47 protein-coding genes (1 of these 47 running past the window's edge) are annotated in these 57,671 nt (G+C 69.4%); 33 read left to right on the forward strand and 14 right to left on the reverse strand.

The genetic code is table 11. The features are described 5' to 3' along the window. Positions 1-486: 486 nt before the first annotated feature. From queC to ACFYON_RS04105, 18 genes are all read left to right on the forward strand, one after another. A complete protein-coding gene (gene queC, locus ACFYON_RS04020) occupies positions 487-1,188 on the forward strand; it encodes a 7-cyano-7-deazaguanine synthase QueC (RefSeq protein ID WP_112698601.1) in 702 nt (233 codons plus the stop codon). 8 nt (positions 1,189-1,196) lie between these two features. After that, complete coding sequence (queE, locus tag ACFYON_RS04025; RefSeq protein WP_112698602.1) at positions 1,197-1,835, forward strand: 7-carboxy-7-deazaguanine synthase; 639 nt, start codon at positions 1,197-1,199, stop codon at positions 1,833-1,835. Further along, on the forward strand, positions 1,835-2,191 hold the full coding sequence (queD, locus tag ACFYON_RS04030; RefSeq protein WP_387320564.1) for a 6-carboxytetrahydropterin synthase QueD: 357 nt from the start codon (positions 1,835-1,837) through the stop codon (positions 2,189-2,191). Before queE ends, queD begins: the two co-directional genes overlap by 1 nt. Next, positions 2,188-3,027, forward strand: coding sequence for a GTP cyclohydrolase FolE2 (gene folE2, locus ACFYON_RS04035; RefSeq protein WP_112698604.1), 840 nt, complete (start codon positions 2,188-2,190; stop codon positions 3,025-3,027). The genes queD and folE2 overlap by 4 nt, the downstream gene beginning before the upstream one ends. A gap of 145 nt (positions 3,028-3,172) precedes the next feature. Further along, entirely contained in the window at positions 3,173-3,979 is an 807-nt protein-coding gene (locus tag ACFYON_RS04040; RefSeq protein WP_387320567.1) for a hypothetical protein, read from the forward strand. Beyond that, on the forward strand, positions 3,961-5,121 hold the full coding sequence (gene dbpB, locus ACFYON_RS04045; protein ID WP_387320569.1) for a DGQHR domain-containing protein DpdB: 1,161 nt from the start codon (positions 3,961-3,963) through the stop codon (positions 5,119-5,121). Before ACFYON_RS04040 ends, dbpB (ACFYON_RS04045) begins: the two co-directional genes overlap by 19 nt. Continuing rightward, the gene (dpdA, locus tag ACFYON_RS04050; protein WP_387320571.1) at positions 5,118-6,359 is read left to right on the forward strand and encodes a tRNA-guanine transglycosylase DpdA; all 1,242 of its coding nucleotides are present in this window, start codon (positions 5,118-5,120) and stop codon (positions 6,357-6,359) included. The genes dbpB (ACFYON_RS04045) and dpdA overlap by 4 nt, the downstream gene beginning before the upstream one ends. Then, positions 6,356-7,501 (forward strand): DGQHR domain-containing protein DpdB, encoded by a 1,146-nt coding sequence (gene dbpB / locus ACFYON_RS04055; protein WP_387320573.1) that lies wholly within the window; start codon positions 6,356-6,358, stop codon positions 7,499-7,501. The genes dpdA and dbpB (ACFYON_RS04055) overlap by 4 nt, the downstream gene beginning before the upstream one ends. 372 nt (positions 7,502-7,873) lie before the next feature. Further along, positions 7,874-11,125, forward strand: coding sequence for a protein DpdE (gene dpdE / locus ACFYON_RS04060; protein WP_387320575.1), 3,252 nt, complete (start codon positions 7,874-7,876; stop codon positions 11,123-11,125). Further along, the gene (gene dpdF / locus ACFYON_RS04065; protein WP_387320577.1) at positions 11,115-13,700 is read left to right on the forward strand and encodes a protein DpdF; all 2,586 of its coding nucleotides are present in this window, start codon (positions 11,115-11,117) and stop codon (positions 13,698-13,700) included. Before dpdE ends, dpdF begins: the two co-directional genes overlap by 11 nt. 1 nt (position 13,701) lies before the next feature. Next, positions 13,702-14,601: a protein DpdG gene (gene dpdG / locus ACFYON_RS04070; protein WP_238672874.1), complete on the forward strand. Its 900-nt coding sequence runs from the start codon at positions 13,702-13,704 to the stop codon at positions 14,599-14,601. Further along, complete coding sequence (gene dpdH / locus ACFYON_RS04075) at positions 14,594-17,626, forward strand: protein DpdH (RefSeq protein WP_387320580.1); 3,033 nt, start codon at positions 14,594-14,596, stop codon at positions 17,624-17,626. Before dpdG ends, dpdH begins: the two co-directional genes overlap by 8 nt. Continuing rightward, complete coding sequence (locus ACFYON_RS04080) at positions 17,623-18,297, forward strand: hypothetical protein (RefSeq protein ID WP_387320581.1); 675 nt, start codon at positions 17,623-17,625, stop codon at positions 18,295-18,297. The genes dpdH and ACFYON_RS04080 overlap by 4 nt, the downstream gene beginning before the upstream one ends. After that, a complete protein-coding gene (gene dpdJ / locus ACFYON_RS04085; protein WP_387320582.1) occupies positions 18,294-22,757 on the forward strand; it encodes a protein DpdJ in 4,464 nt (1,487 codons plus the stop codon). The genes ACFYON_RS04080 and dpdJ overlap by 4 nt, the downstream gene beginning before the upstream one ends. Before the next feature lie 11 nt (positions 22,758-22,768). Beyond that, positions 22,769-23,272, forward strand: coding sequence for a phospholipase D-like domain-containing protein DpdK (gene dpdK / locus ACFYON_RS04090; RefSeq protein ID WP_238672887.1), 504 nt, complete (start codon positions 22,769-22,771; stop codon positions 23,270-23,272). Further along, positions 23,269-25,266: a hypothetical protein gene (locus tag ACFYON_RS04095; RefSeq protein WP_387320584.1), complete on the forward strand. Its 1,998-nt coding sequence runs from the start codon at positions 23,269-23,271 to the stop codon at positions 25,264-25,266. Before dpdK ends, ACFYON_RS04095 begins: the two co-directional genes overlap by 4 nt. Before the next feature lie 656 nt (positions 25,267-25,922). After that, positions 25,923-27,068, forward strand: coding sequence for a sensor histidine kinase (locus ACFYON_RS04100; protein WP_355095214.1), 1,146 nt, complete (start codon positions 25,923-25,925; stop codon positions 27,066-27,068). Then, the gene (locus ACFYON_RS04105) at positions 27,065-27,727 is read left to right on the forward strand and encodes a response regulator transcription factor (protein WP_354867644.1); all 663 of its coding nucleotides are present in this window, start codon (positions 27,065-27,067) and stop codon (positions 27,725-27,727) included. Before ACFYON_RS04100 ends, ACFYON_RS04105 begins: the two co-directional genes overlap by 4 nt. A 47-nt stretch (positions 27,728-27,774) precedes the next feature. Here the strand turns inward: ACFYON_RS04105 and ACFYON_RS04110 are convergent, their stop codons facing one another. After that, positions 27,775-28,146: a DUF6223 family protein gene (locus ACFYON_RS04110; protein WP_387320586.1), complete on the reverse strand. Its 372-nt coding sequence runs from the start codon at positions 28,144-28,146 to the stop codon at positions 27,775-27,777. A 183-nt stretch (positions 28,147-28,329) separates the two neighbouring features. Between ACFYON_RS04110 and ACFYON_RS04115 the strand changes: the two genes are divergently transcribed. Both ACFYON_RS04115 and ACFYON_RS04120 read left to right on the forward strand, forming a co-directional pair. Next, a complete protein-coding gene (locus ACFYON_RS04115; RefSeq protein ID WP_354867649.1) occupies positions 28,330-28,629 on the forward strand; it encodes a hypothetical protein in 300 nt (99 codons plus the stop codon). Positions 28,630-28,666: 37 nt separating this feature from the next. Then, positions 28,667-29,749, forward strand: coding sequence for an NAD-dependent epimerase/dehydratase family protein (locus ACFYON_RS04120; RefSeq protein WP_387320589.1), 1,083 nt, complete (start codon positions 28,667-28,669; stop codon positions 29,747-29,749). Between the two features lie 144 nt (positions 29,750-29,893). Here ACFYON_RS04120 and ACFYON_RS04125 read toward each other — a convergent pair whose 3' ends face one another. The 3 genes from ACFYON_RS04125 to ACFYON_RS04135 are packed head-to-tail and all read right to left on the reverse strand — an operon-like array spanning position 29,894 to position 32,654. Further along, entirely contained in the window at positions 29,894-30,643 is a 750-nt protein-coding gene (locus tag ACFYON_RS04125; protein ID WP_354867654.1) for a ZIP family zinc transporter, read from the reverse strand. A gap of 40 nt (positions 30,644-30,683) precedes the next feature. After that, on the reverse strand, positions 30,684-31,883 hold the full coding sequence (gene eis / locus ACFYON_RS04130) for a GNAT family N-acetyltransferase (RefSeq protein ID WP_355095210.1): 1,200 nt from the start codon (positions 31,881-31,883) through the stop codon (positions 30,684-30,686). 51 nt (positions 31,884-31,934) lie between these two features. Beyond that, complete coding sequence (locus tag ACFYON_RS04135) at positions 31,935-32,654, reverse strand: protein phosphatase 2C domain-containing protein (RefSeq protein ID WP_354867659.1); 720 nt, start codon at positions 32,652-32,654, stop codon at positions 31,935-31,937. A 246-nt stretch (positions 32,655-32,900) separates the two neighbouring features. Here ACFYON_RS04135 and ACFYON_RS04140 point away from each other — a divergent pair, with 246 nt between their 5' ends. Next, complete coding sequence (locus ACFYON_RS04140) at positions 32,901-34,187, forward strand: benzoate/H(+) symporter BenE family transporter (RefSeq protein WP_387320592.1); 1,287 nt, start codon at positions 32,901-32,903, stop codon at positions 34,185-34,187. Here the strand turns inward: ACFYON_RS04140 and ACFYON_RS04145 are convergent. From ACFYON_RS04145 to ACFYON_RS04160, 4 genes are all read right to left on the reverse strand, one after another. After that, on the reverse strand, positions 34,150-34,515 hold the full coding sequence (locus tag ACFYON_RS04145) for a hypothetical protein (protein WP_354867666.1): 366 nt from the start codon (positions 34,513-34,515) through the stop codon (positions 34,150-34,152). The genes ACFYON_RS04140 and ACFYON_RS04145 overlap by 38 nt on opposite strands. 29 nt (positions 34,516-34,544) lie before the next feature. After that, positions 34,545-34,793: a hypothetical protein gene (locus tag ACFYON_RS04150; RefSeq protein ID WP_026268772.1), complete on the reverse strand. Its 249-nt coding sequence runs from the start codon at positions 34,791-34,793 to the stop codon at positions 34,545-34,547. A gap of 77 nt (positions 34,794-34,870) precedes the next feature. Continuing rightward, a complete protein-coding gene (mscL, locus tag ACFYON_RS04155) occupies positions 34,871-35,341 on the reverse strand; it encodes a large conductance mechanosensitive channel protein MscL (RefSeq protein WP_355095201.1) in 471 nt (156 codons plus the stop codon). A 40-nt stretch (positions 35,342-35,381) separates the two neighbouring features. After that, positions 35,382-36,065, reverse strand: coding sequence for an FCD domain-containing protein (locus ACFYON_RS04160; protein WP_354867670.1), 684 nt, complete (start codon positions 36,063-36,065; stop codon positions 35,382-35,384). Positions 36,066-36,114: 49 nt separating this feature from the next. On the opposite strand from ACFYON_RS04160, the gene ACFYON_RS04165 reads away from it, so the two are divergent. Further along, positions 36,115-37,383 (forward strand): MFS transporter, encoded by a 1,269-nt coding sequence (locus ACFYON_RS04165; RefSeq protein ID WP_354867672.1) that lies wholly within the window; start codon positions 36,115-36,117, stop codon positions 37,381-37,383. A 10-nt stretch (positions 37,384-37,393) separates the two neighbouring features. On the opposite strand, the gene ACFYON_RS04170 is transcribed toward ACFYON_RS04165, so the two are convergent. Then, entirely contained in the window at positions 37,394-37,750 is a 357-nt protein-coding gene (locus ACFYON_RS04170) for an STAS domain-containing protein (protein WP_135242831.1), read from the reverse strand. Positions 37,751-37,909: 159 nt separating this feature from the next. Between ACFYON_RS04170 and ACFYON_RS04175 the strand changes: the two genes are divergently transcribed. Genes ACFYON_RS04175 through ACFYON_RS04200 form a run of 6 tightly spaced genes read left to right on the forward strand, consistent with a single transcriptional unit; the run spans position 37,910 to position 43,490 of the window. Then, complete coding sequence (locus tag ACFYON_RS04175) at positions 37,910-38,770, forward strand: STAS domain-containing protein (RefSeq protein ID WP_357708675.1); 861 nt, start codon at positions 37,910-37,912, stop codon at positions 38,768-38,770. Then, positions 38,770-39,180, forward strand: coding sequence for an STAS domain-containing protein (locus ACFYON_RS04180; RefSeq protein WP_357708678.1), 411 nt, complete (start codon positions 38,770-38,772; stop codon positions 39,178-39,180). The genes ACFYON_RS04175 and ACFYON_RS04180 overlap by 1 nt, the downstream gene beginning before the upstream one ends. After that, positions 39,177-39,596: an ATP-binding protein gene (locus ACFYON_RS04185; RefSeq protein ID WP_357708681.1), complete on the forward strand. Its 420-nt coding sequence runs from the start codon at positions 39,177-39,179 to the stop codon at positions 39,594-39,596. Before ACFYON_RS04180 ends, ACFYON_RS04185 begins: the two co-directional genes overlap by 4 nt. After that, on the forward strand, positions 39,593-40,606 hold the full coding sequence (locus ACFYON_RS04190) for a SpoIIE family protein phosphatase (protein WP_357708852.1): 1,014 nt from the start codon (positions 39,593-39,595) through the stop codon (positions 40,604-40,606). Before ACFYON_RS04185 ends, ACFYON_RS04190 begins: the two co-directional genes overlap by 4 nt. Further along, positions 40,603-41,949, forward strand: coding sequence for a sensor histidine kinase (locus ACFYON_RS04195; RefSeq protein WP_357708684.1), 1,347 nt, complete (start codon positions 40,603-40,605; stop codon positions 41,947-41,949). Before ACFYON_RS04190 ends, ACFYON_RS04195 begins: the two co-directional genes overlap by 4 nt. A 2-nt stretch (positions 41,950-41,951) precedes the next feature. After that, complete coding sequence (locus ACFYON_RS04200) at positions 41,952-43,490, forward strand: SpoIIE family protein phosphatase (RefSeq protein ID WP_357708688.1); 1,539 nt, start codon at positions 41,952-41,954, stop codon at positions 43,488-43,490. A gap of 316 nt (positions 43,491-43,806) precedes the next feature. Here ACFYON_RS04200 and ACFYON_RS04205 read toward each other — a convergent pair whose 3' ends face one another. Continuing rightward, the gene (locus ACFYON_RS04205) at positions 43,807-44,595 is read right to left on the reverse strand and encodes an AraC family transcriptional regulator (RefSeq protein WP_354867687.1); all 789 of its coding nucleotides are present in this window, start codon (positions 44,593-44,595) and stop codon (positions 43,807-43,809) included. Positions 44,596-44,626: 31 nt separating this feature from the next. On the opposite strand from ACFYON_RS04205, the gene ACFYON_RS04210 reads away from it, so the two are divergent. Further along, positions 44,627-45,193, forward strand: coding sequence for a TIGR03086 family metal-binding protein (locus ACFYON_RS04210; RefSeq protein WP_354867689.1), 567 nt, complete (start codon positions 44,627-44,629; stop codon positions 45,191-45,193). A 79-nt stretch (positions 45,194-45,272) separates the two neighbouring features. On the opposite strand, the gene ACFYON_RS04215 is transcribed toward ACFYON_RS04210, so the two are convergent. Both ACFYON_RS04215 and ACFYON_RS04220 read right to left on the reverse strand, forming a co-directional pair. Continuing rightward, on the reverse strand, positions 45,273-45,416 hold the full coding sequence (locus ACFYON_RS04215) for a hypothetical protein (protein WP_184681142.1): 144 nt from the start codon (positions 45,414-45,416) through the stop codon (positions 45,273-45,275). Between the two features lie 35 nt (positions 45,417-45,451). Continuing rightward, positions 45,452-47,545 carry a S9 family peptidase gene (locus tag ACFYON_RS04220; protein WP_387188855.1) on the reverse strand — a complete coding sequence of 698 codons (2,094 nt, stop codon included), beginning with the start codon at positions 47,543-47,545 and terminating at the stop codon, positions 45,452-45,454. A 100-nt stretch (positions 47,546-47,645) separates the two neighbouring features. Between ACFYON_RS04220 and ACFYON_RS04225 the strand changes: the two genes are divergently transcribed. After that, entirely contained in the window at positions 47,646-49,064 is a 1,419-nt protein-coding gene (locus tag ACFYON_RS04225; protein ID WP_354867693.1) for an FAD-binding oxidoreductase, read from the forward strand. Between the two features lie 47 nt (positions 49,065-49,111). Here ACFYON_RS04225 and ACFYON_RS04230 read toward each other — a convergent pair whose 3' ends face one another. Continuing rightward, positions 49,112-51,172, reverse strand: a complete 2,061-nt coding sequence (locus ACFYON_RS04230) for a SpoIIE family protein phosphatase (protein WP_354867696.1) — start codon at positions 51,170-51,172, stop codon at positions 49,112-49,114. Positions 51,173-51,341: 169 nt separating this feature from the next. Between ACFYON_RS04230 and ACFYON_RS04235 the strand changes: the two genes are divergently transcribed. Then, on the forward strand, positions 51,342-55,706 hold the full coding sequence (locus ACFYON_RS04235) for a HAMP domain-containing protein (protein ID WP_387188854.1): 4,365 nt from the start codon (positions 51,342-51,344) through the stop codon (positions 55,704-55,706). After that, on the forward strand, positions 55,703-56,260 hold the full coding sequence (locus ACFYON_RS04240) for a response regulator (protein ID WP_354867700.1): 558 nt from the start codon (positions 55,703-55,705) through the stop codon (positions 56,258-56,260). Before ACFYON_RS04235 ends, ACFYON_RS04240 begins: the two co-directional genes overlap by 4 nt. A 4-nt stretch (positions 56,261-56,264) precedes the next feature. Here the strand turns inward: ACFYON_RS04240 and ACFYON_RS04245 are convergent, their stop codons facing one another. Then, a complete protein-coding gene (locus tag ACFYON_RS04245; protein ID WP_262015609.1) occupies positions 56,265-56,789 on the reverse strand; it encodes a GbsR/MarR family transcriptional regulator in 525 nt (174 codons plus the stop codon). 53 nt (positions 56,790-56,842) lie between these two features. On the opposite strand from ACFYON_RS04245, the gene ACFYON_RS04250 reads away from it, so the two are divergent. Continuing rightward, on the forward strand, positions 56,843-57,671 hold the 5' portion of the coding sequence (locus ACFYON_RS04250) for an ABC transporter ATP-binding protein (protein ID WP_354867702.1). 113 nt of this gene lie beyond the right edge of the window; only the first 829 of its 942 coding nucleotides appear in the window; it begins with the start codon at positions 56,843-56,845; its stop codon lies beyond the right edge, outside the window.

Below are 57,671 nucleotides of genomic sequence, written 5' to 3' on the forward strand. Positions count from 1 at the left end.
CCCCCCCCCCCCCCCCCCCCCCCCCCCCCCCCCCCCCCCCCCCCCCCCCCCCCCCCCCCCCCCCCCCCCCCCCCCCCCCCCCCCCCCCCCCCCGGACCGTGGACGGCCTGCGTCACCGCCTGGACCGTTGGGCATGGCCTGCGCGCCGTAGTCACGGTCGAGGCGGGCGAGAGCTCCGGACGGGGCACACCAATGTCGCGGAGTGGACTACGAATCCACGCAGCGTAACCGCGTAAACTTCAGCTCGGTGTTCGGCGGCAGGCTGGTAGTTTCTGCACCTAAAACTCTGGACCTTGGCTTCTGGCTTCTCAAGTCCGAGCGTGCTGGGTTGTCGACCATCTCGAACGCCCAAGCTCAGCCGAGGATTTGTGGGCGGCGGCACTTGATGTTGACGATCCGTTCGGTACCGTAGCAAGCGGTAAACTACATAGCTGTGGTTCGCCATGGGTCTGCAGTTTCACACGAGCGAGAGATCAGGTCACAAACATGGCGCAGCGCAAGGCGGTAGTCCTCCTGAGCGGCGGCTTGGACTCGGCGACGGTGCTGGCGATCGCCCGGAACGAAGGGTACGAGACCTTCGCGCTGAGCTTCAGGTACGGACAACGCCACACGGTCGAGTTGCAGGCGGCAGAGCGCGTCGCCGCCGCACTGGGAGCGACCAAGCATGTGGTAGCCGACATTGACCTGCGGGTCTTCGGTGGATCGGCGCTCACCGACGCGTCGATCGCGGTACCGCATCACGACAGCGTTGACGACCTCTCGGCCGATGACATTCCCGTCACCTATGTCCCAGCACGCAACACGATCTTCTTGTCGTTCGCCCTGGCATGGGCCGAGACGCTTGACGCGTCGGACGTTTTCATTGGGGTCAGCGCACTCGACTACAGCGGCTACCCGGACTGCCGCCCGGAGTACATCAAGGCCTACGAGGAGATGGCGAACCTGGCTACTAGGGCTGGGGTCGAGGGCCGCCAGAGACTGAAGATCCACACCCCTCTGATTCAGTTGACCAAGGCAGACACCATCCGGCGAGGCCTCGAACTAAATGTGGACTACGCCCTCACCCACAGTTGCTACGACCCGGTCGACGACCGCGCCTGCGGCACGTGCGACTCGTGCCTCCTCCGCAACCGCGGCTTTGCCGAGCTGGGAATGACCGATCCGGCTTTGACGACGTCACAGAGCTGAACAGGGCTATGTACAAGATCAAGGAGATCTTTTACACCCTGCAGGGTGAAGGCAGCCACGCTGGTCGACCCGCAGTCTTCTGCCGGTTCGCGTCCTGCAACCTGTGGACCGGACGGGAGACCGACCGGCACCGCGCGATCTGCCAGTTCTGTGACACCGATTTCGTCGGCACTGACGGGCCTGGCGGGGGCCGTTTCGCCAGCGCCGCGGACCTCGCGATAGCGGTGGCCAAGACATGGCAGGGCCTGCCGCACTCCCGTAGCAAGCCCTACGTGGTGTGCACCGGCGGGGAGCCGTTGCTGCAACTCGACGATGACGCCGTGGCGGCGCTGCACGCCGAGGGCTTCGAGGTTGCGGTGGAAACTAACGGCACCAAGCCGGCGCCCGCTGGCCTCGACTGGATCTGTGTTAGTCCCAAGGCCGGCGCTGATCTGGTGTTGACCGCCGGCGATGAACTGAAGCTCGTCTATCCCCAGCCCGCCGCGATGCCTGAGCTTTTCGAGGACCTCGCGTTCACGTTCATGCGGTTGCAGCCGATGGACGGCCCAGAGCAGGAGGCCAACACCCGCGCGGCGGTGGCCTACTGCCTGGCTCACCCGCAGTGGCAACTGAGCCTGCAGACCCACAAGTACTTAGGAATAGCCTGATGGAGATTTACCGCGAGTTCACCTTCGAGGCCGCCCACCGGCTTCCTCGCGTGCCCGACGGGCACAAGTGTGCCCGCCTCCACGGCCACTCCTACAAAGTGCAGGTACACGTCCGCGGGGACGTCGATCCGGCGACGGGCTGGGTGATGGACTTCGCCGAGATCAAGAAGGCGTTCCGCCCACTGCACGACCAACTCGACCACTTCTACCTCAACGATGTCCCCGGGTTGGACAACCCCACCAGCGAAAACCTTGCCCGCTGGATCTGGGAACGACTCATCGATCAACTGCCGCTGTCAGAGATCCTCGTCCGGGAAACCTGCACGTCAGGCTGCGTCTACCGAGGCGACGCATGACGATCAGTGAGATCAGGGGCGACAGCTTGCAAGACGTTCAGGCCCTGCCGGACACTCGGGGCATCGCCCTCGACGAGGTCGGTGTCGAGGGCCTTCGCTACCCCCTGCTCATCTCCGACGCGCGTGGCAACAAACGCGAGACCGTCGCGACAGTCACCATGTCGGTGAGCCTCGCCGACCACGTCAAAGGCGCCCACCTGAGCCGCTTCGTCGACGTGCTGCACACCTGGCGCGACCGACTCAGCAGCCAAGCCGTCACCTTGATGGCCGACGACCTGCGCCAACGCATGGGCTGTGCCACCGCCCGCGTCGCTCTCACCTTCCCGTACTTCCTGGAACGCCTCGCCCCAGTCACCGGCATCGCCTCGTTCATGGACTACACCTGCACCCTGACCGCCGCCGCCAGCGACCGTGGGGACGAGGTGGTGCTCGCCGTGAAGGTGCCGGTCACCAGCGTGTGCCCGTGCAGCAAAGCGATCAGCGACCGCGGCGCCCACAACCAACGCGGCTGGGTCACCATCGACGCCCGCCCACACACCCCCGCCACCGGCCTGTGGTTCGACCACCTCATCGACATCGCCGAGGCAGCTGGATCATCGCCGGTGTACGCGCTACTCAAACGTCCGGACGAACGCCACGTGACCATGGCCGGCTACGACAACCCCGTCTTCGTTGAGGACATGATCCGCACCGTTGCCGGGGCACTGGACCACGACGTCCGCATCGCCGAGTACCGGATCCGCGTGGTCAACGACGAAAGCATCCACAACCACGCCGCCTACGCGCAGATCCCCTGGACGCTGACCGCAACGACTCGGGACTCCACCGATGGCTAGCAGCGGTCACTCCGGCCCGGCCAACGTGCACGTTGTGGTCACCTGCAGCAACCGGAAACGACACACAGTGCCAGACCGGTTACGTGTGGGTAACCTCCATGAAAGCAGTCCAGGTCAGCGGTTCGCCACCTGGACAGACCGACTGTTGACCAGTTCTGCCAGCAGCTTCCCTGCCGTTGATCTGTACGCCGGTGAGCATTGGCAGATTGCCCGGACCCTGCCCGACCAGATCGCACCGCGGGCCGCGACGTTATGGGTCTGCTCAGCAGGCTACGGGCTCATCGCCGCATCGGCGGCGATCCGACCGTATGCGGCAACGTTCGCCTCGGGCGGGGTCGATTCGGTCGGTGAGGATAAATCCGCCGCCCGCGACTGGTGGACAAGGCTGACCGAGTGGCCTGGCCCTGACGCAGACCAACCGCGGTCATTCGCGGACCTAGCCCGTCGTGATCCACACGCCACGATCATCGCGGTGCTCTCTGACGCCTACCAGCGAGCCTGCGCCACGGACGTCACCGTTGCGGCCAGTCTGTTGCACGACACGCAGCAACTATCCGTTGTCGGGCCATCCACTAATGACCTTGAAGACCTCGTCGTACCGGTGACCGCCAGGCTGCAACCTCACCTCGGCGGCAGCCTGCTATCGCTCAACGCCCGCGTCGCAGCGTTCCTGCTGCGCTCGTCGGTCGATGACGATCACGACCTACGGCGCGAACGACTGCGCGAGCGTGTGGAACAGACAACGCAAGCAACGCCGGTTCCCGCAACTCGCACCGCTGGACAGCGTCTTACCGACGAAGAGGTGCGCGCCTTCATCCGTGGGCATGCGGGCGAACGGGCAGCCACCGCGACGGGCTTGCTGCGACGCCTTCGCCTGTCAGGACGGTCATGTGAGCAGGCCCGCTTCGGGCAACTCTTCGCCGAGGTAATGGCATGGAGGGCGCGCCCCTGATGCCTGCCTCACCGCCTCCCAACAGCATGGTCCGTCGGGCCTTGTGCATCGCGCAGAGCACCGAATATCCCCTCTATGTCTTCACCCTCCGGGCCGAGGAGATTTTGCAGGTCGCAGACATCTCCCGGGTCAGTCGTGACCATGCCGGCAAGCTCATCGGCTACCAACGCCCTGAGGTGCGCAAACATATCCAGGAGATCGTCGAGTACCTCAACAGCGACGCTGCGGTCTTCCCCAACCCGATCATCATGGCGTTGTCGTCGAGAGTGCACTTCAAGAAGATCCGCGGCGACCGGCTCCCAGGAGATGAGCTCGGCATTACCGGCACGCTCACCATCCCCATGTCGGAAAACGGTCGGCCGAAACCCGCGTGGATCGTCGACGGGCAGCAACGCGCGGTGGCGCTGTCCCGCACGCGGCGCAAAGACTTCCCCGTCCCAATCACCGCGTTCGTCGCCGACGCCGTGAAGGTCCAACGCGATCAGTTCCTGCGCATCAACAACACCCGGCCGTTGCCACGCGGCTTGGTGACGGAGTTGCTCCCGGCGGTCGACAGCCCACTGCCGACGCGGCTGGCCATTCGCCGGGCTCCGTCGGAGCTATGCGACGTGCTCAACACCGACGAACGCTCACCGCTGCGTGGGATGATCAAACGGGCGTCGACGGACAAGTCGCAGACCGCTCTCGCGGTGATCACCGACACAGGGTTCGTCGAACTGATCAAAGACAGTTTGACATCGGCCGGGTGCCTGTTCCCGTATCGGGACGTTGGCCGCAACGAGACCGACTTCGACGGCGTCCTGCACGCCCTCTACACCTACTGGGGTGCCGTGCGGGACACCTTCCCCGACGCCTGGGGGAAACCGGCCGCCAAGAGTCGGTTGATGCACGGCGCAGGGATACGCGCCATGGGTCACCTCATGGGCCGGGTGCTCGGCATCGTCGATCCCCGCGCAGCGGACGCGCCTCGCCTGATCCGCGAGCACCTTGCGTTGATCGCCCCGTACTGTCGCTGGACTTCGGGCACCTGGGACGAGCTCAACATGCGGTGGAACGAGGTCGAGAACACCCCCCGCGACATCCAGGCATTGTCCAACTACCTCATCCGGGTGCACCGCAACGCCCAGGCGGAGCAGCGATGAAATTCTTCTTTCCTGACAGCCAGGACCAGGTCGATCCGAGCTTCGACTTCATCACCGAAGAACGGGACCCGTTCCGTGTCCGGCAACGCGACGACCTGTACGCGCACGAGGTCCTGACCCAAGCGCCGTTCGACGGGCTGCTGGTGTCCAAGGCCATCGTGGATGGGCTGGTCAGCGGCACCACGGGCAAGTACACCGGAGCACAACGCCACCGCCTCTATCGTGAAGGCGCCGCGAAGTTCTTCCGGCTCGACAACGGCCATACCCCGTTGGAGATCATGGGCGACTGCGGTGCCTTCTCCTACGTCGCCGAAGAGTGGCCGCCGTACACCGTTGATGAAGTCATCGATTTCTACGACGGATGCGGCTTCAACTACGGCATCGCCGTCGACCACGTGATCTTTCAGTACGAGCCCGCTACGTCACGCGACGATCCCAAGGCGCAAGAATGGGTCCGCCGCCAGAAGATCACCCTCGATTTGGCCCAGGAGTTCTGGGATCGGTGCGACGCCCGCAACGTCAGCTTCGCCCCTGTCGGCGTTGCCCAGGGCTGGAGCCCGCAGTCCTACGCGGACGCGATCGCGGAACTGCAGCGCATCGGCTACACCCGCATCGCGCTCGGCGGCATGGTGCCGCTGAAGACCAATGAAATCCTCGCCTGCCTACGAGCGATCGACCAGGTCCGAGAGCACTCCACCCAACTGCACCTTCTCGGTGTGAGCCGCGTCGGCGACGTGCCGACGTTCGCCAGCCACGGCGTCACCAGCTTCGACAGCACCTCACCGTTCCGCCAGGCATTCAAGGACGACCGGGACAACTACTACACCCCCACCCGTACCCATGTCGCCCTGCGCGTTCCGCAGGTGGACGGCAACGCGAAGCTCAAGGCCCGGATCCGCTCTGGCGAGATTGGCCAAGGCGAGGCGATGGCGCTCGAGCGGACTGCCCTCACCCTTTTGCGCGAGTACGACGCAGACAAGACTGACCTCGAGCCGGTCTTGGAGGCACTCGTCGCCTACAGCGCGCTGTGGGACGGCGGCAAGTCCGACCGCAGCGAGCAGTACCGTGCGACGTTGGCGGCTCGGCCGTGGCGCGACTGTCGTTGCGATCTCTGTGTCGCCGTTGGGATTGAGATCGTCGTGTTTCGGGGCTCCGAGCGCAACAAACGGCGCGGCTTCCACAACCTGTACGTGTTCGAACAGCGTCTCCGCGCACAACGAGGAAGGACAACCGCGTGACCAAGACCCGGACCGAGGCGTCCGCTGACTCCGCCGTCACCCAGGAGTTGCGCCTGCCCGCCTTGGAGATCCAGCAGGGCCGCGGGCGCCTTCTCTACACCTTCGCCATGGACGGCAAGCTCGTACCCAAGATCGCTACAGTCTCCCGCATCCGCCGCGACGAGGACGCCCTGCTGCACGGCTACCAACGGCCCGAGGTCCTCGCCCATGTCGCGGCGATCCGCCGATACATAGAAACCGACGCCAGCCCCCTGCTCCCCAACGCCATCGTCATCGCGTTCGACGAACGGGTGCGCTTCGAGCCAGGCCAGACGGGATCCGACAGCCCTGGCTACGTGCGCAGCGGAACTTTGATCATCCCGATCACCGAAGGGCCTGATCACGACAGGCCCGGCTTCATTGTGGATGGCCAGCAGCGCAGCGCCGCCATCCGCGATGCCAGGGTCGATGCTTTCCCAGTGAGCATCAGCGCCTTCATCACGAACGAGACCGCAGATCAGCGCTCACAGTTCATCCTCGTCAACTCCACCAAGGCGCTGCCGAAGGGGCTCATCCACGAACTCCTGCCGGGGGCCTCGGGCGCGCTGCCCACTCCGCTGCGGGTACGTCAACTGCCGGCAACCCTGCTCGAGGGGCTCAACTTCGACGCCCGGTCTCCACTCAACCGGATGATCCAGACCCCGACCAACCCGTCCGGCGTCATCAAGGACAACTCGGTCTTGAGGATGCTGGAGACCAGTTTGAGCGACGGCGCCCTCTACCGGTTCCGCAACGACGAGGCGCTGCCGACCACCGGCTATATGTTGACCGTCCTGTTCAATTTCTGGACCGCTGTCAGCCAGGTCTTCCCCGAAGCGTGGGGCAAGCCGCCCCGCAAGTCGCGCCTCATGCACGGCGTCGGAATCATCAGTATGGGCTACCTCATGGACGCCATTAGCCATGCGCGTGAGGAGGGCGACGGGATCGTCGAGGTTGAGGAGTTCGCCGCCCACCTCAAGTCGATCGCCGATGACTGCCGCTGGACCGACGGTGAGTGGGACTTCGGCAACGGCATCGTTCGCAGGTGGAACGACATCCAGAACACGCCTCGTGACATCAAGCGCGTCGCGGATTTCCTGCAGGTCAGGTACCGGAATAGGTAGTGAAGCATCGATTGCGCGCGGCGACTTTGGGTGTTGCGGTGGGCTGAGGCGGATTCGGGTCGGCCCTACGTCACAGCCACGGCCGCCAGGCTCGGCCGACCGGACGGTGGTGGGAGAGCGTCGTCGTGACCCCTGAGGTCACCGGCGGCGCCGCACCGGGTCCGAACCGCGCTTGGCTGGGAAGCGGGAGGCGCCCTAGATGAGACCGTGAATCCAGCTCAGGAGTTGGGTTGGTCTTTTGGGCTTTTCGGCTGATCAAGGTGGGCACCGCTGCTGCTGCCACATCTCAGAGGTAGTCGATACCCTGCGTTGGTGCGTTTAGGTGCCGATCCGTCCGCAGGGCGGCGCGCAGGGACGGGGACCAGTCCGATCATGCTGCTGCCGACCGGTCAATTCGTTGAGCACCCACAGGTTCCAGGTATCGGACGTGTGGGAGAACGTCGTGGCGGCGATGTGCGAATTGATGCCTTCGAGTCCATTGCGAGGCCGGTCGCGCAGAGCTACTGGGTCCCGGCCGACGAGTGCCGTCTGGCGAAACTTCTACCCCAGACCAGGGTCTACTGGCAGGACCCTGATACGGGACGGTGGCGGGCGGGCCGGATCATCGGCGGTGGCCCTGGTGTCTACTTCGTGCGCCTACCCAACAAGGACCTCGACTACCAGGTTCCACAGCAGCATCTGCGGGTGCGCTGGGACAGGCCGATCGCCTCTCCGGTCGAGGTCCTCGCAGCGGGCGCCAACGAGTCGCCGTACTTTCGAGATGCCCGGCTTCCGATGCTCAGCAGCCTCGTGGCCCAACGGGCCGCATGCGCCGACCTTCCCGCGCTGCTGTCGGCGGCGATCGAAATTTATCCGCATCAGGTGCAAGCTGCGCTGACCGTGCTCAGCGACCCTGTGCAGCGATACCTCTTGGCAGACGAGGTCGGCCTCGGGAAGACCATTGAGGCTGGACTGGTCATCCGGCAGCGCCTCCTCGATCAGCCGACCGCTCGGATCGTCGTCCTCGCGCCGGACATGCTGCGGCAGCAATGGAGCCGTGAACTGCAGGGAAAGTTTTTCACCGAGGACTTCCCGGCAGCAACGATAAAGATCACCCGCCATGAAACCCCAGACAAGTGGGAGGAATACCACGGCTTCGACCTGGTTGTGGTGGACGAGGCGCATCGTCTGACCGATGCGGCCGACCCAACGGAAGCCCGATATCGGGAACTGACCCAGCTGGCGCACTCCACGCCCCGGTTGCTGCTCCTGTCGGCTACACCGCCGATGTCGCGGCCGCAGGCGCACCTCGGCATGCTGCATTTGCTCGATCCCGTTCTCTACCGCTGGGAGGACCTGCCGCAGTTCACCCAGCGATTCCAGGCACGGCGCGTCCTGGCCAACGCCGTCTTCGCGCTCGACGCGGACTTCGAGCCTCTGCTTCCGAGCGCCATCGCGGAGATCTCGGACCTCCTCCCCGGCGACATAACGTTCCGCGATCTTGCCGGTCGCGTTTCGGACCTGCTGACTGCCGATGGCGACCTGATCGACGAAGGTGAGCGCGAGACCCTCCGGTCACACGTCGATGCCTTGCGGGCCCACATCAGTGAGACCTACCGAATGCATCGCAGAATCATCCGCCATCGCCGGCACAACGTCCTTACGTCGGCAGGCGACGACTCCGTGGACGCACTGCCCTTCGAGGTCACTGGTCGGCAGCGACCTACCGTACTGAGCGTCGCCGCCAATGACGAACTGGTCAGCGAGTCGCTGGTGACGTGGCAGCAACACGTCTCGCACTGGCTGCTCGACCACAACGCCGACGACCGCACCGGAGCGTACGGCCTCGTCCTGGCGGTGCTGTCGTCGCGCAGTGACGGTCTCTCCGGGGATCTGCAGGACGCTCTCCGGTGGCGCATCCACCGTGACGACGCGGCTGCTCGGCGCGCTGGCCTGAGTGAGTACGAGCGTGAGGTGCTTGCTGCGGCAGCTGTGTTGCCTGACGACGAGGACCTTCTGCGCAAACTCGACGACAACGATGCTGCAGAGCCCGACATGCGTGACTACCTTCAGGTGCTCGGACAGCACAAACGCGCTGTGATGTTCTGCGGCGCGGGCAGTCTGGCCGGCTTGATCGCCGACGTCCTGACACCGAATGCGCGAGTCCGGATCACCGAGCACACCCATCGTCGAGGTGCTGCGGCGAGCGCAATGGACGTGGATCGCTGGCGGGCCGAGGGCGGCCTCCTCATTGCAGACGACAGCGCCGAGGACGGCGTCAATCTGCAAGAGGCCGATGCCGTCATCCATCTACGGCTGCCGTGGTCCCCCAACCAGTGTGAGCAACGGCTGGGACGAGTAGACCGGTTCGCCGGCGCGTTCGGTGCCGGACACCGAGCAGCCATGCAGTACGTCGCCCCTGGCGGTCACGCCGACAACTCCTTCGCCGCCGCTTGGACGACGCTGCTCACGAGTGCGGTACGCATCTTCGACGACTCTGTGTCGGCGCTGCAGTACGCCCTCGATAGTTTGACCACGACAATCTGGGAGACCGGCCTGCGGGATGGACCGGCGGCGATGCTGGAGATGGCCGATATGGTCGCCGACGTCCTCAGGAAAGAGCGTCGGGAGATCGACGGGATGGACACTGTCGAGGCCGTGCACGAGGGCTCGCTCGGCCTCACCGTCGCTGAGGCGATGACCACTACCGAGATTCGCTGGGGCGCGCACGAAAAGGCGATGCGGCTCTACGCCGGCGCCGAAGCCGGTGGGCTGCGGTTTGCTGTCCATCCCGAGGGATCGATTCGGCACGTCATGCGCTTCGAACGCGCCCATGCAAACCCGTTGGTGTCCCCCCGGCTCCTCGCTATCTCCGGACGGTCCGTCCCACCGGCAGCCATGCAAGGCACCTTCAACAGGAACACCGCTCTGCGTACACCGAACACCCGGCTCTTCCGGCTGGGTAACCCTTTTGTCGACCTGCTCGCGAACGTTGTGGCGATCGACGATCGCGGCCAGGCGTGCGTGTTCTGGCGCCCGGGCGTCCGCGGTCGAGAGCTCCGCTCCTACTTCGGTTTTGACTTCCTGGTCGAGCCCGACATCGAGCCGGCTCTAGAACTCGTCAGAGACGCGGCGGACGCTGTACACGCCCTCCGACGTCAGGCCAGCGTCATCCTTCCGCCCATCATGCGGCGGATCTGGCTTCCGTCGCAGGCAGACCAGGCCGTGCAGGATCCCGATCTCCTGCGGTGGCTGGAAGCCCCGTACGCGCAGGATCGCGGCGACCTCAACCTCAATGACGAGCGAATATCTGCTCTATGGCAATACTTCGGCGACATCGAAGGGCTGGCGACGGCCGCCCGCAGCGCCGAAGCAACCGCACGCGACGAGTTGACCCGTTCCGCGCAGCTCGTACGGCGAGCGGAGCAGGCGCAGCATGAAGCAGGCCGGGCGTGGGCAGTCCGTCGCGCCCAAGCCGAGGCGCGCCGGAACGCCGGCCGGTTGTTGTCCGATACTGATAGTTACCTCACCGACGTCCGCGTGGCGGCTGCTCTCATCGACGCGCTGAAGGAGCCAAAGGTCCGGCTAATGGCCGTGACCTGCGTGACCGGCGGCGAACTGGGGGTGCCACAAGATGGCAACTGATGGCTGGTCATCCGCCCAGGAGCTTTGGGCTAGCTGGCCCAAGGTTCCAGCCGCGTTCCCTGCCTCGGGCACCTGTGCGCGACTGCGTGATGCGCTCGTTGGCCTGACCGCGGGTGGTGCAGGATGGCGTGATGTGGTCGGGCTGACCCGTCAGATCCTGCTCGAAAACGAGGCACGCCAGGGTGGCGACTGGCCCCTCATTGTGCCCAACAGCCCAGCCCTCCCGAGCCGCCAACAGTGGGAGGACGTGGGCTGCGAGGCGTTGTCGGTGGCTGCGGGCTTCTCGGTGACGGCACGGATCTGGCATCCTCGCACCGACGCCCCTGTGTCGGAGGGCGCCGCCAAGCAGGAGGTTCTCGAGGTCTACGGCGGGTACGCCACCCCTAGGTCAGCCCATCCGGCGGATCCGTTTTGGAGCCGGGCACTCGGCACCAGCTTTCAGCATTACACCTCACTGGGACAGCGGCAGGCAGCCCGCGCGATCGTGACGGCTCCGGCCGGCAGCACGACCATCGTGTGTCTGCCGACCGGCCAGGGAAAGACTGAGGTGGCATGGGCTGCTGTTCTGCCCGCGACACGGCAGCGCGGTGTCGCAGTCGTCGTGGTCCCCACGGTCGTACTGGCCATGGACATGGAACGTCGTCTGCGTGCGCTACTCACATCGCTCGGGGAGCAGGGTAGTCCTAGCGGCCACTATGCCTACACCGGCGGAACTTCGGAAGACGTCAAACAGGCCATCCGCAAGGACATCCGTGGTGGTCGCCAACGCGTCGTCATCGCAGCTCCCGAAGCTATCCTGACCGGGCTCAGCCAGGCACTGGACGACGCGACACGGCAGGGCTACCTCACTCACCTGATCATCGACGAGGCGCACCTGGTCGAGCAGTGGGGCAATGAATTCCGTCCAGAGTTTCAGGCGATGAGCGGGCAGCGTCGCTCCTGGCTCGCCATCGCACCGCCTGGCCGTGAGTTGATCACATTGGCCATGAGCGCCACGCTGACCGAACACCAGATCCAGACGCTGGTGGAGTTGTTCAGTTCACCGGGTCGCGTCGAGTTGGTCTGGGCGTCGCAAACACGCCGCGAACCGTCCTACTTCGTCGAACGCTTCAGAACCGAAGCCGACCGGTGCGCCGCGGTCTTGCAAGCGGTCAGCACCCTGCCGCGTCCGCTCATCCTGTACACATCGCTGAAGAGGGATGCGCAGGAGTGGACTCGCCGGCTCAAGACTGCCGGGCTCCTTCGCGTCGCGGAGGTCACGGGAGACATGTCCGATGCCGAGCGCAGAGCCGCCGTGATGGGATGGCGGGGAGAGAGCGACGAAGGCAGAGCGGCGCCTACCGAACACGACATCGTCGTCGGGACGTCAGCCTTTGGCCTCGGGCTAGACATGTCCAATGTGCGCAGCGTTGTGCACGCCTGCCTGCCCGAAACCTTGGACCGGTACTACCAAGAAGTAGGACGCAGTGGGCGCGACGGCCGCCCCGCAGCCGTCTACCTGACTACCGCACCCGGCGACGACGAGACGGCGAAGCGGCTCAACGCCTCCATCGTCATCAGCCCCGAGAAAGGCTGGGACCGGTGGCGCACCATGTCTCGAGCCGCTTCTGATCTCGGGGACGGCCGCCACGAGACAAGTCTTGATGCGGTTCCGCCGCACGTCCTCGCCGAGTCACGGCACAACCGCCAGTGGAACGTCCGCACCTTGAACCTGATGTCACGCGCCGGCCTCATCACACTTGAAGAATCACAAGCCCCTGAACGGCTACCGGACGAGCCCGATGGCCTGTGGCAGGCCAGGCTGGACCAGTACTTCAGCGGCCTCGATGCCCGGGTGGTCTTTCGGTTGCAGGATGGTCAGACAAATGACCGATCACATTGGGGGCGAGCATTCGGCACACAACGGGCACTTGTCGCGCAGCAGCAAACCGCTGCGCTCGACCGCCTGCAGGCATTGATAAAGGGTGACCGATGCGTCGGCGACGCCCTCGGCGACTACTACCGCATACCATGGCGAGGCGGGCTGTTGGGCACCGCCGTGAGCTGTCGAGGATGCCCTCACTGCCGGCGATGGCCCGACATGCGAGGCGACGGTCCTCTTTACCGCGACGGCGGCGAACCCCATCCCGCGATTCCTCACTGGGAGGGAGGCCGTGATCCCCTCGCACTGATCCGCGCTGACCATCCGTGGTTGAGCATTTGGTGGCGGACGCCAACTGCACGTGATGATCTTCTGCCCGAACTGCTGTCGCAGCTCGCACGGCGCGGTCTGGGGGTGCTTGCTGGCCCCGGAATTACCGCACGTCTCGCGAACCGCATACAGCGCGAAGCGTGGCCCCACCCGGTCATCGTGGACCACGACGGCAACCTCACCGAATCCTTCTCCGGGCCGCTAGTCTGGGTCGCCGACGACCTGCCCGCCCTGCCGACCGCCGTACGTCTGCGCCTGCAGGACGACGTCCCGACCTACCTCGTGCACTCCCAGGACCTGCCCGATCCCGAACGGCCGACCATTAGCCTGCGGCAGATGTGCGACGCTTCACTCTCGCTCGAGACCGCCCTTGGAGCGCTGTGACATGACGCTGTTGAACGAGCCTGCGTCCTTTCCTACTGCCATGTGGGTGGTTGCCAGGCACCTAGCGTCCGCGCCTGGCCGGCGCCAAACCCACGACGCTGTACGGGCCGCGCTGAGGCCAGGCAGCCTGCTGCCACCTGACAAGGCCGACGCCGACAAGACCTTCGACAACGCGGTCAAAACGCTTCAGGACCTGAATCTGATCGCCCTAGAAGACGATCGCCTCACTTTGCGCGACGACGGCCGACTGAAGTCCCCAGATGACTACCCCGGGTACGCCGATCTGCTGCGCACACGTGTCCTTGAGTCTCACCGCAATGAAGGAATCGCCCACGAAGGCGACCAGGGGCCCAAGGACCTGGTCAGAGCGTTGGCATGTTTCCTCACTCTCGACGCGTTCACGCCAGTCGACGAGGACGCCATGGCTGACCTGCTGCGCAGGACTCTGCCAGAACACATCAGCGACCCCAACTTCAACGACGTCCGCCGGAACCGATTCGGTTACTGGGCCAAAGCCCTCGGTTTCGCGACCGGCCCGCTCCTGCAAACGCCCACCAAGCTGACGCTCCAACCCGATTGCGCGGTCGCTGTCCAGCGTGCGGCTCGGATGCTTTGGCCAGCGGGCGCGCGGCTCGCAGCACGAGACGCGATCGCGGCTCTCCTTGAGGTCCTGCCTGTCCTACCTGGCGGCCGCTACAGCCTCGCGCTCGACCTCAAGGAAACCTCGATAGACGTGTCCTCCGCCTTATCATTCGCACTCTTCTGCGGCGAGGAGCGAGGCTGGCTCAAGTTCGACCGCCGCTCCGACGCCGACGATGAGGTGTTGCTCGTCGATCCCGACCGGGCTAACGGGACGCACCGGATCACCCACCTTGACATCCTGGAGCCACTCGATGGCTGAGTTCCGCCAGTTCCTCTGTTGGTCACCGATCGAGGCCGCGACGACCATCAGCACGGAAGCCGTCAGCCCGTCACCGTCCGTCTTCTTCGCCACCCATGCGCCACTGCGCATCAGGCGCCGACACCCCGAGGCCAAAACCGACGACCCCGGCACGGCAGTCACCGAGGAGGACGTACGGCGAGACTTCCTGGGGCGGGACACCCCGAACGGGGTCCTGTTGATGCCCGTGACCGGCGAGTCCGGAACCGGAAAATCGCATCTGGTCCGCTGGGTGCACGAGTTAACGCCGTCGACCGACAAGCGGGTGGTGATCTACCTGCCGAAGACCAGCACGAGCCTGCGGGCCGTCGTCCGGACGCTGCTCGATCAACCCGGAGTCGACAGCCCTGAATTGGCGCAACTACGCGCTGACGTCGACCGCATGAGCTCGGAACTGGACGTCGAAAGTCTGGAACGCCGCCTCATCAACGAGCTGTCCGAGGCCGTTGCGGTCGCTGACGCCAGACCAGGCCAAGGACGCGTCCTCGCCGGGCCAGGCAATCTCGCTCTTCTCCTGCTTGACCCCCATGTCCGCGACCATCTGCTGCAGAAGGGCAAGCTGATCCCGCGGCTTGCCGCCAGCCTCCTCTCCGACCGACAGGATGGCGAAGACGATCGACCGACCGCCTTCTCGATCACCGACCTGCCACTAGATATCGCCGATGTCAACAAGGCATCCGACAAAGCAAGACGCCTGCTGAGTCTCATCACGAACAGGCCGGAACTGCAAACCGCCGCGATCGACATCCTCACCGAGCAGTTACCGGTCGCCATCACCGCCGCCTGGAACATGGGCGGTGGCCGCCTACAGCAAGCGATGTTGGAGATTCGCCGCCAGTACGCAGCCCAGGGCAAAGAAATCGTCCTACTGATCGAGGACTTCGTCGTCCTCCAGGGTGTTCAGCGTGACCTGCTCGACGCCCTGATCGAGGCGGGGGTGCGCAGTGGCAAGGCCGAACTGGCTCCTGTCCGAACGCTAATGGCCGTGACTACCGGCTATTTCGCGCGGCTGGCCGAGACGGTGCTCACCCGCGCGAAGGCGGCTACGCCGTACCTCTACGACCTGGATGCTGGGTTCGACACCGGCGAGCAGGGCCGATCTGACATCACGGCTTTCGCCGGCCGGTACCTCAACGCCGCGCGCGTCGGCCGAGAGGCCTTAGACAATGCCAATATCGCGAACGGGGCAGACGTGCCCAACCGATGCGTCACGTGCGAGTTCCAAGAGACATGCCATTCCACCTTCGGTGCGTCGGTCGACGGGCATGGGCTCTACCCGTTTAACTGGCCAACCCTGCGACGGGCCATCCGAGCACGACCGGCACACAATAATCCTAACTCGTTCAACCCGCGGGCGGTGATCGGCGAGGTCATTCGGCCCGTCCTGGTCGATCACGCTCATGCCCTCCGTGATGGATCCTTCCCGGATCAACGCTTCAGCGAGGACTACCGCACTCCTGCTGGTGAGGATTACATGCTCGGCGCAGTGCAACGGGAGATCGAGGAACGCGACCACGCCGACGCTAGCCGCCGAAAAGCCTTCCTTGAGTTCTGGGGCGACGCCCCAGACCAAATAACCAACCTTGATCCGGCGATGCACGCCGCATTCGGCATTGGCCTTCTCGATCTCAACGATCTCGCCAGCGGACCCGGCCATACAACGACACGCGCAACGGAAGACACCACCCCCGGGAGGAGGAAGCCGGCCAGCGCCAACGCGCAAGAACTTCCTCGCGCCCTGGCCATGATGATCGATCATGTCGAAGAATGGCAGGGACGACACAGTCAACTGCCGCAAACTACCGCTGCTCACCTTCGAGGGACGATCAGGCAGGCCGTGATCAACAGATGCATGTGGATCGATCCGGTTGTGGCCGACCCGCAGTCTGCTGAACTCGACAGGGCATGGCCATCGAACTCCACCGTCGTGTCGATCGAAGGTGCGGCGAGCGAGCGGTTGCCGGGAACGGCAGACGCCCCGATTCTTTTCAAACGTAATCCGAGCAACGCCACGTTCTTCCGACAGATACTCCTGGCGAGCGTGGGTGTGGCAGGTAACGCGGCAGCGATACGACGCCTCCACGAGATCGCGGAGCATCACCAACCCGACCTCCAGCGTGCCGTACAACGCCACCGTGGCTTCTCAAACCGGGAACTCATCCTCGGGTTCCGCGCCTCTCTGCTGGGCGCCGCGCTTGCCGGCCACGCCTGGCCGGGCATGAAGGACACAGAATTGCTGAACGCGGCGCTTGCCGACGGGAGCGGGTGGGAACGAGCGGATGGACTGAGCCGCACACCGCAATGGAATCGGCTCTGGGAGGCTCACCGCAGCGGCCGTGGCGAACTGGTCGCCAGGCTACGAGACAGTGTGGGCTTCACGCGAGGGGTGCGAGGCAACGTCCGCATCGTCGACGGCACACGGGCCTTGCCCTTGGTTGGTGAGGCATCCCAAGAGTGGGCCTGGGAGCGCCCCGACAAGCTTCCCTCGTGGGCCACCAAGGCAGTGTCCGGACTCAATCAGTTTGCTGTCGTGGCCGATGCGCAGTTTGCCGACCTGCAGCACACCCTCGAGAAGGTTCGCGCTCTGCTACCCGCAGGAGTCAGCGGCGCCGAGACGGTGCTGGCGGTTGACCAGGCTCTTCGTGCCGCGGTCGACGAGGGCCTTGGCCCGGTGGACCTGCCAACATTCCGATCCTTGCTGGCTGACGTTCGGCAACGCGACTGGAAATCCATCGATCGGCTGGAGCGTGACATAGCGCGCGTCGCGGCTGCCGAGGACGACGACAGCCGGTTCCGCGCGGTCCTGGCGACATGCGCAGCAGACCGAGGGGCGGACCTGGCCGCGATTGAACGCTTCCTCGTCGCTGGTAACGCTTGGTTGACCGAGCGACTGGACCAGGCCAGGTTGAAAACTGGCGGTTCTGGCGAGTCGGCGGCACTACGGGTTCAAGAAGTTTTGCGGCAGTGGGCAGAGGTGGGGGCATGACAGCGATGTCTGTTCTAGACAAGGCGAGGGCGCTCACTGCTGAGGCGAACCGGCTACGCGAAGGGTCTGTCGCGGAAGACAACGCCAAGCGGGTCTTCACGCAGGCCGATGGCCTCGGCAGCGCGCTTGAGCAACTGCGCCGGTTGCTTGAAGCGGGTCGCGCTCTGCAGGAACAAGGCGCCGATGTGCCGGTGGGTCAGGTCGATGAGGGACGCGAGAGATTCGCGCAACTTGCCGCGGACGGACTGCCATCAGTTCGCGCCATCACCGCGGCCCGCCAGAAGGTAGAGGGCGTCCTTGAGCGGGTGCAGGCCACGCTGACAGGGGTGTGGCTGAGGTGGACCAGCGAGCGGTTGGCCGAACTCCCGATTCAACGTTTGGCAGTGTTGCCCGCTGCCGCCCAGCGCGACCAGCAGACATGGTTCACCGAACTGAAGAGACTTGGCAAGATCGAAGTGCCTCACGTACGGGAGATCTCCTCCTTCGTGACGACACATGCCGGCCTGAAGGAGTCGCTGAGCTACCTGCGGGAACCCGAGCCGGAGCTTGAGGCGTTACTGTTTCGCCTTGGCCGACGGGTGTCACTCGATCGAGTCTCAGACGCAGAGATCGCGATGCTACGGGAGTACGGTCTGGCCGACCAGATTGAACTCCATAGGAGGGGTTTGTGACTCAGGGGCTCGACGGACGCACCCTGTCTGGCGTCCTCGATCATCTGGAGGATCTCGAACTGCCCCTCCTGGTTTGGGGCGTGACCACGGGCACCCTCTCGCACGAGGAGGTGCTCGAGACGATTAATGAGCAACTCCTGCAGTCCCCGACCTCGGCAAACGTGGACCCCGACGACGTCCTCACGGCCCTCCTCGATGGCGCACTGCTGATGCGCATCCCGGCGACGTCACCGCCCCGCTACCGCACACGCATGGGCGAGACCGTGCGTCTCACCACCCGACTGCGACAGCTATTCGGCCCCCGCGACCTCACGTCGCCCCCAGCGCGTTGGTGGGAGCAAGGCAAAACGCTCGTCGCCGATTACCGCCTCCACACAGCACCGCGTCGCTACCCTGAGCGCAACGTCCTCATCGAGGACGCCCTGCAGGAACTCGCCCTCATCGAGGCGTGGACGGCCGGGCATGAGTCAACCGCGCGAGCGCTGCTCAGACATCCAACTGTGGCGAGATTCCAGGTGGACGCGACGCGAGCGATCACCACGGCGCTGAATGCGCGCCAGAGCGCGGGTGTCATCGTCGGTGCCGGCACCGGCAGCGGAAAGACGCTGGGTTTCTACCTCCCCGCATTCGCCGCCATGGCTGCGCACTCGCGGACGGGCGGAACCGGTGTGCATACGCTGGCTCTTTACCCTCGGATCGAACTGCTGCGTGACCAGTTGCGGGAGGCGGTCGCCACCTCATTGCGGGTGAATGAGGAGGCCGGCGCCGGGACGAGCCGCCGGCTCAGGATCGGAGTGTTGTACGGCGACACGCCGCACAACGCCCAGCGTCTACGCGCACAGACATCTCACCTGACCCGTGCGTGGCGCAGTCGCGGCGCCGATGTCGTGTGTCCCTACCTGTCGTGTCCCCAGTGCCGCCAGGAACTGATCTGGTCTCGCCAAGATCAGAACGAGAACCGGGATCGCCTGCACTGCACTCAGGCCACCTGTGGGCTTGTCATCGACGATGTCGTTTTGACCCGTGACTCGCTACGCGACAATCCACCGGACCTTCTATTCACCACGACGGAGATGCTCAACCGCAACGCCACCGACCCTGGGCTCGGTCAACTCCTCGGCTGGCGCGGCCTACGCCGGCCGTCGCTGGTGCTCCTGGACGAGGCTCACACCTACACCGGCATGCACGGCGCCCAGGTGGGACTCGTACTCCGGCGATGGCGCCACGCCGTGCGAAACCCGGTGACCTTCGTCGGGCTGAGCGCCACCCTGCGCGACGCCGCTGCATTCTTCGCACAGCTCACAGGCCTGTCGGACGCGTCGGTGGAGTACGTCACGCCGCAGCCGCAAGACCTGGAGAACAAAGGCCGGGAGTACGCCATTGCTCTACGCGCCGACCCGGTCTCCGGCGCGAGCCAACTGTCGACGTCCATTCAGACCGCCATGCTGTACGGCCGAATCCTCGACCTTCCCGGCCGGGAGATGCTCTACGGCTCGCGCGGTTTCCTATTCACTGATGATCTAGACGTCACGAACCGCTTTTACGACGACCTGTGCGACGCCGAAGGAGGAGGCACTAGACGCGGACCTCGACGAGCCGGGCGAGTCTTGGCCGGGCTCCGGTCACCGGAAGCGCCGTTCCGGGCTGAACGCTTCATCGACGGTCAGTCGTGGGATCTGGTACGTCAGATTGGACGTGACCTAGACCCTCGCGCTCTGATGGGACAGTTAGCCGTAGGACGTACGTCATCGCAGGACGTCGGTGTGGACGATGATGCCGATCTCATCGTTGCAACGGCGTCGCTGGAGGTGGGCTACGACGACGACCGCGTGGGTCTCGTCCTTCAGCACAAGGCGCCACACGACGCGGCTGCCTTCATTCAACGCCGCGGTCGCGCCGGACGTCGCCGAGGAACCCGCCCCTGGACCGTCATCACCCTGTCGGACTACGGCCGCGACAGGCTGGCATACCAGGCCTACGACTCCCTGTTCTCGCCCGAGTTGACCGCGCGCCGCCTCCCGGTCCGCAACCGCTTCGTACTCAAAATCCAAGGCGCGCAGGCTCTGCTGGACTGGCTATCCACGACGCTACGGGACAACCAGATCGACCCACGCCGGCTGCTGTCCGCGCCACGCCCGACTGCCCGCCCGCCGTCTCCAGCACAGGGGCAGGCACTCGCCGATTTGCTGGAAAAACTCATCATCGACCCAACATTGCAGGACAGCCTGATCGTCCACCTGCGTCGCGCCCTTGACATCAGCGCCGACGAGGCTCAGGCATTGCTCTGGGAACAGCCGCGTGCCCTCCTGCTCGGCGTGGTGCCCACAGCCCTGCGCCGGCTGCGGTCCGGGTGGCGACCCGTCGACCCGGACCCAGGCGCGCATCCCGGAAGCCTGCTACCCGAGTTCCTCACCACGGCCTTGTACGAGCCGCTGAACGTGCCGGAGGTCAACTTCCGGCTGCCATTCGCAGAGGATTGGGAAGCCCTTCCCATCGAGCGGGCGCTCCGCGAGGCAGTGCCCGGACGCGTCAGCCGCCGCTATGGCTACCGCCGCAGCAATCACCGCACATGGCTGCCGCTGCCAGATGTCCAGGCCAACGGCGCTCTAGAGATCGACAGTTTCGTCGAGACCTATACGCCACAGGGCACCTGGTCACCGACGGGACACCAGCCGGTTCAGGTCTTCCGGCCCCACGTCGTCGCTCTGCAGCAGCCACCGGACGCGGTCGCCGATCGATCGCAAGGCATTCCGGTGTGGGCGTCTGAGATCCTTGAACCCAGCAGCGGCCTCTACATGGCGGACATCCCCAAGCCGTCCAACTGGACCGACCGCATCACCGCTGTTGGTTTCGCCACGAGCGCCGCCGGCAACCCGGCTGAGGTTCGCCGAATGACGCTCGGGGCCGAATGCGACACGACCTATGACCGCGGCACCGCAGGCACCGTCACCAGCAGCGTCCGCTACAGCTTGGACGGCCGGCCGGCTGCGCTTGGCTTCCGCCTAAACGTCGACGCAGTCCGGTTCGACCTCGCACCGCTTAACCTCACTCGGCCGACCGTCGTCGAACACTTGAAATCGCCAGAGTGGCGATCGCTGGCGTTCGCCACCGCCGTCGCGGAGGACCCGGCGCTCGACGGTGTAGCCAATCCATTCCAGCGGAACTGGCTGACCACCGTGTATACGGCCGCATATGCCCTGGCCGCCACCCAGCCCAACAACGCGACCTCCGGCGAACGCCTTCACGCCCAATTGAGTCGTGGCGCCTGGCGCAACGACGTCCAACAGATCCTGCGGGCCCTCTACCGCGACGCCGGATCCGTCGCGACCGCCGCACCTGAGAGGCTCGTCGCCGGTCTGACTGAACTCAGCAACGACGCGCGGCTCACCGACTGCCTCGACCGTCACGCACGGCTGCTCTGGACCGATCAAGTCGTAAGCCTCACGGAAGACCTCGCCCAACGGACGTACCGCGAGACCGTGGCAGCCGCGATTCTGGCCGCTGCCCAACGCGCGTGCCCCGACGCTCAAGACCGCGACCTGATCGTCGACGTCGTTTCGCCGCCTGGGACCGGAGGCCCCGCCGCGGTCTGGCTGAGCGAAACATCGCTGGGCGGTATCGGAATCATCGAGCAGCTGACGCACTACTATGCCGAGAATCCGCGCCGATTTTGGAACCTCGTCGACAGCGCTTTAGGCCCCAGCGACCACGACTACATTCACAGTACCGTCGTGCAACTGCTCGACCATGTCGTGTCCCAGCCATCAGGGCCCGCCGCACAGGCAATGTCCACGCTCCGTGACCCGCGCTCGGCCCATGCCGCTGAGAGCGCGCTGCAACAACTTCGATCAGCATGGGCGAAACTCACCGGCCACCCACGCCATCAAGCCGTGGCAGCGCTCTCCACCCGCCTGCTAAGACCAGGAACCACCAACGCCACCGACGCCGCAGCGCTCGGACTCGTCCACGCCTGGGACGCCCTCCAGCAACGCCTCGGCTTCGAGGTCGAGGCAGCAGTGTTCGCATATCTCATCGGCAGCGGACAAGTCGCCGTGCCGAATGCAGGCAACACCAGCCTTACACCGGACCAGGTGTTCAGCTTGCTGTGGCCCCGAGGCAACAAGGCCCGAGTCCAACACCTGCAGCACTACCAGCCATACGCCCCCACGCCGATCCTCGATCGGCTCTTGGCGCAGGCAGCACACGACGAACGGCTGCCTGTGGTCAACGTCGACGACGTCGACTGGCTCGACAACTACCGATCGGCAGTACGCGACCGCGGCGCCGTCGTGCTCGTCGCCCCGGCACAGCGGATGCGAGCCTTCAGCACAGCCCTCAGGACCGTGCCGGCGGTTGCCATCGATCGCGACGTGCTGCGGGTCTACGGCGACGTTCGCACCATCACACGTGACGGCGACAATCTACGCGCGACGATCGAAGTTCGTGAGGCTACACAGTGACGTTGGAACGAGTGGTCCGGACCGGCCGGGCGACCGGCCTTCGCATCGACACAGTGCTGGCAACCGTGCTCACCGCTGAACTGGTGGCGCCGAGCAGCCAACTCTGGCTCGTGTCTCCCTGGATCAGCGACGTACCGGCCATCGACAACACCAGCGGCAGCTTCGACAGCGTGTTCGTCGACCCCTCGAACCGGATGTACACCCTTTCCGAAGTCCTATCCCTACTTACCTACAACCAGGCCCGGGTGACAGTCGTCTCGCGTCCCGACCGGCACAACTCGACGTTCTTGGACCGCCTTCGCCGCAGCGCCGACGGCGAGAACCTGCAGATCAAGCAACACGAAGACGTACATGAGAAGACTTTCTGCGGAGACGATTGGCTCCTCACGGGGTCCATGAACCTCACCCTGCGCGGCATGCAGATCAACGACGAAGCCGTCACGTACAAGGTGAGCAGTGAAGCTGCCGCTACCGCCCGCCTCGACTTCCGGCACCGTTTTGGAGGACTCGAATGACCGGGCGCCGCACCGAGAGCAGCTACGCCATTCGGGCGGACCGGCTCATCGAAGCGTTCTTCGGTCCAGCAAATCCTGTGTGGCCGGACCGCGATCCGGGCTCGCCTGTCGGACGCCGCCTCGTTCCTTACCTCCAAGTCCTTCATGAGGCATCTGACGTCCCCATCATCCTGCCGCGCCAGGACCCCGAGACCCGGCAATGGGTGGCATACGTCATCCCCCACGATGAACGACATGCGGCGACGGTTGGTGAACTGCTCCAGGCGTTCATCGGCACCAGCTTCGCCAGATTTCACGGCCTGCCCGCACGCCTCAACCCGAATGATCCGATAGATCGGGCTGTCCTTGAGTTCGCCGGCCACAGTTCAATCTTCGTCATCGCGAGCCCACGCTCGAAAGAGAAAGACATGTGGGACGCCGTACGGCTACTCCAGCAAGCCATACGAGCACGCCCACGACGGTCCTGGCATACGCCGACTCCCGTCGGCCGGCTGCTCAGCCAGTTTGACGTTGCCATGGCCGCAGGCGACAACACTGCCTCAGCATCGATCCTCGATCAACTCTCGGCCACCGGCGGGCTCAGCGCCACAAACGTCGCTCACCTGCGCATCAAGCGCTTATCCCGCCTCGGCCGGAACAGCGAACTGCTCCGGCTCGCAGAACTGCCCGATGTCGCCATCACGCACCCACCCATCCCTGTGCGCGACGCCATCCTCGCAGCGATCTTTGCCACCGCACTGGCGGAACCCCTAGCAAACGGCGACCTCGACCTTGCGCGGACCCGCCTCATCGAGGCCGGAACTCTGGTCCCCGCCCTCATGAACGGCGAACTTTCCGAACTGAGCCCTGAAGCGCTCACTGTCCTCGCGCTAGCTGCAATCGTCGTAAACAGCACACCCATCTTAGACCTCCTACGCGACCAACCCGATGTCCTCGAAGCGGTCGAACGGTTGGCACCTGAACTGGCCGCGAAATACCGCAACACCCGCCCCGAACCGCATGGGGGAGGCAATGTCCCAGAACCGACCGAACGCAGATCCAGCCCGCCGGCAGCAGCACCAGCGTCATGGCTTCAGTTGGTACAAGCCGTCGCAGTCCGGTCACCCGTCACTGAGGTCCTTGCCGGCGAGCAGTGGCGCCAATGGTCACAAGCAGCCGAGCACGACGACCAGATCGCTGCCGTCCTCGGTCAACTCGACGATGCAGCGGCGGACCGAATTTGGTCACTTGTTGGCCCATTCGTCGATTCGGACCGCTACCTGACCCCAGCGGCGAAATCAGCACGTGAGTTCCTCGTTAACGCGCTCACCCATGACCGTTTCAGCCCTGGTGACCTGGCCGGCGTCGTCGCTCTCACAGAAATCGTCCTTCGGTCCGCACCGGACGCCCCCGCATACGCACACCTCCTGGACGACCTGACGGCTGAAGCACCGCGATGGGCCGGCCCCGATCGTGCCCCAGTCGTCCTCGACCTCGTCGACCTCGTCGCACGGTCGGCGTGTCCAGACTCCGACGCCCGGCTTCGACTGGGTTACCGCCTACTTCGACCGCTGAGCGATCACAGCACCCGCCTCGACCCCGATCAGGCTACTTTTGCCGCTCAACTGAGTGCCGAAATCGCCGTTGAACTCCCGTGGCCTGAGCCCGAACCGAAATCATCAGCAGAGGCATGGTCGTTAGTGATGGCTCAGGATCTGCTCCTGTACTCACTGGACGAAAAGGTCCTCGGCCGGGTAGCCGCGACCTTCAATGCCGTCGCACCCCAGGTCAACGTCATCACAAGCCATGATTACGTCGGCAGCACGCAACTAAGACAGTGGGCTCGGCGTGCCGACGTCGTGGTCATGGCCACACGCTGCGCGACTCACGCCGCGACTGGCTTCATCCGTGCGAACTGTCGGCCGGGAACACCTGTCCGTGAAGCTGATGGAAGTGGCTCGGCCTCCCTCCTGCGCGCCGCGACAGCAGCGCTGATGCGTCGGCAGCCGATTTGAGCGGTGCCCCCAACTCGCGGTCGCTGGAGGACGCCCAACGACGCCCGAGTGCTGCTGTTGCATCCCGGCGGTGCAGGTGTTTCGTCCTCCAGGTCCACTTCTCCAGGTAAGAGCCGCGTTCCTCGGACGCGCCGAGGGGCAACTCGTCGCCGGACTCCGTCGTCAACCCACCCCGCCACCAGTTCCGCGTCATCCCGTGCGGCCCCCTCACATGAAGAATAGAATAGGAAGCCGCAGGTCATTGCCTGCGTGCACAGATAGAGCACCGCCTTAGGGAAAACCGGTACCCCATTTCCTGAGCTCAACCCGCGCCGTGCGCCTGTCGCAGGTGGCGGGCACGTTCCGTATGGCAAGCGAGCAACCCGCGAGCATCACGGATCCATAGTGGATTAAGAGCGCGGCATTCGCGCAGGTCGTTGCATGATCGTCTCAGTGCTGGCGGACATTGCTATGGATTAAAAGTCCACAGCTCTGCCATTGAGCTAGCGGCCCGCACGCACAGGTTACCCGAACCTGATCAGCCCCGGCGTGCGTCACGCATCGACCCTCCGGCACGCCACGATCCCACTTCGGGGCCCTCCGCTGCGTCCGCGGACCGCTACGCTTCGGCAATGTCGAGCTGGCACCGACACGGCCTCAAAGCGGAAGCTGCACTGGTGCCCGCCGTCGCCCTGGTGGCCCTGCTCGGCCTCATGGTTCAGTCGGAGGGCATCGACACCACCGCCGAGATCGTGGCGCTGCTTGTCGTCCTCGCCTCCTCCGCCGCGCTCTACCTGCGCCGGCGATACCCCGTGGCGGTGGGCGTGGTGGCGCTGGCCGCTGTCGCCGCGTACGGGGCTCTGCTGCACCGCCCCGGGCCGGTCATGCTGGTGTTCGTCGTGGCGCTGTACACGGTCGTCGACGAGGGGCACCTCGCGGTCGCGGTGGGGCTCGGCCTGGCGTCGGTCGTCTCCTTCGCCGTCGCCGACAGCTACACCCGGACCGGCGTCAGCGGGAACGGCGCGACGCTGCTGCACGCCGGGTGGCTCGTCGCGGTCATCGTCGGCGTGACCCGTAACCGGCGGGCCTATCTCGCCGAGGTGCAGGCGCGCGTGCTGGCCGCCGAGCGGCGCAAGGAGGAGGAGGCCCGGCACCGGGCCACCGAGGAGCGGCTGCGGATCGCCCGTGAGCTGCACGACCTGCTCGGCCACCACCTGTCGCTGATCAGCGTGCAGGCGAGCGCCGCGTTGCACCGGCCCGATCCGGAGCGGTCGGCGGAGGCGCTCGCGGTGATCAAGCGGACGAGCCGGGAGACGTTGCGCGAGCTGCGGGCGGCGCTGGGCGTGCTCCGGCAGGAGGGTACGACGCCGAGTGATCCCGCGCCCGGTCTCGACCGCCTCGACGAGCTGGTCACGGGGGCGGGGCGCTGCGGGCTGGCGGTGCGTACCGAGGTGACGGATACCGGGCCGTTGCCGCCGGAGGTGGATCTGTCCGCGTACCGGATCGTCCAGGAGGCGCTCACGAACGTGAGCCGTCACGCGGGCGCGAGCACGGCGGTGGTCCGGGTCTTGCCGGACGGCGACGAGGTGGTGGTGGAGGTGGCGGACGACGGCGCCGGTCCGACGGGCCCGCCCGACACCACAACCGGGAACGGGGCCGGGACCGGGGTCCTCGGCATGGGCGAGCGGGCCCGGGCGCTGGGCGGTTCGCTCACCACCGGACCGGGGCCGGACGGCGGATTCCTGGTGCGGGCCCGCCTTCCGCTGCGACCCGCCCCGCTGCCGGTCCCTGCGCCGCGCGCGGAACTGGGGGAGACCGCATGATCCGGTTGTTGCTGGCCGACGACCAGACCCTGGTACGCGCCGGCTTCCGCTCGATCCTCGACGGCGAGGACGGCATCGAGGTGGTGGGCGAGGCCGCAGACGGCGTCACCGCGGTGCGGCTGGCGCGGGAGCTGCGGCCGGACGTCGTCCTCATGGACATCCGGATGCCGCTGTTGGACGGGCTCGCCGCCACCCGCGAGATCGTTGCCGGCACCGGGGCCCGGGTGATCATCCTGACCACGTTCGACCTGGACGACTACGTCTACGGCGCGTTGCGGGCCGGCGCGAGTGGCTTCCTCGTCAAGGACACCGAGCCGGCGGAGCTGATCCACGGCGTACGGGTGGTGGCCCGGGGCGACGCGTTGATCGCCCCGAGGGTTACCCGCCGGCTGATCGCCGAGTTCGCCGCCCGCACCCGGCACCCCGACCCGGGCCCACGGCTGAGCGCACTCACCGAGCGGGAACGGGAAGTGCTCGTCCTGGTCGCCGCCGGCCTGTCGAACGACGAGATCGCGGCCCGGCTGGTGCTGAGCCCGGCCACCGCGAAGACGCACGTCAGCCGGATCATGACCAAGACGCGGGTACGGGACCGGGCCCAGCTCGTCGTGCTCGCGTACGAGTCGGGGCTCACCGTGCCCGGCTGGCTCACCGCCTCCTGAACGAGCAGCCGGGACACGACGAGCAGCCGGCCGGAACGAGCGGCCGGTCAGGCGGTACGCCGGGAACGGGCCAGCGCCAGCCCGCCCAGCACCGCACCGATCAGCCCCAACGCCACACCGGCGACCGCACCGGCACGGCCCTGACCGCTGCCGAGACCCTCGGTGGTCAGCGCCAGGTGCCAGGCGCTGAGGACCAGGCTGACCACTCCCGCCGCGGCCGCCACAAGGGCCTGGACCCGCCCCTCGCCCGGCCCGCGGCGGGAGCGGCTCAGCGCCAGCCCGCCGACGACCACGCTGGCCAGGGCCACCACGGCGATGAAAGTGGCGCCGACCCGGCCGGAGCCGCCGATGCCCCCGGTGGCGAGCGGGATGTGCGCGGCCGGGGCGACTGCGCCGGCGAGCAGGTGACGGATGGACATCTCGGGGCTCCCTGGGGTCGTGACAAGTGGTGACGGCGGCAGCGTATGGACGCGCATCGCCGCCGGTCGTCGTCCCGGAGTCGTCGACCGGGCTACCACCACGGGAGTACGCGATCGGCCCGCGTACCCCAGGGGTTGTCGCCGCCAGGCGTGAACCGCGGCGGCCGGGGAACCTGGGCGACCATGCGAGTCACGACCACCGCCGCCGTGGCGGCGTCCCGCGAGGTGCCGGGCGACGACGGTGCACGCCGGCCCGGCGGTGAGGTCCACGCCTGGCTGCCGGGTCAGAACCAGACGCTGTGCGGGCTGCCGCTGAGCCGGACCCGCCTGCGCCGCTTCCCGCACGTGCCGTTCGACTACTCCGGCACCGACGTGCTCACCGCGGCCGACCCGGAGGGCTGGGTCTGCCCGCATTGCCTGGCCGCTACCGCGGGTCGCCGTGACCGGGAGAAGGGCTGGGTGCGCACGAACCCCCGTCCGTGAGCGGTTGCCACCCGGTTCAACGGGTACCGCACCGGTCATGCGCATCGTGATCGTGGGGGCGACCGGCAACGTGGGGACGGCGGTGCTGCGCCGGCTGCGGCGGGAGGCGGGCACCGAACTGGTCGGCGTGGCCCGCCGGCTGCCCGGGCCGGACGCCGGTGAACCGTACGACGACGTCGAGTGGCACTCCTGCGACATCGGCGCACCGGGCGCCGCCGACCAGCTCGTGCGGATCTTCGCCGGGGCGCGGGCGGTCGTGCACCTGGCCTGGCAGATCCAGCCCAGCCACGACCGGCGCACGCTCTACCGGACCAACGTCGGCGGCAGCCGCGCGGTGATCGAGGCCGCCGTCCGGGTCGGCGTTCCGGCCCTCGTGTACGCCTCGTCGGTCGGCACCTACGCGCCCGGCCCGAAGAACCACCCGGTCAGCGAGAACTGGCCGGCGACCGGGGTGGAGACGTCGTCGTACAGCCGGGACAAGGCGGAGGTCGAGGCACTGCTGGACGGCGTGCAGCGGGAGCACCCCAAGCTGCGCGTGGTACGCCTGCGGCCGGGACTGATCTTCCAGCGCGAGGCCGGTACGGAGATCAGCCGCTACTTCCTCGGCCCGCTGGTGCCGGTGCGCCTGCTGCGGTACGGCCGCATCCCGCTGGTGCCGTCGAACCGGCGACTCCGGATGCAGGCGGTGCACGCCGACGACGTCGCGGACGCGTACGCCCGGGCGGTTCTGGGGGACGCGAGCGGCGCCTTCAACGTGGCGGCCGACCCGGTGCTGACGCCGGAACTGATGGCCCGGCACTTCCACGGCTGGACGCTGCCGGTGGCGACGCCGGTGCTGCGCGCCGCGGCGGCGCTGACCTGGCGGGCGCGGCTGCAACCGGTCGACACCGGCTGGGTCGACCTGGCGCTGAACGTGCCGCTGATGTCCAGCCACCGCGCCGAGACCGAACTCGGCTGGACACCGGCCGTCGACACGGTGACCGCCCTGAAGGAGCTGTTCGCCGGCATGGCCGCTCGCGCCGGCGCCGACTCCCCACCGCTGTCCCCCGACCCGGCGCTGCCCGGCCGCCCCGCCGCCCTGACCCGGGGCCACCTCCCCGGCCACCCCAACCCCTACTGACCCTGCCCCCCGCCCTCACCCCGCCTGCCCGCACCCGGTGATCAAGGAGTTTGTGTCACCCGGCGAGATCAACCAGGACACAAACCCCTTGATCACGCAGCGGGAGAGGGGGATCCTCGACCCGCCGCTAAGCCGGGCCGGCGGTCAGGCGTGCGAGAGCGCGAACGCGACCAGGAAACCGAGCACGGTGATCAGCCCGACCAGCAGGTGCGCGTCCGCGAACGCCTCCGGGACCATGGTGTCGGTGATCATCGCGAGGATCGCTCCGGCGGCGAGCGCGGTGATCGTCGCCAGCACCTCCGGCGGTGCGCCGCCCAGCAGCGTGTACCCGGCCAGCGCCGCCGCACCGGAGATCAACGCGATGGCCGTCCACAGCCCGAACACGTACCGCCGGGTGCGGCCGGCCTGCCGCATCCCGGCCGCGCTGGACAGCCCCTCCGGCACGTTGCTGAGGAACACCGCGATGACGGTGACCAGGCTGACCGGGCCGCCGGCCAGCAGGCTCGCGCCGATCACCACCGATTCGGGTACGCCGTCGAGCAGCGCGCCGACCGCGATCGCCGAACCGGAACCGGGCTGCTCCCGCTCGGAGGGCTGCTCGTCGCCGGAACGTTTGCGGTGCCGCGCGCCGTGCCGGGCCAGCAGCACGTTCGCCCCGGTGTACAGCAGCGCGCCGGCTGCCGCGCCGATCACCACCGGCAGCAGGCCACCCTGCTCGTGCGCCTCGTCGATCAGCTCGAACGAGACGGCGGACAGCAGCACGCCCGCCCCGAACGCCATCACCGAGGCGGTCACCGGGCGCGGTACGCGCGCGAAGAACCCGACGGCCGCCCCGATCAGCAGGGCCGACCCGGCGAGCAGGCCCCAGAATCCCGCTTCCAGCCACTCCGGCACGCGCTGCACCCTACCCCCGGGCGCGTGCCGGCAACCCGCCTCAGAAGTCGGCGAACAGGTGCGGCAACTCGCGGGGGAAGAGTCGGCGCAGCTCACCGGCCGCGTCCACCGGCACCTCCCCGAGTCCGCGTACGACCACCTCGACCGGGTCGAGTACGCCGTACGCCAGGGCGGAGAGCCCGGCGGCGGTGAGCCGGGCGGCCGGGACGCTGCCCTCGGCGGCGGTCCGCGCCGGCAGCACGGCCAGCTTGCCGGTGGTGCCGTCGAGCAGGTGGCGCCCGGCGAGCCAGCGGTCGCCGACCACCTCGACCAGCACCCGGCCGGCCCCGACCGGCTGCTCGGCCAGCGCCTCCAGGCTGAGCAGCCGGGCCATCGGCGCGGTCGGGTCGGGCCGGGCCACCCGCGCCTCCACCTGCACGTCGAGGTCGGTGAGCCACAGCTCGGGCAGTTCGTCGGGGGTCACCTGCACGCTGATCCGGGCCACCTGGTCGACGTGCCGGGCGAAGAACTGGAGCACCGAAGCGCGAGCGTACGGGTCGTCGACGAGCAGGTCGTCGGCGAACAGCGTGCCGGCATGGTCGTCGATCCGGTACGTGACCGCGCCGACCGTCTCGCCGCCGCGCACCACCCTGAGCAGCCAGCGGTCGTCCCGGTCGCGCAGCCCGACGGCTCGGAAGTCCGGGAAGACCGCGAAGCCGTGCCGCTCGCGCAGGCACCGTTCGGTGTACGCGCGCCACCTCGCATACCCCGCGCCGATCCGCTCCCAGACCAGCTCGTCGGGCAGTTCGGCGCGCAGCAGCGGTGCCAGGTCCGCCGGGTTGAAGATCGCGGTACGCCGCCGGGGCAGCCCGATGTAGCCGAAGCGCTCGTAGAACGAGGCGCGGAACGGGTGCAGCGCGCTGAGCTGGTGGCCCTCGTCGCGCATGCCGTCGAGAAGCTGCTGCATCAGCGTGCGGACGTGGCCGCGCCGGCGGGCCAGCGGATGGGTGGCCACGCCCGCGACACCGGCCATCGGCAGCACCGCGCCGCGCAGGTTCTGCCGCATCGGGATCGCCGACACGGCCGCCGCGGTGACCCCGTCCTCCTCGGCCACCAGCGTCGTGTTCCCCGCGTTGTACGGCAGGTAGGCGCGGAACTGGTCGGTCCGGGTGGCGCCCATCGGCGAGGACTCGAACGCGTACGCCTGGAGCGGGAAGCTGGTGGTCAGTCGTTCATCGGCGGCCAGCCGGCGAATGTGCATCCGTTCATCCCAACCGCACCCGCCGTGGTCCGCAACCGGAAGGGCGCCCGCTCACGCCTCGGTGACGTCCGAGATGACCACTGTCACGTTGTCCGGTGCGCCGGCCTGGTGGGCCAGTTTCACCAGTTGCTCGCCGCACTGCTGGCGGTCGCCGTACGTGGCGAGCGCCGCCGCGATGGCGGCGTCCTCCACGTAGTCGGAGAGGCCGTCGCTGCACAGCAGCAGCCGGTCGCCGGGGAAGACGGTGAGCGCGCCGACGGCGGGTGGCGCGTCGGAGCCCTGCACCGCGCGGGTGACCAGCGAGCGCTGCGGGTGGTGCCGGGCCTGGTCGCGGGAGAGCGCGCCCTGGTCGACGAGCGCCTGCACGAACGTGTCGTCGCGGGTGAGCTGGGTCAGCTCGTGGTCGCGCAGCAGGTAGCAGCGGGAGTCGCCGACCTGCGCCAGGACCAGGGCGTCCCCGGCGAGCAGGGCGGCGGTGAGCGTCGTACCCATGCCGTCGCGGGCCGGGTCCACCGTGACGGCCGCGCGGATGCGCTGGTTCGCGGTGCTCACGACGGCGCGCAGCGCGTCGGCCGCCTCGTCGGCGCCGGTGGGCGGCGTCAGCTCGTCCAGGATGCGGATGACGATCTCGCTGGCCACCTCGCCGGCGGGGAGCCCGCCCATGCCGTCCGCCACCGCCACGAGGCGGTCACCGGCGAGGGCGGAGTCCTCGTTGTTGGTCCGGACGAGGCCGACGTCGTTGAGGATGGCCGAGCGGAGGATGAGCGTCATGACGACAAGCTTGCCAAGAAGAACGGCTCCGCGTCTGCACGCGCTGGCGGGTCTGCTGAAAGAAATGTCATCCGCTTGCATCCTGGGTATGCGTCAACTGTCCAGTATGGATGGACGAGGATAGCGCAGCAGGAGGCTCGCGTGGACCTCCTCCTCCCCCACCACCGCATAGACGTGCGGCACGTCGAGTGGGCGGGGGAGAACTGCGCCGTCCCGGGCCGAACCGCAGCGCTATCGTGCTACACCGTGCCGTTCCGTAAACGGAACAGCGCGGAGGAGGAGAGCATGGGCGGTCGGCTCCAACCCGTCCTGGCCGGCGTGGTGACCGCCCTGGTCGGCTTCGCCAGCTCGTTCACAGTCGTCCTGGCCGGGCTGCGCGCGGTCGGCGCCGAACCGGAGCAGGCCGCCTCCGGCCTGCTCGCGCTCTGCGTCGCCAGCGGCGCCTGCGCGGTCTGGCTCGGCCTGCGGCACCGGCTGCCGCTGTCGATCGCCTGGTCCACGCCGGGCGCGGCGCTGCTGGTGGCCACCGGGCCGGTCGCCGGCGGCTGGCCCGCGGCGGTCGGCGCCTTCCTGCTCGCCGGGCTGCTGATCATCGCGGCCGGGCTGATCCCCGCGCTCGGCCGCGCGGTCGCCGCCATCCCCACCCCGATCGCCTCCGCCATGCTCGCCGGGGTGCTGCTGCCGCTGTGTACGGCGCCGGTACGCGCCCTGGTCGAGGTGCCCTTGCTGGCCGGGCCCGTGGTGCTGGTCTGGCTGCTGCTGCACCGGTTCGCCCGCCGGTGGGCGGTGCCGGGCGCGCTCGCCGTGGCGGTGGTCGCGATCGCGCTGACCACCTCCGGGCCGGCCCGGCTGGACGCCGCACCGGTCGTCGCGTTCACCGCGCCGGCCTGGACGCTGCCCGCCGTCGTCGGGCTCGCGCTGCCGCTGTTCCTGGTCACCATGGCCGCGCAGAACGTGCCCGGCACCGCGGTGCTCGCCGGGTACGGCTACCGGGCCCCGCTCGGCTCGGCGCTGCGGGTGACCGGACTCGCCACCGCGCTCGGCGCCCCGGCGGGCGGGCACGCGGTGAACCTGGCCGCGATCACCGCCGCCCTGGCCGCCGGCCCGGACGCCCACCCGGACCCGGAACGGCGCTGGATCGCCTCGGTCACCGCCGGGATCGGCCTGGCCCTGCTCGGCCTGGGCGCCGGCGTGGCCACCGCCCTGGTGCTGCTCTCCCCACCGGTGCTGGTCGAGGCCGTCGCCGGGCTCGCCCTGCTCGGCGCGCTCGCCGGAGCCGTCACGGCGGCGGTCGCCCAGCCGGACGCGCGGGAAGCAGCGGTGGTGACGTTCGTGGTCACCGCCTCCGGGGTGAGCCTGCTCGGGGTGGGCGGCGCGTTCTGGGGACTGGTCGCGGGCTGGCTGATGCTGCTGCTGTTCCGCGGCCGGGCCGCACCCCCGCGGGCCGAGCCGGCCGTGCCGGATCAGGCGACACGGGCCGGGGGAAGCGATCGGGTCACTCCTCGGCGGGTAGCTCCGCGGCCGGGACGGTGAGGCGTACCGCGCCGTCGGTCACCGCCGCGATCCGGTCGGCGAGCACGTAGACTGCGCCGGTGCGGACCAGCTCGGTGGAGACCTTGAGGTAGCCGTCGCGCAGCAGCCGGGCGGCCAGGTCGGCCGGCACGTCCGGCTCCTCGGCCGCCGCCGACTCGATCAACTCGTCCAGGCTGCTGCCCGGGTCGACAGGGGCGGGCGCCTGCACGGTCACCGCGGCCGGGTCGCCGCGCTGCACGAGATCGACTGTGCCCACCTCGACGCCTGCGGAGTCGACCACCCGCATGCCGGTGGTGACCCGGGAGACGGTGTCCTGCTGCTGGCTCATGCGGAAGCGGTTCCCGGGTCGCGCGGGCGCTAAACGGACGGGGCCCAGCCGCCCGGCGGCCGGGGGGACAGCTCGCGCCAGGTGTCGGTGCCGTCCAGCAGCGCCCGGACCGTCTCCTCGGCCTCCTCGACGCTGGCGTGCTCGTAGAACCGGGAGACCCCCTCGGCGCCGCCGGCCCGCTGCTCCACGTGCCAGCGGTCGCCGTCCACCCGGAGGAAGACGTCTCGCCGGGCGAGGCGTCCCCATTTCCCGTTCCACCAGTGCCTGCGCTGCTCCATGCCCGGACTCTATCGAACATGTGTTCGATACACGTCGGCCCCCGCGAGATCGTCGCGGGGGCCGATCGGCTATGGCGTCAGCGCGGCGCTGGTGGCTCCTGCCGGCGGCCGAGCACGTCGTCGAGGGCGCTGCGCTGGCCCGGTGTGCCGTGGTCGCCGGCGAGCAGCGCGTCCCGGATCTCGGTGAGCAGCTTGACCTCCTCGCTCGGGGCCGAGGGCGGCGGCTCCTCGCCGCGCTTGCGGCGCTCGGCGAGCTTGTTCATCGGGTAGACGACGAGGAAGTACAGCGCCGCCGCGGTGAGCATGAACGTGATCAACGCGTTGACGAAGGCCACCCAGTCGAACGGGATGCCCCGGAACGCGGGCGTCGAGCCGCTGAGCCCGTCCTTGTTGCCGGTGATCAACACGATGAACACCCGTACCAGCGGTTCCAGGAACGACTTGGTGAGCTGGGTGACCACGCCGGTGAACGCGGCGCCGATGACGACACCGACCGCCAGGTCGACGACGTTGCCGCGCATGATGAAGTCTTTGAAGCCCTTGAGCATCCGTACTCCCGTGCCCTGATGAGTCTGCGTCGGGGACAACCTATGCCCCGGCGGGCCCTTCGAGAAAAGCACCGGCCTCGATCGCCGCCCGCTGCGGGTCGCCGGCCCGGATCGCCTCGACCAGCCGGCCGTGGTCCACGTACCGCTCGGGGGTCAGCGCCTCGCCCATCGCCTGGGCCACGGTGCTGCGCAGCGCGGCGCCGACCGAGGCGTACAGCTCGGCGAGCATGGCGTTGTGCGCGGCGGCCACCACTACCGTGTGCAGCGCGGCGTCCGCCTCGACGAACTCGTCCACCCGGCCGCCGCGCCAGGCGGTCTCGCGGGCCGCGAGCGCGCCGTCGAGCGCCGCCAGGTCCTCGGGCGTACGCCTCAGCGCGGCGAGCCGGGCGGCCTCCACCTCGAACGCGCGCCGGACCTCGACCACCTCGGTCATCCGGTCGTCGGTGAGCCGGCGGGCCACCACCGGCGCCAGCTCGTCTGTCGACACCACGTAGGTGCCGGAGCCCTGCCGGCACTCCAGCACCCCGGCGTGCACGAGCGCCCGGACCGCCTCGCGAACCGTGTTGCGCCCCACCCCGAGCGCGGCGACCAGTTGCGGCTCGGTGGGGATGCGCCCGCCCACCGGCCACTCGCCGCCGAGGATCCGTTCCCGGAGCTGTTCGGTGGTCTGCCGGACCCGGTGACCGCGCGGTGGCACGGAGACGGAATTGACGGCCGGTGTCACCGGTTACACCTGCTGCCGAAATTCATCCCATGATTGTAGGTTCGAGGTCATGACTCCGCCACCTGCGCCCGCCGCGACAGTGCCCGCCCCGGGCGTCACCCCCGCGCCGGGCCGCGGTCCGGCGGCCCGCCCGGTCCGGGGCGGTCTGCTCGTCCTGGTCGGGATGCTGCTCGTCGCGCTGAACCTGCGGGCCGCGGTGACCAGCCTGGGCGCCCTGCTCGACGAGATCCGGACCGGGCTCGGCCTCTCCGGGACCATGGCCGGCCTGGTCACCACGCTGCCCACCATCGCGTTCGCCGGGCTGGGCGCGCTCACCCCGTGGCTGGTCCGCCGCTGGGCCGCGCCCCGGGTGCTGGTGGTGGCCATGCTGGCGCTCACCGTCGGGCAGGTGCTGCGCGTGGTCACCGGCTCGGCGGCGGTCTTCGTGCTCACCAGCGCGCTCGCGCTGGCCGGCATCGCGGTGGCGAACATCCTGCTGCCGATGCTCGTCAAGCAGCACTTCCCGCACCGCACCGGGCTGGTCACCGGGGCGTACACGATGGCCCTGACGGTGGGGACGACGGTGGCCGCCGCCTCCGCCGTGCCGGTGGCGCACGCGTTCGGCTCCTGGCGGGCCGGACTCGGCATCTGGGCCGGGCTGGCCGCGCTGGCCGTACTCCCGTGGGTGCCGCTGGCGCTGCGTGCCCGCGCCGCCCGACGGGCCGCGCCCCCGGCGGTGGCGGTCGCCGCCCCGGCCCGGGTGCAACCGGCCCGGACCCGGCTCGGCTGGGCCATGGCGGTCTACTTCGGGGCGCAGTCGCTCAGCGGGTACGCGATCATGGGCTGGCTGGCCCAGCTCTTCCGCGACGCCGGGTACCGGCCGGAGGTGGCCGGGCTGCTGCTCGCCGGCGTGACCGCGCTGGGCGTGCCGGTGGCGCTGATGATGCCGACGCTGGCCGGGCGGCTGGCGACGCTGCGACCGCTGGTGCTGTCGCTGACCGTGTTCTCCGCGGCCGCGTACACCGGTCTGGCGCTGGCCCCGCGCGGCCTGGCGCCGCTGTGGGTGCTGCTGCTGGCGCTCGGCCAGGGCGCGTTCCCGCTCATCCTGACCACGATCGGGCTGCGCGCCCGGACCGCCGAGGGCACCGTGGCGCTGTCCGCGTTCGCGCAGAGCACCGGGTACGTGATCGCGGCGCTCGGACCGCTGCTGGTCGGCATCCTCTACGAGGCGACCGGCGGCTGGACGGCCCCGATCGGCTTCCTGCTGGTGGCGTTGGCCGTGCAGACGGCAGCGGGCATGGTGATCGCCCGTCCCCGCTACATCGAGGACGAGCGCTGAGCGGGATCGGTCAGGAGGAGGCCGGGGTGGGATCGCCCGCGACGGCCTGCTCCACCGTCGGGTACGTGTGCAGCACCTCGACCAGGCCGCTGACCTCGAGGATGCGCAGCACGCCGCGCTGCGGGGCGGCCAGCCGGACCACGCCGCCCACCTCGTCGCAGTTGTTCTTCGCCCGGACGAACACCGACAGGCCGGTGGAGTCGCAGAACGACACCTCGGCCAGGTCGAAGACGAGGCGACTGCGTCCCTTGTCCAGTAGGTCCGTGATCTGGTCCTGCAGCTGCGGTGCCGTGGCCATGTCCAGCTCGCCCGCGACCGACACGACGACCACGTCGCCGCGTTGTTCCGTATGCACCGTCAAGGACATTCGTCGACCTCCTGTGTTCGGGGGAAACGGTATCCCACGAAGGGCACGCCGCGCAGAACGGGAGCGGTCACGGTGCGGTCGATCATTCTTTGCTACGCGACAACTAGCGCACCAGCCTCCGGTGATAGAGTCCGCCCGTCCAAATCAGGGAGGTCAACCATGGCGTTGAGCGCCGAACAGGGTGATCGGCTCGCCCACCTGCTCACTCAGCACGCGGACCGGTTGACCAGCCGCTGGACCGAGATCGTCGCCGCTTCGCTGCGCGGTCGGCTGAGCCGGGCCGAACTGGCTCGCCAGGTACAGGAGCTGCACCGCGCGCTGATCGACGCCGGTCGGCAGGGCGTCGCCGACCTGGCCGACGAGCACGGCGGTGAGCTGCGCGCCGTGCTGTCCGAGCTGTCCACCAACCGGGCCCGGCAGGGGTTCTCCGCCACCGAGACCGCGATCAGCGTGTTCGCGCTCAAGGACACCCTGCTGGAGGTGCTGGAGGAGGAGAAGGGCGCCGACGCCCTGCGCGATTTCGTCGCCTTCTCCGCGCTCGTGGACCAGATGGGGCTGTTCACGTTCGAGACGTTCGTCCGGGCGCGGGAGAGCCTGATCGCCGACCAGGCGGAGCAGTTGCTGGAGCTGTCCACCCCGGTGGTCAAGCTCTGGGAGGGCGTGGTCGCCGTCCCGCTGGTCGGGACGCTGGACTCGGCCCGCGCCCAGGTGGTGATGGAGCGGCTGCTCCAGACGCTCGTCGACACCGGCTCGCCGTACGCGATCATCGACATCACCGGCGTGCCGGCGGTGGACACCCAGGTCGCCCAGCACATCCTCAAGACCGTGGTGGCCGCCCGGCTGATGGGCGCCGACTGCATCATCTCCGGCATCCGGCCGCAGATCGCCCAGACGATCGTCGCCCTCGGCATCGAGTTCGGCGACATCGCGACCAAGGCCAGCCTCGCCGACGCGCTGCGCCACGTGCTGCGCCTCACCGGGGTCGAGACCACCGCCCGCCGCTCGCGCCGGGAGTCCTGATGGAACGGGTGCCGATCCTCAAGATCGGCGACATCCTGCTCGTCTCCATCCAGCTCGACATGTCCGACCAGACGGCGATCCAGTTGCAGGAGGACCTGGCCGAGCGGATCGTCGCCACCGGCTGCCACGGTGTGATCATCGACATCACGGCGCTGGACATCGTCGACTCGTTCGTCGGCCGGATGCTCTCCACCATCGCGTCCATCTCCAAGGTGCTGGACGCCGAGACGGTGGTGGTCGGCATGCGCCCCGCCGTCGCCATCACCCTGGTCGAGCTGGGGCTGTCGCTCAACGGCATCCGTACCGCGCTGAACGTCGAGCGCGGCATGGAGCTGATCGCGGCCAGCCGTGCCGACGAGTGGGACGAGGCGGCCGACGACGAGGGCACCGAGACGACGGCGACGGCATGACCACGGGCGTCGACCTGGGTGTGCCGGCGACGCAGGCGATCCGCAGCGACGAGGACGTGGTGCGGGTCCGGCAGTTGGTGCGCAGCACCGCCGTCGCGGTCCGCCTCTCCCTGGTCGACCAGACGAAGCTCGTCACCGCCGCCAGCGAGCTGGCCCGCAACACGCTGATCTACGGCGGCGGGGGCAGCGCCGAGGTGAGCACCGTGGAAGACGGCCGTCGACGCGGCGTGCGGATCGTCTTCGCCGACGAGGGACCGGGCATCCCCGACCTCGACCTGGCGCTCACCGACGGCTACACCACCGGCGGCGGACTGGGTCTGGGACTCAGTGGCGCCCGCCGGCTCGTCGACGACTTCGACATCCGGACGGCTGTCGGCGAGGGAACGAGGATCACCATCACCAAGTGGTCGCGATGATCGCCGACGTGGTGCCCGACCACGGGATCTGGTTCCGGGTCGACACCGGAGCGACAGCCGGCAGCGTACGCCGGGCGGCCGAGCGTCTCGGCCGGCAGCTCGAACTGAGCGCGTCGCGCGTCGCGGACCTGGCCATCGTCACCGCGGAGATCACCAGCAACCTGGTCAAGCACGCCCGCGAGGGCACGGTCCTGATGCGTCCGGCACGCCGGGGCGGGTATGCCGGGGTGGAGCTGGTGGCGATCGACTCCGGCCCGGGCATGGCCGACCTCACGCTCTCCTCCGTCGACGGCCACTCCACCGCCGGCACGCTCGGCATCGGGCTCGGCGCGATCGCCCGGCAGTCGAGCCGGTTCGACGGCTACTCGTCGCCGGGGAAGGGCACGGTCCTGGTCGTCCAGGTCTGGGACGGCGCACCGCCGGAGCCGGACTGGGCGGCCGGGCTGGCCCGGCCGATCACCGGCGAGCAGAGCAGCGGCGACGGGTACGCGGTCCGGCTGGCCGCCGGCCGGCGGCAGGTGCTGGTCTCCGACGGGCTGGGCCATGGGCCGCTCGCCGCCGCCGCCACCGGTGCCGCGGTGTCCGCGTTCCGCTCGGCGCCGGACGGGCCGCCGGACGTGGTGGTGCGGCACCTGCACGCCGCCATGTCGCACACCCGGGGCGCGGCGCTCGCGGTCGCGGAACTGGACCCGGCCGCCGGGGTGCTCCGCTATGCCGGGCTGGGCAACATCGCCGCGATGATCGTCACGCCCGGCGAGCGGCGGCGCGGACTGGTCTCGCTGCCGGGCATCTCCGGGCACCAGCGTCCGGTGATCCGCGGATACGACTACCCCTTCTCGCGCGACGCCACCCTGGTCATGCACAGTGACGGGGTGGTGGATCGCTGGGACCTGGCCGACTATCCCGGGCTCGCCGCCGGCAACCCGCTGCTGGCCGCCGCGACCCTGCTGCGTGACGCCGGCATTCGTCGTGACGACGCCTGCGTCCTGGTGGCCCGGGGGGCGGCATGACCGAACCCCTCCTGCACCTCGCGCTCCGGGTGGAGCAGGACATCTTCCTGGTCCGGCAGCGCGGCCGGGAGGTGGCCGCAGCGGTCGGGCTGGAACACCAGGACCAGGTACGGATCGCCACCGCGCTCAGCGAGGTGGCCCGGGGACTGTTGCGCGGGGCCGACGGCGCGGACGTGACATTCGCCCTCGCCCGCGACGCCGTCGGCCGCCGGGTCCTCCAGGTGGACCTGTCGCCGGTGCGTCCGCTCCCCGATGGACGGTACGAGCCGCAGTCCGGCGCCGTCGCTCGTCTTGTGGATACGTTGCGGGTCGTGAACGTCGAGGGCGATACCGTCGTGAGGATGTCCCGACGAGTGCCCGACAACGGCGAGGAGCTGACGGCCAAGCGTGCCGCCGAACTCCGCGCGGAGCTGGCCGAGCGTGCGCCGGGTTCCGCCCTGGACGAGTTGGCCACCCAGAACACGCAGCTCATCGCCGCACTCGACGAGGTACGCAGCCAGCGCGACGAGCTGGCGGTGCTCAACTCCGAACTCCAGGAGACCAATCGGGGCGTGATGGCGCTCTACAACCAGCTCACCGAGGAGCTGGAGGAGACCAACCGCGGCGTGGTGGCGCTCTACGCCGAGCTGGACGAGAAGTCCGCCCAACTGCGGGCCGCCAGCGAGTCGAAGAGCCGGTTCCTGGCGAACGTCAGCCACGAGCTGCGCGCCCCGGTCACCGCGATCATCGGCCTGGCCCGGCTGCTCGCCGACTCCGCCTCCGATCCGCTCACCGGCGAACAGGCCCGCCAGGTGGGGCTGATCCGCTCCTCGGCGGACGACCTGCTGGGGCTGGTCAACGAGCTGCTCGACCTGGCCAAGGCGGAGTCGGGCCGGATCGAGCCGGACTGGGCCGACGTCGATCTGCGCGCGGTGTTCGGGCAGTTGCGCGGCACGCTGCGGGCGCTCACCGCGCGCCCCGAGGTGGAGCTGGTGGTCGAGGAACCGCCGGCCCCGGCCACGGTCCGCTCGGACGAGGTGCTGCTCGCCCAGGTGCTGCGTAACCTGCTGCACAACGGGCTGAAGTTCACCGAGCGCGGCGAGGTGCGCCTGCGCGCCGAGCGTCGCGGCGAGCAGTGGACGCTGTCGGTCACCGACACCGGCGTGGGCATCCCGCCGGAGCTGCACGAACGGGTCTTCGAGGAGTTCTACCAGGTGCCCGGCACGACCCGGGTCGGCGGCACCGGGCTCGGCCTGCCGTACGCGCGACGGCTGGTGAAGCTGCTCGGCGGGACGCTGGAGCTGGCCAGCGAATCCGGCCGGGGCAGCACGTTCACAGTGGTCCTCCCGTCGGGCGGAGCGTGACGGTGGACGGCGGGCCGGTGACCGTGCTTGTGGTCGACGACAGCGGCCCCAAGCGATACCTGCTGGTCAACTGGTTGACCCGGGCCGGCTTCGTCACGGTCGAGGCGGAGAACGGCACGGCGGCGCTGGAGCGGGTGGCCCGGGAGCACGTCGACCTCGTGGTGCTCGACGTGCGGCTGCCCGACATGAGCGGCTTCGAGGTGTGCGAGCGGATCAAGGAGGAGTTCCCGTACATCCCGGTCATCCACGTCTCCGCGCACGCGGTCGACGTGGTCGACCGGGCGCAGGGCCTCACCCGGGGCGCGGACGCCTACCTGGCCGAGCCGATCGAGCCGGAGGAGCTGGTCGCCACCGCCCACGCGGTGCTGCGCTACTACCAGGCCCGGCTGCGTGCCGAGCAGCTCGCCGAGCGGCTCGCGGCGCTCGCCGACGCCACAGTCGAGATGCACGCGACGCCGAACTTCGTCCGGCTGCTGGAGGCCGCCGCGAGCGGCGCGGCGCGGATCTTCAAGGCCCCGGCGGCGGTGGTCGCGGAGACGTTCGACGGGGACTGCCTGGCCGGGGTGGCGATCGACGCGCACACGCCGGCCACCATCGTGCCGTGGGTGGTGGACGACACCGGAGTGCCGATCGGCACCCGGGTACGGGTCGACGAACCGGCCGACTGGGCGCTGACCGACTGGCCGGACGGCGACACCGTGACGGTGGCCGCCTCCCGGCTGCGCGAGGACCGGGCCCCGCTCTACGTGGTGGTGCCGACCGCAACCCAGACCGTACGCACACCGGTGCTGGTGCAGCTCGCCCAGGCGGTCGCCTCGGCGGTGGAGGCGCAACGGTCCTTCGACGAGGAGCACCGGATCGCTGTGACGTTGCAGCGCAGCCTGCTGCCGCAGCGGCTGCCCGACGTGGTCGGCCTGGACCTGGCCGTCCGGTACGAGCCGGCGAGCGCGCAGACCGAGGTGGGCGGCGACTTCTACGAGCTGGTGATGCTCGACGGGCACCTGCTGGTGGCGATCGGTGACGTGGCCGGGCACTCGCTGCACGCCGCCACGGTGATGGCCGAGCTGCGGCACGCGGTGCGGGCGTACGCGGTCGAGGGGCACCAGCCGGGCGTCATCCTGGACCGGGTCAACGAGCTGATGCGCAACCTGCTGCCGACCGAGCTGGCCACCATCTGCGTCCTGCTGCTCCACCCGCCGACCGGGCTGATCCGGATGGCCAGCGCCGGGCACCTGCCGGCGCTGCTGAGCCGGGACGGGCGGGTCGAGTTCGTGACGCAGACCGCGCCGCTGCTCGGTGTGCGCGCGCCGCGCCCGCCGGATCTGGACTTCGTGCTGCCCACCGGGGCCACGCTCGTGCTCTACACCGACGGGCTGATCGAACGGCGGGACGCCACGATCGACGACGGCATGGCGGCGCTCGGCGTGGCCGCCGCCCGGGTGGACGACGACCTGGACGACTTCTGCCGCCGGCTGCTGGTCGAGCTGGCACCGCCGGAGATCCAGGACGACGTCGCGGTGGTGGCGGTCCGCCGCCGCTGACGCGCTCCCGGTCACGTACTGTAGCTGAACTGACTGTCACGCTGCGTCACCGCGACTGCGGGGCGAGCGAGTGGGCTTGCTGCCGGCTTTGCTCTGCAGCCATCGGTGCAGCAGGCGTCTGAGCAGGTGCTCCCTGTTGGTCATTGTCGACGGCGTCGCGTCGCCACCGTCACCGTCGGTGTGCGCTGCGTCAGTGGGTGCAGAGCAAAGTCGGCGCGAGGTGAGGCCCGCCGCTCCGCCGACTGTCACCGTTCGTGACTGCGAAGTGAGGGCGGGCAAGGCGACGGCCCGCGCTTCGCGGGGCGCCCGACCCGCGTCACTGTCTCAGGGACGCCAGCGAGCGGGCGTACGCCGCGGGCGAGACCCCGGCGACGGCGGTGAACTCGCGGACCAGGTGGGCCTGGTCGGCGTACCCCAGGTCGGCGGCGACCCGCGACCAGTCCAGCGGCCCGGCGGCGGCCTGTTCGATCGCCTCCTGGAGCCGGTAGCGGCGGATCACCCACTTCGGACCGACGCCGACGTGGTCGAGGAAGAGGCGCTGGAGCCGGCGGACGGAGACGCCCCGCCGCCGCGCGAAGTCGGTCACCCGCAGCACGGTCCGGTCGGCGCGGATCTCCTCGACCAGCGCGGTGGCCTCCGCGGCGAGCGGATCCGCGACCGGCGACCACGAGGTCAGCAGCTCGTCCAGCCTCGCGCAGCGCTCGTCGTCGGTCCCCGGGCAGATCGGCCCGTCGGTGATCGGTACGCGCCGGCCGGTCAGCTCGGCGACCGGACGCCGCCAGAACGGCCGGAAGCCGCCCGGGCTGAACTGGACGCCGGAGACCCGGCCGACGCCGTGCAGCGTGACGGCGAACAGGCCGGTGTCGACGCCCGCGATCTCACCGTGTTCGACCGCGCCGTCCTGCGCCTGGAACACCACGTTCACGGTCGGGTGCGGCACCACCCGTTGCTCGAACGGCTCGTCCAGGTCCCAGTCGATCAACCAGTAGTGCTCCACCCACCGACGCAACGCCGGGGCCGCCATCCGGCGCCGGAACCGGACCTGCCGGCGCAGCCGGCCCGGATCGAGGATGCCCCGGTTGTCACGCCGCGGTTCGTGTCGCATTTCTTCAAGACCACCCTCCTAGGCTGCCCCTATGAGCACGAAGACTAGTGAGCTGCTCGCCGTCGCGGCGCCGCGTACGGTCGATGTGGTTCGCGGCATCTCCGACGAGCAGCTCGGCCTGTCCACCCCGTGCCCCGACTACACGGTGCGCGACCTGCTCGGTCATCTGTTCGACGCGGTGGTCAACTTCCAGGCGCTGGCCCACCGGGAGGCGGTGGACTGGTCCGGCAGGACCGACCACCTGACCGAGGGCTGGCGCGACCGGTTCGCGGCCGAGGCGGCCCGGCTGATCGAGGCGTGGTCCGACCCGGCCGCGCTGGAAGGCGTTTCACCCGGCATGGGGCTACCCCAGGAGACGGTCGGGTCGATGGCCCTGATCGACCTCACGGTGCACGGGTGGGACCTGGCCCGGGCCACCGGCCAGGAGCTGACAGTGGACCCGGCCGTGGTGTCGGCGGGGCACGAGTTCATGGACCGCATGGGCGACACGGGGCAGAAGATGGGCGCGTTCGGCCCGCCGGTGCCCACCGAGGCCGCGCCGACCAGCATGGACGCGCTGCTCGGCCGGGCCGGGCGGAACCCGGCCTGGACCCGCTGACCCGAACGGCCCGCGTGGTCCCGCGCGGGCCGTTCGGCCGCGCCCGCCGGGCCGGGACGGCCGGCGTCCGGCCCGGCGGTCAGCGGCCGAGCAGGCCGGCGGAGCCCGCGACCACCAGCCCGATCACCGTCGAGCAGCAGCAGACGACAAGCGCGGCGGCGACCACCACGAGGACCAGCCAGGTCGGTCCCCGTCGCGCCACCGAGGGCTCCTCGTCGCTCATCCCTGATCCGGGACGCGCGACTGGTGGCCCTTCCTTCACGCGCGGCCGACGCGGTCGAGGATCCAGGCGTTGACGAACGCCTCCTCGCGCCAGGAGTCGTACCGGCCGCTCGGGCCGCCGTGGCCCGCGCCCATCTCGGTCTTGAGCAGGTAGTCGCCGGACGGCGCGAGCGCGCGCAGCCGGGCGATCCACTTGGTCGGCTCGTGGTAGAGCACGCGGGTGTCGTTGAGGCTGGTCACCGCCAGGATGGCCGGGTAGTCGGCGGCGGTCACGTTCTCGTACGGCGTGTACGACTTCATGTACGCGTACACCTCGGGGTCGTCGAGCGGGTTGCCCCACTCCTCCCACTCGGTGACCGTCAACGGCAGCGACGGGTCGAGGATCGAGGTGAGCGCGTCCACGAACGGCACCTGCGCGACGATCCCGGCGAACGCGTCCGGGGCGAGGTTCGCCACCGCGCCCATCAGCAGGCCGCCGGCCGACGCGCCCCGGGCGACCAGCCGGTCGCTCGTCGTCCAACCCGCCTTGACCAGGTGCCGGGCGCAGGCCACGAAGTCGGTGAACGTGTTCTTCTTGGCCAGCAGCTTGCCCTCGTCGTACCAGCGCCGGCCCAGCTCACCGCCGCCCCGGATGTGCGCCACCGCGAAGATCACGCCGCGGTCGAGCAGGCTCAGCCGGGCGATCGAGAACCACGGGTCCATGCTCGCCTCGTACGACCCGTAGCCGTAGATGACGGCGGGCGCCGAGCCGTCGCGCGGCGTGCCGCGGCGGCAGACCAGCGAGATCGGTACGCGGGTGCCGTCGTCGGCGAGCGCCCAGTCCCGATGCTGCTCGTAGTCGGCCGGGTCGTACGGCCGCCCGTCCGCCCCGGGCCGGACCGGCTTCTGCCGGCGCAGCGTCAGCTCCCGGGTGACCAGGTCGTAGTCGTAGACCGAGTCGGGGGTGACGAGCGAGGTGTAACGCAGCCGTACCTCGTCGGTCCGGTACTCCGGGTTCGCGTCCAGCCCGACGCTGTAGATCGGCTCGGGGAAGTCGATGTCCCAGCTGTCGTCGCTGCCCACCGGCAGCACCCGCAGCCCGGTCAGGCCGTTCGCACGCAGCGAGACCACGAGGTGGTTCTCGAACGCGTCGACCGCCTCCAGCCGGGTGCCGGGCGTGTGCGGGATCAGCGGCGTCCACTCGCCCGGCGCGTCGGCCGAGGTGTACGCGAGCGCGAAGTCCTCCGCGCCGTCGTTGTGCAGGATCAGGAAGCGGTGGCCGTGGTGCTCCACCGCGTACTCGATGCCCTGACGCCGCGGGGCCACGACGGCGGGCTCGCCGGTCGGGTTGGCCGCCGGGATCACCCGCACCTCGCTGGTGATCTTGCTGTGAATGTCGATCATCACGAAGCGCTCGGAGCGGGTCAGCTCGACGCCGACCCAGAACCGCTCGTCGTCCTCCTGGTAGACCACCACGTCCTCGGTCGACGAGGTGCCGACGGTGTGCCGCCAGACCCGGTTCGGCCGCCACGCCTCGTCCACCGTGACGTAGAACAGCGTCGAGGCGTCGCTCGACCACGCGGTGCCGTGGAACGTGTCCGGCACCTCGTCCGGCAGCGACTCGCCGGTGGTCAGGTCCTTGATCCGCAGCGTGAAGCGTTCGTCGCCGGAGAAGTCGGTGGAGTAGGCCAGCCAGCGGCCGTCCGGGCTGACGTCGAACGCGCCGAGGGAGAAGAAGTCGTGCCCCTCGGCGAGCTGGTTGCCGTCGAGCAGCACCTCTTCGCCGTCGAGCGGCGCGCCGTCCGCGCTGACCGGGGGCGTCTTCTCGTCCGGCCGGACCGCGCGCCGGCACTGCACGCCGTACTGCTGGCCCTCGACCGTGCGGGTGTAGTACCAGTAGCCGTCCTTGCGGGTGGGCACCGAGAGGTCGGTCTCCTGGGTGCGCCGGCGCGTCTCCTCGAACAGCTCCGCGCGCAGGTCGGCCAGGTGGGCGGTGCGCGCCTCGGTGTACGCGTTCTCCGCGTCCAGGTACGCGATCGTGTCCGGGTCGTCCTTGGTGGCGAGCCAGGCGTACTCGTCGAGGACTGTGTCACCGTGATGGACGCGCTCGGTCGGGACACGCTTGGCGACGGGCGGTGGGGTTTCGGTCACGGCGCCACGTTACCGGTCGGCGGGTGGCCGCCGGGGTCGCCCACTGCCCGAACCCCGCGACTCGCCGCCAGGTCGTTCGAACATGTGTACGATAACCGCCATGGCGGATGCGGCACGTTCCACCGACCGACTCGGAGCCCTCGACATCACCCGGAAGCTGGCCGCGATCTGCGGCGACCCGTTCGCCCGCTTCGCCGGCCCGGCCGACGAGGTGGCCGGCCGTACCGCCCGGTGGGTGGCTGTGCCGGGCGGCCCGCACGCCGCCGCGGAGGTGTTGCGGCTGGCCGCCGCGTACGACCTGACCGTGGTGCCCCGCGGCGCCGGCACGAAGATCGACTGGGGCGCCTCCCCGGCGCAGGTGGACATCATGCTCGACACCGGCCGCCTCGCCGGGGTCTGGCACGAGTCGCGCGACGCGGCGGTGGCCGAGATCGGCGCGGGTACGCCGTTGCGCGCGGTCCAGGCTACGCTCGCGCGCACCAACCAGCGGTTGCCGGTCGACGCGCCGTCACCGGGCGCGACGCTCGGCGGGGTGCTCGCCGCCGACGAGTCCGGCCCGCTGCGGCACCGGCACGGCAGCCCGTGCGCCCAGCTCGTCGGGGTGCGCTACCTCGACGCCGACGGCGAGCTGGTGAGCGTGGGCGAGTCCGGCACGGAGGCGCTCGGCCGGGCCGCTCCGGGCAGCGGCGGTGGCGGGGACGCGATCCTCGGTCGCGGCGAGGTGCCCGGGCTCGACGTGGCCCGGCTGCTCTGCGGCTCGCAGGGCGGGCTCGGCGTGCTGGTCTCGGCCACCATGCGGGTGCACGCCGTGCCGGCCGGCCGGCTCTGGGTGTCCCGTCCGGTCTGGACGCCGCTGGAGGTGCACGACCTGGTCCGGGCGGTGCTGGCCGCGGGCGTCGATCCGGCCGCCGTCGAACTGGACCTGCCGGTGCCGGTGCCGCTGCCCCGGCGTCGCATCCCGCCGACGCACCCGTCGGTGATCAACCGCCCCGACCATCCGGCCGTGACCGGCCGGCCCGCGGCGGGCAGCCTGGTGGTGCTGCTTGAGGGCGGCCCGGCCGACGTGACCGAGCGGGCCGAGCGGCTCACCGCCGTCCTCGGCGCCGAGGCGATGGTCAGCCACCACGCGCCGGAATGGTGGGGGCGGTACCCCTTCGCGCCGGGCGACACGGCGCTGCGTATCGAGGTGCCGATAAACGACCTGCACGCCGCCGTCTACGCGTTGCGCGACGCCACCGGCGGCCCGGTGCCGGTACGCGGCTCGGCCGGCTCGGGTGCCGTGCACGCCGCCCTGTCCGGTGCGCTGCCGCCCGATCGGGTCGCCTCGATCCTCACCGCGGTCCGCAGTGTGCTGATCGCCCGGCGGGGCCGGTGCGTGGTGGTGGCCGCGCCCGCAGCGGTACGCCGTGGCGTCGACCTCTGGGGCGAGCTGCCCGCGTTGCCGCGTCTGCGCAGCGCCAAGGCCCACCTGGATCCGCACCACCGCCTGGCTCCCGGCCGCCTCCCCGGCGGCCTCTGAGGAGGGAGCGGGCGAGCGCCGGCGCGGAGGCAGGGCAGGGCGGGAGGTTACGGGGTGTCGTTTCGGAGGACCAGGATGGCTATGTCGTCGCGCGGGGGTTCGGCCGAGAACGCGATGGTGGTGGCGCGCAGCCGGGCGGCCACCACGTCGGCCGAGTACCCGGCCAGCGGCGCCGCCGAGTCGAGCAGCCGCTCGATGCCGAACAGCTCGCGTCCGCGCCGCCGCTCGGTGACGCCGTCGGTGTAGAAGATCAGCGCGTCGCCGGGCTTGAGCGTCAGCTCGGCGGTCGGTGTGGCGATCGCGTCGACCAGGCCCAGCGCCGTACCGCCGGTGCCGACGAACGTCGCGCCGCCGCCTCCGTGCAGCAGCACCGGGCGGTCGTGGCCGGCCAGGTGCAGCGAGACGTCGAGCTGGTCGCCGTCGCCCGGCGCGACGGACGCGAGCGCCAGCGTGCAGTAGCGTCCGCCGCCGCGCTCGACCAGCGTCTCGTTGAGCCGGCCGAGCACCTCGGGCAGCGGCTTGCCGTCGCCGACGAGCACCCGGATCACGTCCCGGACCAGCCCGGTCACGGCTGCGGCCTGTACGCCCTTACCTGACACGTCGCCGACCACGACGAGCCAGCGGCCGTCCGGCAGCGGAAGCACGTCGTAGAAGTCGCCGCCGACCTCCGCGTCGTCGCCGGTCGGGACGTACTCGGCGGCGAAGCCGATGCCCTCGACCACCGGGAGCACCGGCGGCAGCAGCGACTGCTGGAGCGTCTGGGCCACCCGGCGGCGTTCGGCGTGGATGCGGGCGTTCTCGATGGCGAGGGCGGCGCGGCGGGCCACGTCCTCCAGCACCGAGACCTCGTCCGGGTCGTGCCGGTGTCGCTGGTGCCGGCCCACGGCGAGGGTGCCGAGCCGCTGGCCACGGGCGATCAGCGGTACGGCGAAGCCCTCCATCGGGCCGCCGAGCGGCACCTGGGCGGCGTTGCGGGACGCCTCACGCAGCCGCGACTGGATCGAGTCCGGGCCGGTCTCCTGGAGGATCCGGTGCAACTGCGGCAGCATCGCCTCGTCGGCGTGGCTCGACGCGGCGAGGCGCAGGCGGCCCCACTCGTCGGTGGTGTGCACCGCGCACCACTGGCCGAGCCGGGGCACCACGAGCTGCGGGACGAGCGCCATGGTCAGTTCGACGTCGAGCGACTGGGCGAGCAGTTCGCCGGCCTCGGCCAGGAACGTCAGCCAGGTGGAGCGGCGTACGTCGGCGCGGCGCAGCCTGTCGTTCTCCAGGTGCAGCGACAGCCGCTCGGCGGCCAGCACGGCGAGCGGCCGGGCGTACGCCGAGGGCGCCGCGTCCAGCTCCAGCTCACCGGAGTACGGCCGGTGCACGGCCAACGGCACGCGTAGCAGCTCGTTGTCCTCGCGCGGCGGCCGGCCGTACCTGGCGAACACCTGGGTGCCGAGTCCGTCGCCCCGGTCCAGCCGGACCGTGCCACCGGCGGCGCCCACCATCTCGGCGACCCGGGTCAGCAGCCCGGTGGCGAACTCGGGCAGCGGCTCGTCGGCGTACGCGTCGGGGGTGATCTGCATCAAGTCGCTCATGGCCGCGGCGCTCGGCGTACCGTCGCCGGTCCGCTCCGGTTCGACGACGCGCAGTGGGCCGGCCGACGGCCGGGCGGACCCGCCGGGGCCGGGCCGGTCCAGGCGGAACCAGACGCCCTTGCCGGTGGGCAGGTACGTGGTGCCCCACCGGCTGGCGAAGTGGTCGACGAGCAGCAGCCCGCGCCCTCGGGCGGCCACCTCGGTGATGTCGGACGTGGTGTTGCGCACACCGACGGTCAGCTCGTCGACCGGGCCGGAGGCGAAGTCGGTGACGGTCACGGTGAGGCTGTTGCGGTCGGCCTCGACTTCGATGTCCAGTTCGGTACGCGCGTGTTCGACGGCGTTCGTGGTCAGCTCGGTGGTGAGCAGCAGCGCCTCGTTCAGCAGTTCCGGCAGCCGGGCTTCGAGCAGCATGGTGCGCACCAGCGCGCGGGCCGCCGCCGGGGTGCGGCGGTCGGCGGGGAGGCGGACCCGGCGGACGCGCCCGCCCGCGCCGCCGCTGACCGGCCCTGCCTCCGCTGACACCTTCGTATCCTCCACCGCGCCCACCCCGGGTGCCAAGCGTCCCGGCGAACCCACCACCCGGGTTGATACCCGCATGACGCGCGAGCACCCGCGGTGACCTCGACGGATCGCGCGGCACAATGATGGGATGGCCCGTGTGACCGCACGAGCCCGAGCGGAGCGAGGAACGATGGCCACGGTGAATCAGTCGGTGACCGCTGACCCGTCCGCGTCCGACCACGAGGTGCTCCTCGGCGAACTGGTCGAGGCGTTGCGCCGGGTGGGGCGCGGCGATCTGCGGGTGCGCCTGCCCCGGCGGGCGGGTCTGCCCGGTGAGGTCGCCGACGCCTTCAACGACGTGGTGTCGTTGCAGGAGCGGCAGCACCTGGACCTGCGGCGGATCAGCCGGATCGTCGGCCGCGACGGCCGGCTCACCGAGCGACTGGACGACGAGGGCCTGGACGGCTCCTGGGCGGAGGGGCAGCGGGCGGTCAACTCGCTCATCGACGACCTGGGCCGGCCGACCACGGAGATCGCCCGGGTCATCGTGGCGGTGGCCGACGGCGACCTGTCCCAGCACATGGCGCTGGAGATAGACGGTCGCCCGCTGCGCGGTGAGTACCTGCGCATCGGCCGCACCGTGAACACGATGGTGGATCAGCTGTCGTCGTTCGCCGACGAGGTGACGCGGGTGGCCCGTGAGGTGGGCACCGAGGGCAAGCTGGGCGGCCAGGCCGACGTGCGCGGGGCGGCCGGCACCTGGAAGGACCTCACCGACTCGGTGAACACCATGGCGTCGAACCTCACCGGGCAGGTGCGGTCGATCTCCCAGATGGCGACCGCTGTGGCGAAGGGCGACCTGTCGCAGAAGATCACGGTCGGGGCGCGCGGCGAGGTGGCCGAGCTGGCCGACACGATGAACTCGCTCACCGACACGCTGCGGCTGTTCGCCGAGCAGGTGACCCGGGTGGCGCGCGAGGTGGGCACCGAGGGCAAGCTGGGCGGCCAGGCCGAGGTGCCGGGCGTGGCCGGCACCTGGAAGGACCTGACCGACAACGTCAACTCGATGGCGTCGAACCTGACCGCGCAGGTGCGGAACATCGCCCAGGTGTCGACCGCTGTGGCGAAGGGTGACCTGTCGCAGAAGATCACGGTGGCCGCGCAGGGCGAGATCCTGGAGCTGAAGGACACCGTCAATACGATGGTCGACCAGCTCTCCTCGTTTGCCGACGAGGTGACGCGGGTGGCGCGTGAGGTGGGCATCGAGGGCAAGCTGGGTGGTCAGGCGCAGGTGCGCGGTGTCTCCGGCACCTGGCGCGACCTCACCGAGAACGTGAACCAGCTCGCCGGCAACCTGACCAGCCAGGTCCGCAACATCTCCCAGGTCTCCACGGCTGTGGCCAAGGGCGACCTGGGCCAGAAGATCACCGTGGACGCGCAGGGCGAGATCCTGGAGCTGAAGAACACCGTCAACACGATGGTGGACCAGCTCTCCTCGTTCGCCGACGAGGTGACGCGGGTGGCGCGCGAGGTGGGCACCGAGGGCAAGCTGGGTGGTCAGGCCCAGGTGAAGGGCGTCTCGGGTACGTGGCGGGACCTGACCGACAACGTGAACTCGATGGCGTCGAACCTGACCAGCCAGGTCCGCAACATCGCCTCGGTCACCACGGCCGTCGCCAAGGGTGACCTGTCGCAGAAGATCACCGTGGATGCCCGGGGCGAGATCCTGGAGCTGAAGTCCACGGTCAACACGATGGTGGACCAGCTGTCGTCGTTCGCCGACGAGGTGACGCGCGTGGCCCGTGAGGTGGGCACCGAGGGCAAGCTGGGTGGTCAGGCGCAGGTGCGCGGCGTCGCCGGCACCTGGCGCGACCTGACCGACAACGTGAACTCGATGGCGTCGAACCTGACCGCGCAGGTGCGCAACATCGCCCAGGTGTCGACGGCGGTCGCCAAGGGTGACCTGTCGCAGAAGATCACCGTGGACGCCCGGGGCGAGATCCTGGAGCTGAAGTCCACGGTCAACACGATGGTGGACCAGCTGTCGTCGTTCGCCGACGAGGTGACGCGGGTGGCGCGCGAGGTGGGCACCGAGGGCAAGCTGGGTGGTCAGGCCCAGGTGAAGGGCGTGTCCGGTACGTGGCGGGACCTGACCGACAACGTGAACTCGATGGCGTCGAACCTGACCAGCCAGGTCCGCAACATCGCCTCCGTCACCACCGCCGTGGCGAACGGCGACCTGGGTCAGAAGATCACCGTGGACGCGCAGGGCGAGATCCTGGAGCTGAAGAACACCGTCAACACGATGGTGGACCAGCTCTCCTCGTTCGCCGACGAGGTGACGCGGGTGGCGCGCGAGGTGGGCACCGAGGGCAAGCTGGGTGGTCAGGCCCAGGTCAAGGGAGTCTCCGGTACGTGGCGCGACCTGACCGAGAACGTCAACCAGCTCGCCTCCACGCTCACCACGCAGTTGCGTGCCATCGCGCAGGTCTCCACGTCGGTGACCCGCGGCGACCTGACCCAGCGGATCAACGTGAAGGCGCAGGGCGAGGTCGCCGAGCTGAAGGACAACATCAACCAGATGATCGTCACCCTCCGGGAGACGACGAAGAAGAATGCCGAGCAGGGCTGGCTCGACTCGAACCTGGCCCGGATCGGCGGTCTGCTCCAGGGCCAGCGCGACCTGGGCGAGGTCTGCCGCATGATCATGCAGGAGGTGACCCCGCTGGTGGACGCGCAACTCGGCGCGTTCTTCCTGGCGGACAGCTCCGAGGGCAGCATGCGGCTGCGGCTCACCGCCTCCTACGGGTATGTGGCGCGCGGCCACGACGTCACGTTCGGCCCGGGTGAGGGACTGGTCGGGCAGGCCGCGCTGTCGCGCCGGACGATCCGGGTCAAGGCGCAGCCGGACGGGCGCCTCGTCGTGCGGTCCGGGCTGGCCGACACGCCCCCGGCCGACCTGGTGGTGCTGCCGGTCCAGTTCGAGGGCGAACTGCTCGGCGTGATCGAGTTCGCCGGTGTGGCCACCTTCTCCGAGCTGCACCTGGCGTTCCTGGAGCGGCTGGTGCTCACCATCGGTGTCGCGGTGAACACCATCCAGGCCAACCGGCGTACGGAGGAGCTGCTGGCGCAGTCGCAGCGGCTGGCGCACGAGATGCAGGACCAGTCGGCCGAGTTGCAGCGAACGAACGCCGAGCTTGAGGACAAGGCGAAGCTGCTGTCCGAGCAGAAGGCCAACATCGAGACGCAGAACCGGGAGATCGAGCTGGCCCGGCTCGGCCTGGAGGAGAAGGCGCAGCAGCTCACCCGCGCGTCCGCGTACAAGTCGGAGTTCCTGGCCAACATGAGCCACGAGCTGCGTACGCCGCTGAACTCGCTGCTCCTGCTGGCCCGGCTGCTCGCCGAAAACCCGGAGCGCAACCTCAGCGCGAAGCAGATCGAGTTCGCCCAAACCATCCACGGCGCCGGGTCGGACCTGCTGTCGCTGATCGACGACATCCTCGACCTGTCCAAGATCGAGGCGGGCCGGATGGACGTCGAGCCCACCGAGATCCAGTTCGCCGAGATCCGCGGTTACGTGGAGCAGGCGTTCGCGCCGCAGGCCGAGGAGAAGGGCCTGGACTTCCAGGTGCGGGTGAGCGGCGACCTGCCGCCCGCGCTGGTCACCGACGCCCAGCGGTTGCAGCAGATCCTGCGCAACCTGCTGTCCAACGCGGTGAAGTTCACCGACAACGGCGCGGTGACGCTGCGGATCGGCCCGGCGGCCGAGAACGCCGTCTTCGACGTGCCGGCGTTGACGAACGCGCAGCGGGTGATCGCGTTCACCGTCATCGACACCGGCATCGGGATCTCCGACGACAAGCTGTCGCTGATCTTCGAGGCGTTCCAGCAGGCGGACGGCACGACCAGCCGGCGCTACGGCGGCACCGGGCTCGGCCTGTCCATCAGCCGCGATCTGGCCCGCCTGCTCGGCGGCACGATCACCGTCTCGTCCGCGCCCGGTCAGGGTTCGACGTTCACCCTCTTCGTACCCGATGTGCTGGCGCCGGACGCGGTGGTGGCGCCGGCGCCGCCGTCACCGGGCCGCGCAGGCCTGCCGTCGTCGCTGCTCATGCCGATGGAGCTGCCGCAGCCGCAGGAGACGCCCACGACCCGGCGCCTGGACGGCGTGACCGTGCTGATCATCGACGACGACGTACGGAACGTGTTCGCGCTGACGTCCGCATTGGAACTGCACGGGATGACCGTGTTGTACTCGGACAACGGAGCGGACGGCGTCCGTCAGCTCGCCGAGCACCCGGAGGTCGACATCGTCCTGATGGACGCCATGATGCCGGACCAGGACGGGTACGAGACGACCGCGCAGATCCGCCGCAACCACCGGTTCGCGGACCTGCCGGTCGTGTTCCTGACCGCCAAGGCGATGCCCGGCGACCGGGAGTCGGCGCTCGGCGCCGGCGGCAGCGACTACATCACCAAGCCGGTGGACCTGGACGAGCTGATCGAACTGATGGCGTCCTGGATCGGCCGGAGCCGAGGCGAGGAGAACGCGTGACGCAGACGGCCAAGGCCCTGCTGGTGGACGACCGGCGGGAGAACCTGATGGCGCTGGAGGCGATCCTCCAGGGCCTTCCGGTGCAGTCGGTCGCGGTGGAGAGCGGCGAGGCGGCGCTCAAGCAGCTCTTGGTGGACGACTTCGCGGTGATCCTGCTTGACGCCCAGATGCCGGACATGGACGGGTTCGAGACCGCCACCCACATCAAGCGGCGTGAGCGCACCCGGCACGTACCGATCATCTTCCTGACCGCCGCGGACAGGGACGCGCAGCTCGCGCTGCGCGGCTACGCGGCCGGCGCGGTCGACTACCTGACCAAGCCGTTCGACCCGTGGGTGCTGCGCGCCAAGGTGACGGTCTTCGTCGACCTGTGGGTGAAGACGCGGCAGCTCGCCGCCCAGTCGGATCTGGTGCGGGAACGGGATCTCCAGTGGCGGCACCTGACCGACGCGGTGGACGAGGCGACGGCGCTGCTGCGTGCCGACGACGACCCGTCGACCCGGGAACGCGCGGTGGAGCTGCTGGAGCAGGCGCGCTGGGGCAACACCCGCTGACGGTTCAGCCGCCGGCCGGGCCGCCGTGCCCGGTCGCGGCCCGCCGGGCCCGCCAGCGGTCGCCGAGCGATTCCAGTTCCTCCTGTACGAAGAGGAAGAAGTCGCGCATCTCGGCGACCCGCTCACCGGCCGGTGTGTTTCGCCCGTGCAGCGCGTCGACCCCGCCGGCGGCGATGTCGATGAAGTTCTTGTAGATCGTGGTCTTGGTGATGGTCGCCTCGTACCACGGGTTGTCGGGCATCCGGTAGCGGTCGCTCCGGGAGCCCTTGACCGGCTCGCGGACCAGCATGGCGAACTGGGTCAGGTAGCGCACCGCGCCGCTCACCGCCGCCGCGCTGACGCCGAGCCGGCCGGCGATCTCGCCCGCGGTGAGCGGGTCGTCGGCGCTCATCACCGTGAACAGGACCCGGGCGGCCATCCGAGGGAAGCCCACGTCGGCGAAGGCCATCGCCATCCGCTCGACGAAGAGGTGGACCTCTTCCTCGTCGTGCTGGGGCGGCACGTTCATGGTCGGCTCCTCGACACTCACCCCGTGACCCTACAGTCTTCACAAGTTTGTGAAACAAGCGTAGCTTCTGAAGTATGGAAACGGCAATCGATGTGTCCGGCCTGGTGAAGACCTTCGGCCGCACCCGGGCCCTCGACGGGCTCGACCTGACCGTTCGCGCCGGAGAGGTGCACGGCTTCCTGGGCCCGAACGGCTCCGGCAAGTCGACCACCATCCGGGTGCTGCTCGGCCTGCTGCGGGCGGACGCGGGGGCCGTCCGACTGCTGGGCGGCGACCCGTGGCGGGACGCGGTGGCGCTGCACCGCCGCCTCGCGTACGTGCCCGGCGACGTCACGCTCTGGCCCCACCTCAGCGGCGGCGAGGTGATCGACCTGCTCGGCCGGCTGCGCGGCGGGCTCGACCCGAGACGCCGCGCCGAACTGCTGGAGTCGTTCGAGCTGGACCCGCGCAAGAAGGGCCGCACCTACTCCAAGGGCAACCGGCAGAAGGTCGGCCTGGTCGCCGCGCTCGCCTCCGACGTCGAACTGCTCATCCTCGACGAGCCGACCTCCGGGCTCGACCCGCTGATGGAGGAGGTCTTCCAGCACTGGGTCCGCCGGGCCCGGCAGGACGGGCGCACCGTGCTGCTGTCCAGCCACATCCTCGCCGAGGTGGAGGCGCTCTGCGACCGGGTGACGATCATCCGGGCCGGCCGGACCGTCGAGTCCGGCACGCTCGGCGACCTGCGCCACCTCCACCGCACCGCGATCGACGCCGAGGTCACCGCGCCGCTGGACGGCCTGGCCGACCTGCCGGGTGTGCACGACCTGCGGGTGGACGGGCAGCGGGTCCGCTTCGACGTGGACACCGCGTCGCTCGACGCCGCGCTGCGCCGGCTCACCGAGCTGGGCGTACGCAGCCTGG

This window comes from Micromonospora sp. NPDC005686 (genome assembly GCF_042871665.1).
Taxonomy (GTDB): Bacteria; Actinomycetota; Actinomycetes; order Mycobacteriales; family Micromonosporaceae; genus Micromonospora.

Coding starts and splice junctions, on each gene's coding strand:
- queC (WP_112698601.1), top strand. CDS start 487: ATGGCGCAGCGCAAGGCGGTAGTCCTCCTGAGCGGCGGCTTGGACTCG.
- queE (WP_112698602.1), top strand. CDS start 1,197: ATGTACAAGATCAAGGAGATCTTTTACACCCTGCAGGGTGAAGGCAGC.
- queD (WP_387320564.1), top strand. CDS start 1,835: ATGGAGATTTACCGCGAGTTCACCTTCGAGGCCGCCCACCGGCTTCCT.
- folE2 (WP_112698604.1), top strand. CDS start 2,188: ATGACGATCAGTGAGATCAGGGGCGACAGCTTGCAAGACGTTCAGGCC.
- dbpB (WP_387320569.1), top strand. CDS start 3,961: ATGGAGGGCGCGCCCCTGATGCCTGCCTCACCGCCTCCCAACAGCATG.
- dpdA (WP_387320571.1), top strand. CDS start 5,118: ATGAAATTCTTCTTTCCTGACAGCCAGGACCAGGTCGATCCGAGCTTC.
- dpdE (WP_387320575.1), top strand. CDS start 7,874: ATGCTGCTGCCGACCGGTCAATTCGTTGAGCACCCACAGGTTCCAGGT.
- dpdF (WP_387320577.1), top strand. CDS start 11,115: ATGGCAACTGATGGCTGGTCATCCGCCCAGGAGCTTTGGGCTAGCTGG.
- dpdG (WP_238672874.1), top strand. CDS start 13,702: ATGACGCTGTTGAACGAGCCTGCGTCCTTTCCTACTGCCATGTGGGTG.
- dpdH (WP_387320580.1), top strand. CDS start 14,594: ATGGCTGAGTTCCGCCAGTTCCTCTGTTGGTCACCGATCGAGGCCGCG.
- ACFYON_RS04080 (WP_387320581.1), top strand. CDS start 17,623: ATGACAGCGATGTCTGTTCTAGACAAGGCGAGGGCGCTCACTGCTGAG.
- ACFYON_RS04095 (WP_387320584.1), top strand. CDS start 23,269: ATGACCGGGCGCCGCACCGAGAGCAGCTACGCCATTCGGGCGGACCGG.
- ACFYON_RS04105 (WP_354867644.1), top strand. CDS start 27,065: ATGATCCGGTTGTTGCTGGCCGACGACCAGACCCTGGTACGCGCCGGC.
- ACFYON_RS04110 (WP_387320586.1), bottom strand. CDS start 28,146: ATGTCCATCCGTCACCTGCTCGCCGGCGCAGTCGCCCCGGCCGCGCAC.
- ACFYON_RS04115 (WP_354867649.1), top strand. CDS start 28,330: ATGCGAGTCACGACCACCGCCGCCGTGGCGGCGTCCCGCGAGGTGCCG.
- ACFYON_RS04120 (WP_387320589.1), top strand. CDS start 28,667: ATGCGCATCGTGATCGTGGGGGCGACCGGCAACGTGGGGACGGCGGTG.
- eis (WP_355095210.1), bottom strand. CDS start 31,883: ATGCACATTCGCCGGCTGGCCGCCGATGAACGACTGACCACCAGCTTC.
- ACFYON_RS04135 (WP_354867659.1), bottom strand. CDS start 32,654: ATGACGCTCATCCTCCGCTCGGCCATCCTCAACGACGTCGGCCTCGTC.
- ACFYON_RS04145 (WP_354867666.1), bottom strand. CDS start 34,515: ATGAGCCAGCAGCAGGACACCGTCTCCCGGGTCACCACCGGCATGCGG.
- ACFYON_RS04150 (WP_026268772.1), bottom strand. CDS start 34,793: ATGGAGCAGCGCAGGCACTGGTGGAACGGGAAATGGGGACGCCTCGCC.
- mscL (WP_355095201.1), bottom strand. CDS start 35,341: ATGCTCAAGGGCTTCAAAGACTTCATCATGCGCGGCAACGTCGTCGAC.
- ACFYON_RS04165 (WP_354867672.1), top strand. CDS start 36,115: ATGACTCCGCCACCTGCGCCCGCCGCGACAGTGCCCGCCCCGGGCGTC.
- ACFYON_RS04170 (WP_135242831.1), bottom strand. CDS start 37,750: ATGTCCTTGACGGTGCATACGGAACAACGCGGCGACGTGGTCGTCGTG.
- ACFYON_RS04175 (WP_357708675.1), top strand. CDS start 37,910: ATGGCGTTGAGCGCCGAACAGGGTGATCGGCTCGCCCACCTGCTCACT.
- ACFYON_RS04180 (WP_357708678.1), top strand. CDS start 38,770: ATGGAACGGGTGCCGATCCTCAAGATCGGCGACATCCTGCTCGTCTCC.
- ACFYON_RS04185 (WP_357708681.1), top strand. CDS start 39,177: ATGACCACGGGCGTCGACCTGGGTGTGCCGGCGACGCAGGCGATCCGC.
- ACFYON_RS04190 (WP_357708852.1), top strand. CDS start 39,593: ATGATCGCCGACGTGGTGCCCGACCACGGGATCTGGTTCCGGGTCGAC.
- ACFYON_RS04195 (WP_357708684.1), top strand. CDS start 40,603: ATGACCGAACCCCTCCTGCACCTCGCGCTCCGGGTGGAGCAGGACATC.
- ACFYON_RS04205 (WP_354867687.1), bottom strand. CDS start 44,595: ATGCGACACGAACCGCGGCGTGACAACCGGGGCATCCTCGATCCGGGC.
- ACFYON_RS04210 (WP_354867689.1), top strand. CDS start 44,627: ATGAGCACGAAGACTAGTGAGCTGCTCGCCGTCGCGGCGCCGCGTACG.
- ACFYON_RS04215 (WP_184681142.1), bottom strand. CDS start 45,416: ATGAGCGACGAGGAGCCCTCGGTGGCGCGACGGGGACCGACCTGGCTG.
- ACFYON_RS04225 (WP_354867693.1), top strand. CDS start 47,646: ATGGCGGATGCGGCACGTTCCACCGACCGACTCGGAGCCCTCGACATC.
- ACFYON_RS04235 (WP_387188854.1), top strand. CDS start 51,342: ATGGCCACGGTGAATCAGTCGGTGACCGCTGACCCGTCCGCGTCCGAC.